The sequence below is a fragment of the Pseudomonas sp. NPDC089534 genome (assembly GCF_044749305.1).
Classification (GTDB): domain Bacteria; phylum Pseudomonadota; class Gammaproteobacteria; order Pseudomonadales; family Pseudomonadaceae; genus Aquipseudomonas; species Aquipseudomonas ekonensis.
The window spans coordinates 1-56,777 of sequence record NZ_JBIVHR010000028.1; the positions used below are offsets into that span (position 1 = coordinate 1).

49 protein-coding genes, 1 tRNA gene and 2 pseudogenes (1 of these 52 running past the window's edge) are annotated in these 56,777 nt (G+C 59.4%); 28 read left to right on the forward strand and 24 right to left on the reverse strand.

What is annotated here, in order from left to right; genetic code table 11:
- Positions 1-1,608: 3-hydroxyacyl-CoA dehydrogenase family protein (locus ACIP0B_RS11260; protein ID WP_400831914.1), on the forward strand; the 1,608-nt coding region annotated here is incomplete at its 5' end.
- 107 nt (positions 1,609-1,715) lie between these two features.
- On the forward strand, positions 1,716-2,438 hold the full coding sequence (locus ACIP0B_RS11265; protein ID WP_400831916.1) for an amidotransferase: 723 nt from the start codon (positions 1,716-1,718) through the stop codon (positions 2,436-2,438).
- A 64-nt stretch (positions 2,439-2,502) separates the two neighbouring features.
- Here ACIP0B_RS11265 and ACIP0B_RS11270 read toward each other — a convergent pair whose 3' ends face one another.
- The 3 genes from ACIP0B_RS11270 to ACIP0B_RS11280 all read right to left on the reverse strand — a co-directional run bounded on the left by ACIP0B_RS11270 (position 2,503) and on the right by ACIP0B_RS11280 (position 5,244).
- Positions 2,503-3,474: a magnesium and cobalt transport protein CorA gene (locus ACIP0B_RS11270; RefSeq protein WP_085577634.1), complete on the reverse strand. Its 972-nt coding sequence runs from the start codon at positions 3,472-3,474 to the stop codon at positions 2,503-2,505.
- Between the two features lie 132 nt (positions 3,475-3,606).
- Positions 3,607-4,329, reverse strand: coding sequence for a 1-acylglycerol-3-phosphate O-acyltransferase (locus ACIP0B_RS11275; RefSeq protein ID WP_400831918.1), 723 nt, complete (start codon positions 4,327-4,329; stop codon positions 3,607-3,609).
- 225 nt (positions 4,330-4,554) lie between these two features.
- Positions 4,555-5,244, reverse strand: coding sequence for a crotonase/enoyl-CoA hydratase family protein (locus tag ACIP0B_RS11280; protein WP_400831919.1), 690 nt, complete (start codon positions 5,242-5,244; stop codon positions 4,555-4,557).
- Positions 5,245-5,309: 65 nt separating this feature from the next.
- Here ACIP0B_RS11280 and ACIP0B_RS11285 point away from each other — a divergent pair, with 65 nt between their 5' ends.
- The 7 genes and pseudogenes from ACIP0B_RS11285 to ACIP0B_RS11315 all read left to right on the forward strand — a co-directional run bounded on the left by ACIP0B_RS11285 (position 5,310) and on the right by ACIP0B_RS11315 (position 10,635).
- Positions 5,310-5,534, forward strand: coding sequence for a hypothetical protein (locus ACIP0B_RS11285; protein ID WP_400831920.1), 225 nt, complete (start codon positions 5,310-5,312; stop codon positions 5,532-5,534).
- 8 nt (positions 5,535-5,542) lie between these two features.
- Positions 5,543-5,632, forward strand: a tRNA-Ser gene (locus tag ACIP0B_RS11290).
- Positions 5,633-5,807: 175 nt separating this feature from the next.
- Positions 5,808-6,269 carry a DNA-binding protein gene (locus ACIP0B_RS11295; RefSeq protein ID WP_400831922.1) on the forward strand — a complete coding sequence of 154 codons (462 nt, stop codon included), beginning with the start codon at positions 5,808-5,810 and terminating at the stop codon, positions 6,267-6,269.
- Positions 6,266-6,938, forward strand: a pseudogene (locus tag ACIP0B_RS11300) (hypothetical protein). The gene ACIP0B_RS11295 and the pseudogene ACIP0B_RS11300 overlap by 4 nt, the downstream one beginning before the upstream one ends.
- Positions 6,911-7,882 (forward strand): annotated as a pseudogene (locus ACIP0B_RS11305) (hypothetical protein). The pseudogenes ACIP0B_RS11300 and ACIP0B_RS11305 overlap by 28 nt, the downstream one beginning before the upstream one ends.
- 241 nt (positions 7,883-8,123) lie before the next feature.
- The gene (locus ACIP0B_RS11310) at positions 8,124-9,677 is read left to right on the forward strand and encodes an AAA family ATPase (protein ID WP_400831923.1); all 1,554 of its coding nucleotides are present in this window, start codon (positions 8,124-8,126) and stop codon (positions 9,675-9,677) included.
- A complete protein-coding gene (locus ACIP0B_RS11315) occupies positions 9,628-10,635 on the forward strand; it encodes a DUF4435 domain-containing protein (RefSeq protein ID WP_400831925.1) in 1,008 nt (335 codons plus the stop codon). Before ACIP0B_RS11310 ends, ACIP0B_RS11315 begins: the two co-directional genes overlap by 50 nt.
- A gap of 175 nt (positions 10,636-10,810) precedes the next feature.
- Here ACIP0B_RS11315 and ACIP0B_RS11320 read toward each other — a convergent pair whose 3' ends face one another.
- Entirely contained in the window at positions 10,811-10,942 is a 132-nt protein-coding gene (locus ACIP0B_RS11320; protein ID WP_400831926.1) for a phage antirepressor N-terminal domain-containing protein, read from the reverse strand.
- 1,399 nt (positions 10,943-12,341) lie between these two features.
- Here ACIP0B_RS11320 and ACIP0B_RS11325 point away from each other — a divergent pair.
- Positions 12,342-12,662 (forward strand): YbjQ family protein, encoded by a 321-nt coding sequence (locus ACIP0B_RS11325; RefSeq protein WP_400831927.1) that lies wholly within the window; start codon positions 12,342-12,344, stop codon positions 12,660-12,662.
- Between the two features lie 6 nt (positions 12,663-12,668).
- On the opposite strand, the gene ACIP0B_RS11330 is transcribed toward ACIP0B_RS11325, so the two are convergent.
- Entirely contained in the window at positions 12,669-13,025 is a 357-nt protein-coding gene (locus ACIP0B_RS11330; protein ID WP_400831929.1) for a YceK/YidQ family lipoprotein, read from the reverse strand.
- 239 nt (positions 13,026-13,264) lie between these two features.
- Here ACIP0B_RS11330 and ACIP0B_RS11335 point away from each other — a divergent pair, with 239 nt between their 5' ends.
- The 4 genes from ACIP0B_RS11335 (at position 13,265) to ACIP0B_RS11350 (ending at position 15,012) form a co-directional block, all read left to right on the forward strand.
- A complete protein-coding gene (locus tag ACIP0B_RS11335) occupies positions 13,265-13,453 on the forward strand; it encodes a hypothetical protein (RefSeq protein WP_400831930.1) in 189 nt (62 codons plus the stop codon).
- A gap of 323 nt (positions 13,454-13,776) precedes the next feature.
- Complete coding sequence (locus ACIP0B_RS11340; RefSeq protein ID WP_085577627.1) at positions 13,777-14,142, forward strand: glycine zipper domain-containing protein; 366 nt, start codon at positions 13,777-13,779, stop codon at positions 14,140-14,142.
- A gap of 147 nt (positions 14,143-14,289) precedes the next feature.
- Entirely contained in the window at positions 14,290-14,706 is a 417-nt protein-coding gene (locus ACIP0B_RS11345) for a hypothetical protein (protein WP_400831931.1), read from the forward strand.
- A 126-nt stretch (positions 14,707-14,832) separates the two neighbouring features.
- Positions 14,833-15,012: a hypothetical protein gene (locus tag ACIP0B_RS11350; RefSeq protein WP_400831933.1), complete on the forward strand. Its 180-nt coding sequence runs from the start codon at positions 14,833-14,835 to the stop codon at positions 15,010-15,012.
- Positions 15,013-15,554: 542 nt separating this feature from the next.
- Here ACIP0B_RS11350 and ACIP0B_RS11355 read toward each other — a convergent pair.
- Together ACIP0B_RS11355 and ACIP0B_RS11360 are read right to left on the reverse strand one after the other, a co-directional pair.
- Complete coding sequence (locus tag ACIP0B_RS11355; protein ID WP_400831934.1) at positions 15,555-15,947, reverse strand: hypothetical protein; 393 nt, start codon at positions 15,945-15,947, stop codon at positions 15,555-15,557.
- Positions 15,944-20,803, reverse strand: a complete 4,860-nt coding sequence (locus ACIP0B_RS11360) for an RHS repeat-associated core domain-containing protein (RefSeq protein WP_400831936.1) — start codon at positions 20,801-20,803, stop codon at positions 15,944-15,946. The genes ACIP0B_RS11355 and ACIP0B_RS11360 overlap by 4 nt, the downstream gene beginning before the upstream one ends.
- Before the next feature lie 248 nt (positions 20,804-21,051).
- Here ACIP0B_RS11360 and ACIP0B_RS11365 point away from each other — a divergent pair, with 248 nt between their 5' ends.
- Positions 21,052-21,747 (forward strand): HAD-IA family hydrolase, encoded by a 696-nt coding sequence (locus ACIP0B_RS11365; RefSeq protein WP_400831938.1) that lies wholly within the window; start codon positions 21,052-21,054, stop codon positions 21,745-21,747.
- Between the two features lie 85 nt (positions 21,748-21,832).
- On the opposite strand, the gene ACIP0B_RS11370 is transcribed toward ACIP0B_RS11365, so the two are convergent.
- A complete protein-coding gene (locus tag ACIP0B_RS11370) occupies positions 21,833-22,579 on the reverse strand; it encodes a 3-oxoacyl-ACP reductase family protein (RefSeq protein WP_400831940.1) in 747 nt (248 codons plus the stop codon).
- A 379-nt stretch (positions 22,580-22,958) separates the two neighbouring features.
- Here ACIP0B_RS11370 and ACIP0B_RS11375 point away from each other — a divergent pair, with 379 nt between their 5' ends.
- The 4 genes from ACIP0B_RS11375 (at position 22,959) to ACIP0B_RS11390 (ending at position 24,885) form a co-directional block, all read left to right on the forward strand.
- Complete coding sequence (locus tag ACIP0B_RS11375) at positions 22,959-23,156, forward strand: hypothetical protein (RefSeq protein ID WP_400831941.1); 198 nt, start codon at positions 22,959-22,961, stop codon at positions 23,154-23,156.
- Between the two features lie 90 nt (positions 23,157-23,246).
- The gene (locus tag ACIP0B_RS11380) at positions 23,247-23,618 is read left to right on the forward strand and encodes a TIR domain-containing protein (protein ID WP_400831943.1); all 372 of its coding nucleotides are present in this window, start codon (positions 23,247-23,249) and stop codon (positions 23,616-23,618) included.
- Positions 23,618-24,604 carry a caspase domain-containing protein gene (locus tag ACIP0B_RS11385; protein WP_400831945.1) on the forward strand — a complete coding sequence of 329 codons (987 nt, stop codon included), beginning with the start codon at positions 23,618-23,620 and terminating at the stop codon, positions 24,602-24,604. The genes ACIP0B_RS11380 and ACIP0B_RS11385 overlap by 1 nt, the downstream gene beginning before the upstream one ends.
- A complete protein-coding gene (locus ACIP0B_RS11390) occupies positions 24,601-24,885 on the forward strand; it encodes a hypothetical protein (RefSeq protein ID WP_400831946.1) in 285 nt (94 codons plus the stop codon). The genes ACIP0B_RS11385 and ACIP0B_RS11390 overlap by 4 nt, the downstream gene beginning before the upstream one ends.
- Positions 24,886-25,103: 218 nt before the next feature.
- Here the strand turns inward: ACIP0B_RS11390 and ACIP0B_RS11395 are convergent, their stop codons facing one another.
- The 8 genes from ACIP0B_RS11395 to ACIP0B_RS11430 form a co-directional block, all read right to left on the reverse strand.
- On the reverse strand, positions 25,104-26,558 hold the full coding sequence (locus ACIP0B_RS11395) for a trypsin-like serine peptidase (RefSeq protein WP_400831948.1): 1,455 nt from the start codon (positions 26,556-26,558) through the stop codon (positions 25,104-25,106).
- A gap of 654 nt (positions 26,559-27,212) precedes the next feature.
- Positions 27,213-27,992, reverse strand: coding sequence for a hypothetical protein (locus ACIP0B_RS11400; protein ID WP_400831949.1), 780 nt, complete (start codon positions 27,990-27,992; stop codon positions 27,213-27,215).
- A 194-nt stretch (positions 27,993-28,186) separates the two neighbouring features.
- On the reverse strand, positions 28,187-29,503 hold the full coding sequence (locus ACIP0B_RS11405; protein WP_400831951.1) for a GTP pyrophosphokinase family protein: 1,317 nt from the start codon (positions 29,501-29,503) through the stop codon (positions 28,187-28,189).
- Positions 29,504-29,880: 377 nt separating this feature from the next.
- A complete protein-coding gene (locus ACIP0B_RS11410) occupies positions 29,881-30,414 on the reverse strand; it encodes a hypothetical protein (RefSeq protein ID WP_400831952.1) in 534 nt (177 codons plus the stop codon).
- Positions 30,415-30,469: 55 nt separating this feature from the next.
- Complete coding sequence (locus tag ACIP0B_RS11415; RefSeq protein ID WP_400831954.1) at positions 30,470-30,880, reverse strand: TetR family transcriptional regulator; 411 nt, start codon at positions 30,878-30,880, stop codon at positions 30,470-30,472.
- A complete protein-coding gene (locus ACIP0B_RS11420; protein WP_400831955.1) occupies positions 30,877-32,775 on the reverse strand; it encodes a tyrosine-type recombinase/integrase in 1,899 nt (632 codons plus the stop codon). Before ACIP0B_RS11420 ends, ACIP0B_RS11415 begins: the two co-directional genes overlap by 4 nt.
- On the reverse strand, positions 32,772-34,451 hold the full coding sequence (locus ACIP0B_RS11425; protein WP_400831957.1) for a hypothetical protein: 1,680 nt from the start codon (positions 34,449-34,451) through the stop codon (positions 32,772-32,774). Before ACIP0B_RS11425 ends, ACIP0B_RS11420 begins: the two co-directional genes overlap by 4 nt.
- Positions 34,451-35,596 (reverse strand): tyrosine-type recombinase/integrase, encoded by a 1,146-nt coding sequence (locus ACIP0B_RS11430; RefSeq protein WP_400831958.1) that lies wholly within the window; start codon positions 35,594-35,596, stop codon positions 34,451-34,453. The genes ACIP0B_RS11425 and ACIP0B_RS11430 overlap by 1 nt, the downstream gene beginning before the upstream one ends.
- A gap of 190 nt (positions 35,597-35,786) precedes the next feature.
- Between ACIP0B_RS11430 and ACIP0B_RS11435 the strand changes: the two genes are divergently transcribed.
- On the forward strand, positions 35,787-36,710 hold the full coding sequence (locus ACIP0B_RS11435; RefSeq protein ID WP_400831960.1) for a LysR family transcriptional regulator: 924 nt from the start codon (positions 35,787-35,789) through the stop codon (positions 36,708-36,710).
- Between the two features lie 228 nt (positions 36,711-36,938).
- Here the strand turns inward: ACIP0B_RS11435 and ACIP0B_RS11440 are convergent, their stop codons facing one another.
- The 3 genes from ACIP0B_RS11440 to ACIP0B_RS11450 form a co-directional block, all read right to left on the reverse strand.
- A complete protein-coding gene (locus tag ACIP0B_RS11440; protein ID WP_400831961.1) occupies positions 36,939-37,667 on the reverse strand; it encodes an aspartate/glutamate racemase family protein in 729 nt (242 codons plus the stop codon).
- A gap of 54 nt (positions 37,668-37,721) precedes the next feature.
- Complete coding sequence (locus ACIP0B_RS11445; RefSeq protein ID WP_400831962.1) at positions 37,722-39,260, reverse strand: NCS1 family nucleobase:cation symporter-1; 1,539 nt, start codon at positions 39,258-39,260, stop codon at positions 37,722-37,724.
- Between the two features lie 624 nt (positions 39,261-39,884).
- A complete protein-coding gene (locus ACIP0B_RS11450) occupies positions 39,885-40,619 on the reverse strand; it encodes a phosphoadenylyl-sulfate reductase (protein ID WP_085656306.1) in 735 nt (244 codons plus the stop codon).
- A gap of 163 nt (positions 40,620-40,782) precedes the next feature.
- Here ACIP0B_RS11450 and thrH point away from each other — a divergent pair, with 163 nt between their 5' ends.
- The gene (gene thrH, locus ACIP0B_RS11455; protein WP_400831964.1) at positions 40,783-41,400 is read left to right on the forward strand and encodes a bifunctional phosphoserine phosphatase/homoserine phosphotransferase ThrH; all 618 of its coding nucleotides are present in this window, start codon (positions 40,783-40,785) and stop codon (positions 41,398-41,400) included.
- Positions 41,401-41,485: 85 nt separating this feature from the next.
- Here the strand turns inward: thrH and pabB are convergent, their stop codons facing one another.
- The 4 genes from pabB to ACIP0B_RS11475 all read right to left on the reverse strand — a co-directional run bounded on the left by pabB (position 41,486) and on the right by ACIP0B_RS11475 (position 46,081).
- Positions 41,486-42,829, reverse strand: a complete 1,344-nt coding sequence (gene pabB, locus ACIP0B_RS11460) for an aminodeoxychorismate synthase component I (RefSeq protein ID WP_400831966.1) — start codon at positions 42,827-42,829, stop codon at positions 41,486-41,488.
- Between the two features lie 188 nt (positions 42,830-43,017).
- Complete coding sequence (locus tag ACIP0B_RS11465; protein ID WP_400831968.1) at positions 43,018-44,004, reverse strand: alpha-L-glutamate ligase-like protein; 987 nt, start codon at positions 44,002-44,004, stop codon at positions 43,018-43,020.
- A complete protein-coding gene (locus ACIP0B_RS11470) occupies positions 44,004-45,539 on the reverse strand; it encodes an inactive transglutaminase family protein (RefSeq protein WP_400831970.1) in 1,536 nt (511 codons plus the stop codon). Before ACIP0B_RS11470 ends, ACIP0B_RS11465 begins: the two co-directional genes overlap by 1 nt.
- Before the next feature lie 5 nt (positions 45,540-45,544).
- Complete coding sequence (locus ACIP0B_RS11475; RefSeq protein WP_011333239.1) at positions 45,545-46,081, reverse strand: ATP-dependent zinc protease; 537 nt, start codon at positions 46,079-46,081, stop codon at positions 45,545-45,547.
- Between the two features lie 297 nt (positions 46,082-46,378).
- Here ACIP0B_RS11475 and ACIP0B_RS11480 point away from each other — a divergent pair, with 297 nt between their 5' ends.
- From ACIP0B_RS11480 to prpD, 6 genes are all read left to right on the forward strand, one after another.
- Positions 46,379-47,101 (forward strand): GntR family transcriptional regulator, encoded by a 723-nt coding sequence (locus ACIP0B_RS11480; protein WP_085631342.1) that lies wholly within the window; start codon positions 46,379-46,381, stop codon positions 47,099-47,101.
- Entirely contained in the window at positions 47,098-47,991 is an 894-nt protein-coding gene (gene prpB / locus ACIP0B_RS11485) for a methylisocitrate lyase (RefSeq protein ID WP_085577611.1), read from the forward strand. Before ACIP0B_RS11480 ends, prpB begins: the two co-directional genes overlap by 4 nt.
- 74 nt (positions 47,992-48,065) lie before the next feature.
- A complete protein-coding gene (prpC, locus tag ACIP0B_RS11490; protein WP_400831972.1) occupies positions 48,066-49,193 on the forward strand; it encodes a 2-methylcitrate synthase in 1,128 nt (375 codons plus the stop codon).
- Positions 49,194-49,412: 219 nt separating this feature from the next.
- The gene (gene acnD, locus ACIP0B_RS11495) at positions 49,413-52,022 is read left to right on the forward strand and encodes a Fe/S-dependent 2-methylisocitrate dehydratase AcnD (protein WP_400831974.1); all 2,610 of its coding nucleotides are present in this window, start codon (positions 49,413-49,415) and stop codon (positions 52,020-52,022) included.
- A gap of 54 nt (positions 52,023-52,076) precedes the next feature.
- Positions 52,077-53,267 (forward strand): 2-methylaconitate cis-trans isomerase PrpF, encoded by a 1,191-nt coding sequence (gene prpF, locus ACIP0B_RS11500; RefSeq protein ID WP_400831976.1) that lies wholly within the window; start codon positions 52,077-52,079, stop codon positions 53,265-53,267.
- A gap of 256 nt (positions 53,268-53,523) precedes the next feature.
- Positions 53,524-55,008 carry a 2-methylcitrate dehydratase gene (gene prpD, locus ACIP0B_RS11505; protein ID WP_400831977.1) on the forward strand — a complete coding sequence of 495 codons (1,485 nt, stop codon included), beginning with the start codon at positions 53,524-53,526 and terminating at the stop codon, positions 55,006-55,008.
- Positions 55,009-55,095: 87 nt separating this feature from the next.
- Here the strand turns inward: prpD and ACIP0B_RS11510 are convergent, their stop codons facing one another.
- On the reverse strand, positions 55,096-55,914 hold the full coding sequence (locus ACIP0B_RS11510) for a pyruvate, water dikinase regulatory protein (protein WP_400831978.1): 819 nt from the start codon (positions 55,912-55,914) through the stop codon (positions 55,096-55,098).
- Positions 55,915-56,088: 174 nt separating this feature from the next.
- On the opposite strand from ACIP0B_RS11510, the gene ppsA reads away from it, so the two are divergent.
- A protein-coding gene (gene ppsA, locus ACIP0B_RS11515) for a phosphoenolpyruvate synthase (protein WP_400831980.1) crosses the window boundary here: on the forward strand, positions 56,089-56,777 show its start. It continues 1,681 nt past the right edge of the window; 689 of the gene's 2,370 nt are visible here — the first part of the coding sequence; the start codon lies at positions 56,089-56,091; the stop codon falls past the right edge of the window.

Here is a 56,777-nt window from a genome sequence, read left to right on the forward strand (position 1 = left end):
TTGCAGGCCGGCCTGGTCGACGAACTGGCGGTAGACCGCGACGAACTGCTGGCCAAGGCCCGGGCCTGGATCCTGGCCAACCCGAACGCGGTGCAGCGTTGGGACGTGAAGGGCTACCAGATTCCCGGCGGTACACCGTCGAACCCGAAAGTCGCGCAGATGCTGGCCATCGCGCCGTCGATCCTGCGCACGAAAACCCAAGGCACCTTGCCTGCGCCGGAGAAGATCCTCTGCGCGGCGGTGGAAGGCGCGCAGGTGGACTTCGATACCGCGCACCTGATCGAGACCCGCTACTTCACCGAACTGACCACCGGCCAGGTCGCGAAGAACCTGATCGGCACGTTCTGGTTCCAGCTCAATGAAATCAATGCCGGCGGTTCGCGCCCGCAGGGGCATGCGCCCTATGTGACGCGACGGGTGGGCGTGCTCGGGGCCGGGATGATGGGGGCGGGGATCGCCTACGTCAGCGCGGCGGCGGGCATCGAGGTGGTGCTCAAGGACGTGAACCTCGCCGCGGCCGAGAAGGGCAAGGCCCATTCGGCGGCGTTGCTGGACAAGAAAGTCGCCCGCGGCCACCTGAGCGCCGAGCAGCGCGACGCGGTGCTGGCGCGGATCCGTCCCACCGAAAGCGATGCCGACCTGGCCGGCTGCGACCTGATCATCGAGGCGGTGTTCGAGGATCGGGAACTCAAGGCCAAGGTGTCGTCGGCCGCGCAACAGGTGGTCGGCGCCGACGCGGTGATCGCGTCCAACACTTCCACGTTGCCGATCACCGGCCTGGCGACGGCGGTGCCGGATCCGGGCAAGTTCATCGGACTGCATTTCTTCAGCCCTGTGGACAAGATGCCGCTGGTGGAAATCATCAAGGGTGCGCACACCCGCGACGAGACCCTGGCCCGCGGCTTCGACTTCGTCCTGCAAATCAAGAAGACCCCGATTGTCGTCAACGACAGCCGCGGTTTCTTCACCTCGCGGGTGTTCGGCACCTTCACCAACGAAGGCATCGCCATGCTCGGCGAAGGCATCAGCGCGCCGATGATCGAAACCGAAGCGCGCAAGGCCGGGATGCCGGTGGGGCCGCTGGCGATCTCCGACGAAGTTTCCCTCAGCCTGATGAGCCATATCCGTCTGCAAACGGCCAAAGACCTGCAAGCGGAAGGGAAACCGCTGATTGAGCACCCGGCGTTCGCCGTGATTGACTTGCTGCTCAACGAATTCAAGCGGCCGGGCAAGGCGGCGGGAGGCGGTTTCTATGACTATCCGGCCGGCGGCCAGAAACACCTCTGGCCTGAGCTGAAGACCCGTTTCGAAAAGCCCGATGGGCAGATCTCGCCGAAGGATGTGCGCGACCGGCTGCTGTTCGTGCAGGCCCTGGAAACGGTCCGCTGCGTGGAGGAGGGCGTGTTGATGTCCACGGCCGACGCCAACGTCGGCTCGATCTTCGGCATCGGTTTCGCGCCTTGGACCGGCGGGGCCTTGCAGTTCATCAACCAGTACGGCGTGCAGGACTTCGTGGCCCGGGCGCAGTACCTGGCCGAACAGTACGGCGAGCGTTTCGCGCCGCCGGCCCTGTTGCTGGAGAAGGCGGCGAAGGGGGAACTGTTCTGACGGCGCCCTGACAGGGGATCGGGCGCATTCCGGGGCTTGCCTTGCCGGGTGGTTTCGAGGCAGGCTCTGGGGTGTGCATTATTCCCATCACGTGTCAGGTATTTTTTATGTCGCTACGCATCTGCATTCTGGAAACCGACATCCTGCGTCCGGAGCTGGTCGATCAATATCAGGGTTACGGGCAGATGTTCCAGCGCCTGTTCTCGCAGCAGCCGATCGCCGCCGAGTTCACCGTCTACAACGTGATGCAGGGCGATTACCCGAGTGACGACCTGATCTTCGATGCGTACCTGGTCACCGGCAGCAAGGCCGATTCGTTCGGCACCGACCCGTGGATCCAGACCCTCAAGCAATACCTGCTGACCCGCTACGAGCGCGGTGACAAGCTGCTCGGCGTGTGCTTCGGCCATCAGCTGCTGGCGCTGCTGCTGGGCGGCAAGAGCGAGCGCGCCACCCAGGGCTGGGGCGTCGGCATCCACAACTACAAGATGGCCGCCAAGGCACCGTGGATGAGCCCGGTGCGGGAAGAGCTGACGCTGCTGATCAGCCACCAGGACCAAGTCACCGCCTTGCCGGAGAACGCCACGGTGATCGCCTCCAGCGACTTCTGCCCGTTCGCGGCGTACCACATCAACGATCAGGTGCTGTGCTTCCAGGGCCATCCGGAATTCATTCACGACTATTCGCGGGCGCTGCTGGACCTGCGCCAGGAAGCCCTGGGCGAACAGGTCTACAGCAAGGGCGTGGCCAGCCTCGAACACCAGCACCATGGCACCACGGTGGCGGAGTGGATGATGCGCTTTGTGGCGCACAAGCCGGAAACGGCCTGACCTGCCCCTGTGGCGAGGGAGCTTGCTCCCGCCGGGCCGCGAAGCGGCCCCAGCCATGGGTTCCCTACAGCCACCCCGACTTCTTGAAGCTCGCCCACAATCCCACGCAGCCCACCGTGATGAACCCCAGCACGCCGAAATAGCCGTAGTGCCAACTCAGCTCCGGCATGTTCTGGAAGTTCATCCCGTAGATCCCGGCCACCGCCGTGGGGAATGCCAGGATCGCCGCCCACGCCGCGAACTTGCGCTGCACCACGCTCTGGCGTGACGCTTCCAGCAACACACCGATCTCGATGGTCTGGCTGGCGATGTCCGCCAGGGTCGTCAGGTCTTCCATCTGCCGCGTCACGTGGATCTGCACATCCCGGAAGTAGGGACGCATGTTCTTGTCGATGAACGGGAAGCTCAGCTTCTGCAGTTCCTCGCCGATCTCCACCATGGGCGCCGCATAGCGCCGCAGGCGCAGGACGTCCCGACGCAGGCCATGAAGCTTCTGGATGTCATGTTCGTTCAGGGCGCTGCACAGCACGTTGCGCTCCAGCTCGTCGATTTCGGCATGGATCGCTTCGCCCACCGGCTGATAGTTTTCGATCACGAAGTCCAGGATTGCATACAGTACGAAATCTTCCCCGTGCTCAAGCAGCAGCGGACGCGCCTCACAACGTTGGCGGACATGGGCGTAGGACGCCGAGTGGCCGTTGCGGGCGGTGATGATGTAGCCCTTGCCGGCAAAGATATGGGTTTCGATGAATTGCAGGATGCCGTGCTGGCGCACCGGCGAGTAGGTGACGATGAACAGCGCGTCGCCGAAGGTTTCCAGCTTCGGTCGGCTGTGTTTTTCCAGGGCGTCTTCGATGGCCAGTTCGTGCAGGTTGAACTGGCGTTGCAGGTTGGCCAGCTCCTGGGCGTTCGGCTCTTCCAGCCCGATCCAGACGAAGTGCCCGGTTTTCGCGGCCCAGGCCGCGCCCTCGTCGAGGGTGATATTGGTGACTTTCTTACCGGCACTGTAAACCGCAGCAGCGACAACTCGACCCATGGTGGTGATTCACTTCTTCTTGGCAGATGACAGGAGTCTCAGGCTTCAGCTTAGCCGTGTGGCCGCATGAGAGTCCGTGCAATCTGCATCGTTCACCGGCAAAAGAAAACCCGCACGGGGCGGGTTTCATCTTCAGGCGGCCTGCAGTTGCCGATCCATCGCGTCGATGCATTCGCGCATCTGCTCCTGGCACTGGGCCATGAGCCGGGGCATGTCGTCCATCGTCAACCCTGCCGTAGGAATCGCCGGCAACGAGCGAATGAGCACGTTGCCGCTGCGCCAGCGGTTCAGACGCATGTGGTTGATGTAATTGCTGACGCACACCGGAACGATCGGCACGCCGGCGGCGATCGCCATCTGGAACGCGCCTTTCTTGAACGGCAGCAGTTCCTTGCCCAGGTTGCGGGTGCCTTCCGGGAACACCCAGATCGAGGTGTCCTCATGCTGCAGGGTATGGGTGGTGGTCAGCATCGACTTGCGCGCCTTGTGCGCGTTCCCACGGTCGATCAACACGTTGCCGGCCAGCCAGAACAACTGGCCGAACAGGGGCACCCATTTCAGGCTCTTCTTGCCGATGCACACGGTGCGGTAAGGCACCACGTTGCCGAACACGAACAGATCGTAGTTGGACTGATGGTTGGCGATGATCACGCAGCTCGCTGGCTTGTCCATCAGTCCGCCGACCTCGGCCCTGACCTTCAGGCGCAGGATGCACATGGCCGGCAATGCGTAGAGACGGGCGCACAGGCGGCTGTTGTCCGGATTGAACGGCCGGCACAGGCCGAGGATCACACCCAGCACGCCGGCAAGAATAAAGTGCAGCCCCATCAACAACATACGTAACGCAAACAGCATTTTCACGCCCACCGGGACAAAAAGGTGGCGCAGTGTACGGATGTGCACTGTTTTCGGCAATTGCCGCTCAAGAGTCCGGAGATAGGCGATGTTTAAGCGCATGTTTCCGACTCGTTGGTCAGATGCGATCTAGAGCGTTGTCGGAGGATTCAAATGCTCATGTAAGAAAAAGCCCGACGCGACGGCCGGGCTCTCTGTTTGTTGCGGGATGGCGGGGCAGGGGGCCTATCCCAGATGCTCCTGATCCTGAATGATCGCGTTGTCCAGGGTTTCCAGCAGAGCCTTGCGCACCTTGAGCTTGGTGTTCTTGTGCGCGGTCATGTTGATCTTCTTCAATTGACGTGCGGCGGCGAGGGCGGCGCCTTGCAGTTCTTCGGCCGACACCACCTTATCCAGGAAGCCGGCGTCCACGGCGGATTGCGGATCGAACATCTCACCGTTGATCACCGAGCGGTGGAAGGCCGAGCGGCGCAGGCGGTCACGGGCCAGCTCGATGCCGGCGTGGTGCATGGTCATGCCGATCTGCACCTCGTTCAGGCCGATGCTGAACGGGCCGTCGACGCCGATGCGGTAGTCGGCGGACAGCAGAATGAACGCGCCCTTGGCGACCGCATGGCCAGGACAGGCGACGATCACCGGGAACGGGTGCGACAGCAGGCGGCGGGCCAGGGTCGAACCGGCGGTCACCAGCGACACCGCCTCTTTAGGGCCGGCCGTCATCACCTTCAAGTCATACCCGCCCGACAGGATGCCCGGCTGACCGGTGATGATCACCACGGCACGGTCGGTCACCGCCCGGTCCAACGCTGCGTTGAACGCGGCGATCACGTCCGGGGAAATGGCATTGACCTTGCCGTTGCTGAGGGTCAGGGTCGCGATGCCGTCTTCGAGGTGGTAGGCAATCAGGTCGCTCATGACGCTATTCCTTGTAAGAAAGATGGGGCAGACGTTACCCAGCGACGTAGGTCAGGTAAAGCGCCGTGACTGACCCGCCGGTCACCGCCATCCAGTTGCTGAGCCGTATGGAAGGCATTCGCGCTGCTGAAGACGGCCTTGCGCCGACCGGAGAATGGCCGGTTTGCCATGGCCGGGAACCCGCAGAAACAGGTAAATGCCTTAACCGCATGAAAATTCTGAAAAAAACCTTTGCCATCGGAAAAGCTTTCGACTACATTAGCGCGCCTCGACAGACGCAACGCGAATGACGAGATACGGTGAAGTGTCCGAGTGGCTTAAGGAGCACGCCTGGAAAGTGTGTATACAGGAAACTGTATCGAGAGTTCGAATCTCTCCTTCACCGCCAAATTATAGAACCGCAAACCCCTGATTTTCCTAGAGAAGGTCAGGGGTTTGTGGTTTTTGGCGTTCTAAAAATGGCCATATGGGACTGATATGGGACTGGCGCACTGTTCTGGTGCGAAAAATGGATGCTGCGAGCGCGCCGTTGGTGATGATTCGATTCCCCTGAGAGCGGCGACATGTCGAGGCAGGCCAGCAGCACCGACAAGGCGCATAAGGGCTTCAAGCCCAAGACCTTGGCAGTGTCGCTGACGATTCCGTTTGTCGATCAAACGCAACTGATCGACCTCATGCGCCTGGCCGAAGCCACGGCCGGCGGTGGCCAGCTCCACCTGTACCGCGTCGTCAACGACACCGCCGAGGCCTTCGGCGTGCGCCAGGTGGAGTTCTCCGAGGGCGTCAGCGCCCGCGAGGCGGACAACCTGAAAGCCTGGCTGGTGCAATTCACGCTGAGCGAGCGCGAGTCGAATCCGGAGAAGGTCGAAGAGCGCCGCGCCGACAACAAGGTGAACGCCCAGGGCGCGCCGGGCTGCGCGGTCGGCGAAGGCGGCAGCGCTTCGGGCGACAAGCCCGAGCTGAGCGGCTTTGAAAAGGTGCTGGGCCGTGTGGATAGGTGGCTGGGCGGGAGTGAGAAGGCATGAAGCTGCACAAGGTGCTGGCCGTCAACGGATCGCGGGTGGCCCTGGTCAAGGAGGACGTCCGGCTGGACGCCACCAGCCCCGGCCGGGCGAACTTCACCGTGCAGTCCGCCGTTGCGCTGAAAGGCCTGGTGACGCTGGACATCGGGTACAACGACGGTCCGCTGCACCGCGACTAATGCGGTAGAGCAGGTGCTGTTCTGCCGCGAGCTGGCCGCAGTGCTGGCCAACCCGCTGCCGCTGAACCTGCGTCACGTCGATCTGCGTGCCGTGCTGGCCGCCATCAGCGAGCAGACCGGACTGCGCTTCCGCGTGCCGGACCGGCCCTATGCCAGCGTGAAGGCGCCGTACTTCTACAGCCTCGCCGCCGGCTACCAGGCGATGGACAGCCATGCCCGGGTGTTCAGCATCCCCGACTTCACCTGGCACCAGGCGGGCAACGGCGAGGTGTTCGCCGGCAGTTGGGCCGACAGCTTCTTCGGCGCACGGGTGCCGCTGCAGATCCCCACGGAGCTGTTCGACGGCTACCAGGGCAACCAAAGCGCGATGGTCGCGGCCTTTCCCGGGCTTCGGCCAGGCGCAACGATCAACAACGGCGAGCGCATCACAAGCGTGGCGCTCGACAACGACCAGATGGCCATCCGATGGAAGACGCTTTCCGCCGCTCAGTAGAGCGCCAACTCCCCGAACTCACCGGCGGTTACCACCTGCCGCGCTTCGCCCAGGTCACCGCCGTGGCCGATGCGCCGGCGGATGCCGGCATCTGCGACGACTACCGCCCGCGCTACGCCGTGGATATCGTCGTCCTGGGCCCGGACGACCAGCTGGATCCGGCCCTGCCGCCGCTCACCGTTGTCCCCTTGCCGTTGCCGACCGGCGGCGAGGAAATGGGCGTCTACGCCTTCCCGGAGGAGGGCACGCGGGTGGTGGTGTGCTTCGTCTACGGCCTGCCGAACAAGCCCTACATCCACTCGATACTGCCCCATGGGTAGAGCATGCCGAAGGTGCCGAAAGGCGACCAGGTCTGGCAGCACAGCGGCGCCGCCCAGCAGCGCGTCGATGCCGACGGCAACTGGCTGCGCCAGACGGACGGAAAGATCCGGGATCAAGCGATCGAGCGCGAGGTTGAAGCCCTGGACAACCGCGAGCAGTTCCAGAGCCACACACGGGCGGTTGATGATCATTCGACCGAGACGGTGGGAGGTGTGAAAAAGATCGAGGCGCTGGGCGCAGTCAAATTGCTGTCGGGCGGGTCGGCCAGCTTGGCGGCGGTGGACGATCTGCACCAAGCGACTGGGCGAGATCTGAATTTAGTTGTGGGGCAGAAGCACAACGCCACGGTAGGTGGCGACATGCAGGAACGGATTGAGGGCTTGCGCATGAGTGTAGCTGCTATTAGCCAACGCCTGGAGTCACCGAAGAACTGGATCGGATCTACGGATGTGAATCTCTTCCAGATAGTGTGTCACACGCTTGACCTTCTGCGAGCTATGAATTCTGAGCTTGCGTTGCATACGCATGGCCCAACCCCTGCGCCCTCTAATGCTTCGACATTCACGGATCAAGCTTCGCGAGCGATGAGGCTCGGAGCCACGTTGAAGACCGTGACATCCTAAAATTGATATTTTTTGATTTCGGACCGAGTCAAATGGGCTTGTTCTAAATGCTTCTCGTCTCTGCTCCAGATTTGCCAAGCGTTTTTCCGCTGCGAAGGGTAGGTGATAACGCTCCCATGGCGGCATGCCATCACCGCTGATATTCTCTAGCGGATAAGAGTCAGGTTTCATTTTTAGCCAATGAATCTGCACGTTTGAACATACAAAATTACCGCGAATCAACTTCAATAAGGATATGGAAATGGACATTGGCCGGTCAGAGCTTGGTGGGAAACCATCTTTAGTTGAAAGTTTTGAGATTCATGGTTTATATGGTTATCGAAGTATTGGGATGTCGTCTAGCTACGCTGCGACTATTCTCATTGCGAAAAATGGATCAGGAAAAACGACTCTTCTATCCGCAATGGACGCATTTCTTCGCCGACAATTCGTAAGGCTCAATGATCTAGTATTTGACAAGATAGTCTGCAAACTCAGTACATTTGCTGAGCCTCTAGAATTGACCAGGGCCGATTTAAATGATTTTGTAAACGCATCTGTACGTGCTGAGCTTATTGCAGGTGCTCGGAAACTAGGCGTTGAGGAAGTAGAGCTATTTAATTTCTTGGAGGGTGAGTATTCTTCCGGGAGTTTTGCGGCAGTTTATGATTCTTCCAGTAAGCTTTTTAGTTCGATAGTTCGAGCTAGTAATTATTCATCTCGAGATGCCGTAGAGTTTTGTCAAAAAATTCGAGAAAGTTATTATTGTTCCACGCCAAATTTAAGCAAATTATGGACGGTGTTGACTGAAACTTTTAAAAACGTAGACATAATTTATCTGCCGACGTACCGCAGAATTGAACTTCCGATATATGATGATGATGTGGAAGGACAAAGTCCTCGGCGACCAAAGCCAAATATTCGTATACCTGAAAGAGGACTTTTTTCGGGAAATATTCAGTTTGGTCTCGGAGATATATCAGAGCGGTTGCGTGAGTTGAATCAGTCCATGCTAATGGAATCAAATGCCAGCTATAGAGAGATTAGTGCGAATATCATTAATGATTTGTTGGATGGCAGTTTTGAACGGCACTCAACAAATACAGAGCATCTTCCTGAAAGGGATGAGTTGCAGTTATTTTTTTCGCGATTGAAAGACGTAAGGAATAGGATTGGTCCATATGGAGATGTATCTATTCCCGATATTGACAAGGTCTACAATAGGCAGGCCGATACTGAGTCGAATAAATTTCTTTTCTATTTTTTGGGTAAGCTAAACGCCACTATTCAGTCGACCAGAAAAATTGAGGGAATTGTCGAGGCGTTTATTGATAGTTGTAACAAGTATCTTTCTAGTCAGGATCCGAGCACTGAAACTTCTAGTGAGGCTTTCATTGATAGGCGGGTAGATGGAAAGGTTCTGTGCCTCAATCGTCGCAATCTAACTGTTCATGTTGAGAGTCTGCCCCTTAGAAGGAAAATCAAATTGAATGCTCTCTCATCAGGGGAGAAGCAGATGATTTCGTTGTTTGCAAAAATGTTTCTATATGAGAAAAATAAGTTAGTGCTGATTGATGAGCCCGAACTTTCTTTGTCTATAGGCTGGCAGAGAGAAATTCTTAAAGATATTTTGAAGGCACCTAACTGTGTTCAGATAGTGGCTATTACTCACTCACCGTTCATTTTTGATAATGAGTTGGAACCGTTTGCTAAGTCTCTGAAGTCGTCAATCAATGAGGCCGCGCTAGCTCAGCAGCAGGCGCTCGATGGAAATGAAAACTTCATGGAAGAAGAAAATAATGACAGTCTTTTCTGAGTTGCCTGTAATAGATAAAGAACTGGAGTCGATGAAACAGGCACGTCAGGTATCGTCTGTTTTGAAGATTTCTATTCTTTCGATTCGATCACAATTGGCTACTGTACCAATTTTTGTTTTCGAAGGGCCGGATGACAAAGCTACGTATTCGCAATGGATAAGGAGAATCGCTCCAAATTTGGTATATGAACCATTGCCAGCCAATGGTAAAGATCAAGCCCTAAAGCTTTGGGATTCGCTGATCAGAGATAAAGATGATTTAATAAACGATATCTATGTTTTTGTAGACAGAGATTTTGATGATTTAAAGGGGCGCGAAACGCATCCTAATATATTTATGACGGAGCGTTACGCAGTCGAAAACTACGTGGTGTGTGAGAAGGTTTTAGATGAGATTCTGAAGGATGAGCTTCATTGTCATGCTCAGCCGGAAGTGCGCGCGAGTGTTATCGCGCATTTTGCTAAAGCATATATAGACTTCCAAAGTGTGGTCAAAGATATAAATTTTATTATTTTTTGCGCCAGGAAACTCAGAATTGATGTTGATTCAATGCCCAAGAAAATGTCAAAAATCGCGTCGCTGAGCTTAGATGGAATGGCACCCGCAGATCCACCGTGTGCATCACTTCTCGAGCTAAAACGAAGCATTACAACCGAAGAAGCTGAAAAGCTGAGGGCGGAATTTGATCAACTAGAGTCACCGCATAGAATGCGAGGAAAATTTCTTCTTTTGTTTTTCTCTAAATGGCTAGAGCTTCTTTCAGTTGAGCGATTACGGCAAGAGAGGAAGTTGATGGGTTCGCTGCCAAAAGTTACGAAAGTTGGAGCAAGCTCTTTCTCCATAGGTAGCTTAGCCTCACGTTCTTCGCTTCCGGAAGGTTTGGATTCTTTTCTGGCTCGAATACCTGGTAATCTGAAGTGTGGGCCTGGTCAAGTTGCAGCTAGCATCCACGCATAGTAGTAAAATTGTATTAAAAATAAAAGTCTGTCGTTTTTTATCGATAGGCTTTTTTGTTCTTCTTGGAGTGTTGGAGTGTTGGAGTGTTGGAGTGTTGGAGTGTTGGAGAAACAGAGAAAAGAATGCCGGTTTACTTAGTTAAATCAATCCATAATTCGTCATCGCATTCTTCTTGTTAGCGAATGATCTTGCCCTGTAGGTCCGGTTTCACCTTATTAGTACTGATGGAACAGAACCAGGCTGGCAGTTGGCGCAGGGGAAGACAAGTCATCGCGTACTGTTTGCCATCTCCCCCAGTTGTCACCATTATCGGTGATAATCGAATCGCTTGCTTAATTGTAATGTTGCACCTGTTAAGTGGAGCCTATATTTTCAACGATCGCCTTCATGGATACATGAGGTTCATCGTCCTAGCCTACGAAACACTACAGTATCTTCATAAAATTAACCGGCCTTCAGTTGGTTCTGCATTTTCTATTCCTTAAGCTTCCTCGGCGCGGCGACATCTACCACTGACTTGCAACGGCACGAGGTTCATGTCCGCCCGTGGCCGTTCGTACCTGATGTTCCGAAGGCATTGGTGAAAAACGTCCAGCCTCGAAAAAATCCATCGAAAAAGCACTTATCCCCCTCCCGCCGGCGGGCTATGCATCCGTTTTTTTTGCAAAGGTCAGAGCGGTGCAAGCACCGGCCCCGTCCAAGCCTGCTGCGGGGGCTGTGGGCGTTGTTGTGATTGCACACTGAAAAAGGTGCAGGGGCCCTGCACAGCGTTATGGAGCGGCGGCGAGCTCGTCTGGAGAGTGAAACGCCCGGCGGGCAGGGGGTACGGTCCGGAAAACCTGCTGCACAGGGTATTTTCTTTTTCGGACCTGTTCACACCAACGGCTATCCGGCACAGCCGAGTCCGCTTGCAAAGCGGCTGTAGGGCCCAGTGTGCTTGGCTCTCCGGTGTTTTGCGGCATTGCATCACGTTACCAAGAGTCCCCTGGCAATCAGTACCATTTGCATGATGCGAAAAGCGTCGGAAAGGGCTGTCGCTTGGGCCATTTTTCAGAGGTGGGCTGGGAAAAAGGTAATTTTGGTAAGCGAGGAGCAAAAATGGGCTACAGCCCTCGTGGCTCCTGGCTTCCAGGCATTACCTCAGGGGGTAATTTTAGGTAAGGGATGAGGTAATTTTTTCTCAGCAGCCCTATTTTACTGGGGCTCGCTGATGTGACGTATTACCCATGTGAAAGGTAATTTCCTAACCTTTTGCTTACCAAATTATTACCTCAGCGAAGTTCTCTGAACGCCTCGTTTTTCAAGGCCTCCAGAGGTGGCCTCACGCCGTATTACCAAAATTACCTTTTTCCCGTGGGTCAACATGAAACGTCGGGATGGCCTTCGCGACCCTGTTTTTCAGCCTGGCGCGCAAAACCCATGGGACTGGCATGGGACTGAGCTTGCGAGGCTCGCTCCTCAGCAGCCCTTGTAAACCGGGGGGTGTGCTCCGAAAAACGCAAACGGGTAGTTTCGAATCTCTCCTTCACCGCCAAATTCGATGTAAACAAAACCCCTGGTTTCGAAAGAAGCCAGGGGTTTTGCAGTTTCTGGAGCCTGAAAATGGAGCCTGAAAAATTCCGTTTCAGTTCCGCCTCTCATCGATCGGTGTTGCAGGTAAGCTCGTTCAGGCTCGATTCACTTTTTTCGCACAAGGATTGCCTTCCATGATCACCACCACGACCCACTCCATCGAAGGGCGGCAGATCGTTGCCTATCTCGATGTCGTCAGCGCCGAATCCGTTCAGGGGGTCAATGTGATCCGCGACCTGTTCGCCGGGATGCGCGACTTTTTCGGTGGACGTTCGCAGACGCTGGAGCGCGCCCTGAAGGAGGCACGGATTCAGGCGACCGACGAGATCAAGGAGCGCGCCAGGGCCCTGCAGGCCGATGCGGTCGTCGGGCTCGATTTCGAGATCAGCATGCCGGCGGGCAAGGGCGGGATGGTCGTGGTGTTCGCCACCGGCACGGCGGTCAGGCTGCGCTGATCCCGGCTACCGGTCCGAGCTTTGGGATTGGTAGATTTCGATGTTGCCGTGCTTGACCTGCTGGTAAGCGGTGTAAGGCAATATCAGGGTGTCGGAGATGCCGGAGGCCGCCATGTCGAGCAGGACCAGCGCAACTCCGGGTTGGCCCTTGAAGCCCTTTTGCGGCAGCGCCGGCGCATGCAGTGTGCAGAAGTCGTAGCCGATCCCGCTGTAGATCCGGGAAATCGAATCGCAGTAGGTCTGACGCGCCTTTAGATCGTTGCCCGCCACCGCATCGTCCTGATAGACGCTGCTGACCGTGCCGCAGCCTCCCAGGGCGAATGCCATCAACCACAACGCTGAATGCTTTGCCGACAGTGCCATTTCTACGATCCTGTGTAGGGTGATCCTGCTCAAGGCAGCAGGTTAGCCTATCCGTAGGCGAATCCGTCGGCCTGGTGAGGGGAGGGGTTGTTTAAATTGTGTAGGCCATTCGTCGGTTCGGGCCGAGCTGAACCGCAAGTCCAGGAATGACCGGCTAGTCTCAGAAACCTTGGAGGTCGATATTTTTTCAGGCAAAAGGGCTTGCCGGTATCGACCCCGCTTTTGAAAGGGGCGATGAGATGACAGATCCGTATATCGAAGATGACGGTGCCGAGTTTCCGTTCAACAATTGCGTGCGCTGCGGCCAGACGGAGTATCAGGCCGGTTTTGGCGAAGATCCGGTGCAGACCGACAAGATCAAGTCGATTGCGCCCAAGGGGCCGAAAACCAAGTTTTTGCCCAGGGTGACGACACGTTCCAGGAAGTGATCCTTTGCAGAGAAACCCCGTCGATGAGCGGGGTTTTTTGTCTGATGTTGATTGTTGAAATGCCCTACATGGCATGGCGATTCGCCTGACAGTTTTCACAAACTTTTCACAGCTGCCGACGTAGGGTGAAGCCATCCGTTAGAAAGCAAGTCTCCAGCCCGTCTCCCCAGCGGGCTTTTTTTTGTCCGGCGTAAAACCTTTTCCGAAATGGTTGTCCAATCGGCGCGAAGAGCGCCTTGTCGTCGGATTTTGTCTGGACTTTCGCGCTGCGTCGGCATTCAATCTCCGCCCTTTCGTTATCCCTAATTGTTGAGGTTTTCGTCATGCGTTTAACACTGCCTGCTCTGGTTCTGGGGCTTCTGGTCGCTCAAGGTGCAATGGCCGGCGACGGCACCGCTGCACTGGGCGGTGGCCTGGGTGGCGCGCTGGGCAACGTGGTCGGCCAGAAGATGGGCGGCAGCACTGGTGCCGCGATCGGCGCCGGCGTAGCGGGCGCGGCCGGCAGCGCCATGGCGGCGGGCAAGGGCAGCCGTACCAAGGCAGCCATCGGCGGCGGCATCGGCGCTGCCGGCGGTTCGGTGATCGGCAACAGCCTGGGCGGCAAGAACGGCGCGACCATCGGCGCTGGCCTGGGCGGCGCAGCCGGTGGCGCAGTGGGCAGCAACCTGTCCAAGCACAAGCGTCACTGATCCGGATTGCCGTGATCAAAAGGCCCGGCTCGATGCCGGGCCTTTTTGTGCCTGAACGTTTTGCCCGAACATGCCTCCAACTTCATACGGCCCTTCATTCGATCACTATCGGGCGTACCGTCCCGTTTCGGGAACTGTGAGGTGTGTATGCGTTTGACATTATCCGCACTGGTTTTTGGATTGTTGGTGGCTCAGGGCGCCATGGCGGCGGGCGATGGTTCGGCAGCGGTGGGGGGCGGCCTCGGTGGTGTGCTGGGCAACGTGGTCGGCGGCCAGCTCGGCGGCAGCACCGGAGCGGCGGTGGGCGCCGGCGTCGGTGGCGCGGCGGGCAGCGCGGTCGGCGCACGCAAGGGTAGCCGTACCGAAGCGGCGATTGGCGGCGGCCTGGGCTCGGCCGGCGGTTCGGTCATCGGCAACAGCCTCGGCGGCTCGACCGGATCCGCCATCGGCGCCGGCCTCGGCGGGGCGGCCGGTGGCGCAGTGGGCAGCAGCCTGGGCGACGACGGTGGCAAGTCCCACTCTGGCGGTGGCCATAAGCACAAACACAAAAACCGGCACTGGTGACCCTGTGCCGTGTCAGCGAAAACCCGGCGAGATGCCGGGTTTTTTGCTTCTGCGGGGAAGCGGGAGGAATATGAGGCTGCAGAGACCTTCGAATTTCATGCGTGGCTGAATAGGGTGAGGTGTGCCGTGGATGCCGAACGAGATGGCAGGGCAGGGTTAGAGGATGATGATTTGTCACTCATCAACGATCCGGGGAATGAGGATCCGGGGTCGTTGATGGATGATGTGTTGGTGCCGCTTTGGGAGGAGGGGCATGTGATGGATGTTGTGGATGAAGAGGTGTATGAGGACGAGTGGGGGGACTAGTTCGGGATTTTCTAGGCATCTATCTCGAGGCTTGAGGGATGTATAAAGATTTTTATCGAATGAACTTGTTAGGTGTTTAAAGTTGGTTTGAGATGATTGTTTGTTTTTGTGTTGTATTAGTATGTCTGTAGTAGTCTATTGTCAGGGTCGTGTCCAAGAGAGATGAGCCAGTTCTTGTAGTACTCTTGTTGTTCTGACAGGTCGCGGCAGATATTTTTGTCATCGAAATCGAATATGTTCACGGTGTCCTCAAGGTTTGCTACAGTTCCAGATGTTAACTCATATGCGATAATTCCTCCGCTCATTTGAGAGCTCATTCGTGACGGGAAGACGTTGCGCTTCGCTCCTTTGCACAGAAATTCAATCTCAGGATGGTCGCGTCGAGCCTCTGCTAAGCATAGGAAAAGGTCGTCTCCAATATACTTTTTTCTAGATCCGTTGTTTCTAATAAGAGTAAGAGATTCTCTTCGGCGGATTTGGAATGTGGCGTTCTCAGTGATGCCTGCAATCTTTAAAGTGACGTTGATATTTTTCATGGTGTTTTATGGTTGCTCGCTAGTTAGCCAGTTGTAGTAAAAATCGCGTTGCGCTGTGGGGTCGTTTGTGAGGTCTTTATCTTCGTAATCAAATATGAAAACAAGATCATCCAAGCTTGGCTCTTTACCTGGCGACAGTTCATATGCGTTTAAGCCAAGAGACATCTGTGAGGACATGCTTGATGGGTGAACATTGATTTTTGAACCTTTGCAAAGAAACTGAATATGTTTGTTGTCGCTGCGTAGTATCCCAAAGCACTTGTAGAAATCGCTGCCTTTATAGGTTTTTTCTTTTTGTTTTAGTTTTAGTGTTATTGAGATGTCTTCATCATTGCAAATTAGTTCGGCGCTTTGCTTTTTGTTGTTTGCTATTATGGTGATTTCTGTTGTGCTGATCATTTATTGATTTTCCTAAATGGGTTTGGTGTCGAGTAGCCGAACTCCTTGCCGTCATCAATTATCAGGGTTGCTCCCAAAATGTCTTCTGGACTGATTTTTTCCGGTATTGCAATTTCTTGTTCCTTGCTGAATTTGTATGCGGCGCCAAGTTCTTTCTTTAGATCGTAGCCCGGAATTCTTTTGAGGGTATAAAGGTAGCCAATTTTAGTGTTGTAGCTTGTGGCGAATGCCTTTCCTATCTCTCTTGAAGGGGAAGTGCTAATGAAGTTGCTAGGAGGAAAATCGCTATCTAAAGAATGCAATAGCAGGTCGTTGCTGTCTCCTTTGCTTTTAAATCCGTTCAAGAATACGTCCTCAGGTGGCCTTCTATCTCCACGATACAAATACTCTTGCTGTTTTGGGGGTTGTGGGAGTGCAGGAGCTCTTTCGTCGCTGAGGCTCTGCTGTTCGGGGGGACGCTGGTGCGCTGGTAGTGGGTTGCAACCGGCTCCACCCGGACAATCACTCAACCCCAACGGATCCACCCACCCCGTCGGATTCGGCACATATCGGTACTGATTCAACCCACCCGCCAGCTTCACCGGATCCGGCGTCAGGTAGCGCCCGGTCTCCGGGTCGTAGTACCGGTGGCGGTTGTAGTGCAGCCCGCTTTCTGCGTCGAAGTACTGTCCTTGGAAGCGCAGTGGTTGGTCGAGTCGTTCGCCGGCGCCGTGGCTCAGGCGGGTGACTTTGCCGTAAGCGTCGTATTTCGCCGACCAGACGATTTCGCCGCTGTAGTCGGTGAGTTCCTGCGGGGTGCCGAGGTGGTCGAGTTGGTAGTAGAACGGGCAGGCCCTTTTCGGGCCGGGGCCGTCGAGCAGTGCCAGCGGGCGGAAGCTGCCGGGTTCGTAGACGTAGCTGCGGTGGTGCGCCGGGCCGCTTTCGGCGACGAGGGTGTCGCCCTGCCAGAAGAACTCGGTGGTCTGGCCGTCGACGGTCTTGGCGATGCGCCGGCCGAAGGCGTCGTAGCGGTAGCTGGCGGTTTGGCCGTCGGGGCGGGTGAGGCCGATCAGGCGGTGTTGGCTGTCGTAGCGGTACAGGGTGACGAGCGGCAGTCCCTGGCCGTGCCGCTCGCGGATCAGGTTGCCGAACGCATCGTAGTCGTAGAGTCGATCGCCATCGCTGAGCAGGCGGTTGCCCTTGATGCTCGCGGGACCGGGCCGGTTCTGCATCAGCAGGTTGCCGGCCGGATCGTGGGCGTAGCGCTCCGGCGCCTCGTCCCGGGAGTGGCGCACACGGATCAGCCGGTCGAGGGCGTCGTACTGGTAGCTGCGTTGGCCGTGGCGCGTGTCGGCGATGTGGTCGAGATTGCCGTTGGCGCTGTAGGCATAGTCGCGCCGGTACAGCGGATGGTGCTGTTGACCGATGGCATGGGCCTTCAGCCGGCCCTGTTCGTCGTAGACGTATTCGCTCAGGAGCAAGCCTTGCTGGCGTTGCTGTTCGCGGCCTGAACGATAGACATGTCGGGTCAGGGGCGCACCGTTGAGGTCGATCCCCGTCAGCGCACCGCCCTTGGCATGGTGGTAATCGAGCTTGCTGTTGTCCGGCAGGCGCATGCGCGTGAGCCGGCCACAGGCGTCGTAGACGTAGCGCAGCGTGCCCCAGCCCTGGTGCTCGACGGTCAGGCGATCCTGGGTGTCGTACTCGAACGCCAGCGGATGGTCCTGGCCGTCGTCCACTCCGACCAGCCGGCCGAGCAGGTCGTAGCGGTAGCTGACTTCCGCCCCGTCGGGCAGGGTCTTGCGCAGCAGGCGCCCGGTCGCGTCCCGCTGGTAAAGGGTGACGAGCGTGGAGCTGTCGTCGCCGAACTCGGTCTTCTCCAGCAGATGGCCGTTGCGGTCGTAGGCGTAACCGGTGCGTCGGCCGTCGAAGCCGATCTCCTGGCTGATCAGCCCGGTGGGCGTGTAGTCCAGCGAATACTTTTCGCCGGACTCGTTCTCGATCTCCGTCAGCAGCAGTTGCGCATGGTCGTAGCGGTACTGCACCCGCGTGCCGTCGGGGTTGATCCGTCGGCTGACCCGGTGCAGGTCGTCGTCATACTCGTAGCGGGTGATGCGGCCCAGTTCGTCGCGTTCGGCGGTGACCTGGCCGTAGGCGCTGTAGCTGTAGTCGCGGCTCGCGCCGTCGGGGTGGGTGACCTGCACCAGCCTGCCCACTGGATCCCATTGCCGACGGGTGACGGCGCCATGCTCGTTCCGGGTGCTGACCTGTCGCCCCAAGGCATCGTAGGCGTACTGCCGGACGCCACCGCCGGGCAGGGTCTCCTCCAGCAGTTGGCCGAGGTCGTTCCAAGTGAAGGTGTGGCGGCCGTTGTCCGGATAGCGAACCGACTGCAGCCGGCCCTGCAGGTCGTAGTGGCAGTGGGTGACCTGGCCGTCGGGATCGACCGCCTCGGTGACGTCGCCCTGGGCGTTGCGCCGGTAGGTCCATACCGCATCGCCCCGACGTTTTCTGTGCAGGAAACCGTCGCGGTACTCGTAGGAGGTCGGCGCATCCTGGGGCGGAATCAGCGCCACCAACCGGCCAGCGTCGTCGTAGCGGTATTCGGTGACGGCGCCCAGCGGATCCCGCTCGGCGGTCAGCCGGCCCGCGTCGTCGTAGGCCATCAACCGCTCGCCGCCGTCCGCCGCGACCTGGCGCACCAGCCGCGCCTGCCCGTCGTGGGCGTAGGTTTCCTCGCGGCCATCGGCGTAGCGCACCGTCACCTGGCCGGCGTCGTCCCAGGCGTAGCGGGTGTCCATCTGCGCGAACGAGGCCCAGTGGCGCACGCAGCGCGCGGCTTTGCCGGCCCGCTCCCAGGCCCAATAGAAGCTGGCACCGCCGGCCAACTGGCGCTGGAGGATGACGTGGGCGTCGTCGTAGTCGTAGCGTTCGCTCTCGCCGGCGGCGTTGGTGGCTTCGGTCAGGCGGTGACGGGCGTCGTAGCGGTAGCTGGCGAGGGTCTGCCCGGTGTGCCAGGCGTCGTCGCGGAACACCTGGTACTCGAGGGCCGCCAGGTGTCGGCGCTCGTAGCGCAGCAGCAGGGAGCGACCGGCGCCGTTGTCGAGGCGCCGGATCCGCCCTGAAATGTCGCGCTGCACGTTCAGCCGGTTGCCGTAGGCATCGCTGATGGCGGTCAGGCCCCCGTCCCGGAAGTGGTGGAACCGCACCGTTTCGCCCGCCGGTGCGATGATCAGTTCCTCCGGGTCGTCGCCGAGGTAGATCGCCGCCCGCGACAGGCTGTTGTGGATCGCCGGGCGCTCGCGGTCCGGCAGGGGGAAGCGGGTGCGGCGGTTCTCGTGGTCGATCCAGGCGATCCCGTCGCCGTCGGGCTCCAGCCGGTGGGCCAGGGAATGGCTCCAGCCGAACCCGAGGCCAAGGTCGACCTCGACGGCGCTGGTGCGGTAGAGCCGGGTGAACGTGAACGGCAGCAGGCCGTCGAGGCTGCCGTCGGTGAGGGTGAGCAGTTCCTCGCCGGTGACCATCGACACCGGGCAGCCGTTGGTGCAGGTGCGGGCGGCGCAGTCGGCGCTGTCGCCGTTGGGGTTCTTCGCCTGGTCCGGGGCGTCGTGGTGGGGGGCGTGTCGTTCCAGCAGCGTCATGTCACGGGGCTTGTCGCGGGCCACCGTCGCCGGATTGGGCACCTTCAGGATCACTGAGTCGGCGGTGCGGATTTCCAGCGGTATGGCAGGCGTCGGCTTCAACGGCGCCTGCCGTGCATTGACCATCAAGGGTTTCAGCACGTTCGCGTGCCGGGTCAGGTCAGGGGCGGACGCGTGCTCGGACAGGCGCAGGGCCGCAGCCGCCAGCCATTGCCGAGCCCGGGGCGACTTGACCTTGTCCAGCACCTTGCCGCTCAACCGCAGCGGGATTCCTGCGCCGCCGGATACGCTCGTCAGCAGGAAACCGACCAGCAGCTCGGCCCGAACCTCGGCCACCACTTCGGCCAGGTGCTGCGGCGGCAGCATCTTCAGCCAACTGGTGAAGGCGGCGAGGTGGATGAACAGCAAGGGCTCGTCGCCAAGAAGCAGCAAGCCGTTGGCAATGGCTTCGGAGGAGGCCTTCAGCAGGGCTTCCAGCTCGACGTCGGTCAGGTATTGCAGGAGCCTTTCGCTGTTGGCCTGCAGGTCGGCGAGCAGGCCGAAGACTTGCTTGACATCGTCCCAGACGCCCTGCAAGGCGCGCTCGAAGCCAAGCCAGTCCGCCCGTTGCAGTTGACCGTACCGTTCACGGAACCCGGCGTCGGAAAACTCCGCCCACAGGGGCTGAAACCCGGCCCATTCTTCGCGCAGCCAGCTTTCCAGGCCATTGACGATGTCCTGATAGGAGGCGTGCAGCGCCTTGACGTGGGCAGGGGAAACATCGGGAAAGAAGGTGATGCGATAACGCTGGCCCCGTTCGCAGTCGTCGACTTCCAGAATGCCGCTCGGGCCGATGGTGCGGTGTATCGGCTCGCCGAGCGTCAGGGTTCCGCCTTCGTCGGCGATGACCGGCTCAAGCATGACCGGCGTGTCGCCGATCGGTACGAAGCGTGCGGCCTCAAACAGATGAACCAGGGTCAGCGGGCCTGTCGCCGGGCACATGGCCATCGATGTGCTGATGGGTTTGACAGGGCTGACCGGTGCGCTGAGGCGCACGTCGTTGCCGACCTTGAACACTTGCTCGACATCCAGCGCGGCGCTGTCCCAGAACTGCTGGGCCCAGGCGTCGTAATCGTTGAGGCACAGGCGGAACTCGGCGATCAGCGTTTCGAAGTCGGGCCGGTCGGGATTCAGGGCGGCGACCACCAGCAGGCCGATGCTGTTGTTCAGGGCCAGGAGGCGGTCGGATGGAAGCATGGGCAGTCACTCGCGCAGATCAGTGGATAGGCGCGCAACTTTGCTTTGGATCCATGGGGGAGTAAGCCGGGAAAGGAGGCATTGCTTGTAGGGCAATTCCTTAAATGATCGGAAGCGTGTGCAAGCCGTCGAGGCGATTGCCCGTTGCCCAATCTGCGCCGCCCTCGTTATGCTGCTGAACCCTTTAATCCGATCCGAGCAGCGGCCCGTTCGAGCCGCCTGGGATGTCTTTGGTAACGGATCCTGTGATGAATGCACCGATGAAGGCGTTCGGCCCGGTCAAGGCCGTGATTTTCGATATGGACGGTTTGCTGCTGGACACCGAGGGCATCTACACCGAGGTCACGTCCATCATCGCCGGGCGTTACGGGCGCACCTTCGACTGGAGCGTCAAGCAGAACATCATCGGCCGCGGCGCCGAGGATCTGGCGCGGTATGTGGTGCAAGCGCTGGATCTGCCGATCACCGCCGAAGAGTTCCTGGTCATCCGCGAGCCGCTGATGCGCGAGCGTTTCCCGACCGCCCAGGCCATGCCGGGCGCCGAGGAACTGATCCGCCACCTCAAGGCGCACGATGTGCCGATCGCGGTGGGCACCAGTTCCTCGCGCCAGTCGTTCGGCCAGAAAACCACCTTGCACCGCGACTGGTTCGCGCTGTTCGACTTCATCGTCACCGCCGACGATCCGGAGGTCGGTGCGGCCAAACCTGCGCCGGACATTTTCCTCACCGCGGCCCGACGCCTGGGCGTGGCGCCCGAGGACTGCCTGGTGTTCGAGGACTCGCCGTTCGGCGTGACGGCGGCGAAGGCGGCCGGCATGACCGCCATCGCGATTCCCGATGCGGCCATGGCCGATGAGAAATACGCCCATGCCGACGGGATTCTCCGCTCGTTGAAAGCGTTCACCCCGGGCGCCTGCGGTTTGCCGGCGCTGGACTGGGCCTGACCGGCCCGTAAAGTCCGAGCACAAAAAACGCCGCCTCTCCTGGCCAGGAGGGGCGGCGTTTTTCGTTTTGCGCAGCCGGGGCGGATCAGGCGCCGAAACCGCCGTCGATGGTCAGGCTGGCCCCGGTGATGTAACCGGCTTCGGGACCTGCGAGGTAGGCGACGAAACTGGCGATCTCGTCGGCGGTGCCGTAACGGCCGACGGCCATCAGCGGGATCAGGCTGTCGGCGAAGTCGCCGTGGGCCGGGTTCATGTCGGTGTCCACCGGGCCCGGCTGCACGTTGTTGACGGTGATGCCGCGGGGGCCCAGATCCCGTGCCAGGCCTTTGGTCAGGCCCACCAGCGCGGATTTGCTCATGGCGTACACGCCGCCGCCGGCGAAGGGCATGCGGTCGGCGTTGGTGCTGCCGATGTTGATGACGCGGGCGCCTTCGCCCATGTGCCGGGCCGCTTCCTGGGTGGCGATGAACACGCTGCGCACGTTGATGGCCAGGGTCTGGTCGAAGTCTTCCAGTTTGAAGTCTTCCAGCGGGGCGACCGCGAGGACGCCGGCGTTGTTGACCAGGATGTCGAGGCGGCCAAAGGTTTCGACGGTGGCGCTCACGGCGTGGCGGATGGCGCCGGCGTCGGCGCTGTCGGCCTTGATCGCCAGGGCCTTGCCGCCGGTGGCGGTGATGCTGTTCTGCAGCTCTTCGGCCTTGGCGGCGGAGCTGACGTAGGTGAAGGCCACGGCGGCGCCTTCGGCGGCCAGGCGTTTGACGATGGCGGCGCCGATGCCGCGGGATCCGCCTTGAATCAGAGCGACTTTGCCGCTGAGGGTTTGAGTGGTCATGTTCGATCTCCGGAAAATTCAAGGCGGGATGCCTTGTTGTTGGAGCCGAGTATCGGCTTCGCGCCCAGAGCAGGGTAGACCATGGTTGCTATAGTCTGTGTAAACCACAACTTATGGAGCCTTATTAACAGTTAAATTCAGTATTTATAAGACTATTCATATATTTACAGATAGTAACTTTTTTTGTTTTTTATGAGTCCATTACGAGCTGCATGACCTCCGTTTTGCGAACACGCCTGTCGGATGTACGGCTTTCCGTTGAGCGCACCAGCGACTACGTTAGGCAGGAGTTTTCTGACGTTTTTTTGCATTGCTTGCGTCTGTCTTCTATAACTCCAGAACGCTTGGGGGCCCCCAATTTCCTCTATGGAGCAGTGCTATGTCCACCGGCTACTACTTGGCCTGTCTCGAAACCCACCGTTATGTTTGGATTGGCACGCTTGGCGACACAACATCCAAAGCCGGTGTCGACGTAGACCTTGTATCTAGCTTTTGCTTGGCACATCGGGGCAAGTCGCTCATCGTGATCAGCGAGTCTCACCAGGTCGTGGGAGAAGGCAACGAATGGGCGATGTGACCTATGCAATGGGCAGATAAAGCGGGCATCATTTTTGAGCAGTCCTGATAGTTTTTAATAACATTCAATCCACTCATATGGACTTTACCAATGACTGACAAGAAAGTCGTTTTCGTGGCGTTTGCAATTGAGGATGCTCGCATCCGAGATATGATCAAGGGACAGTCGCTGCACACGAATAGCCCCTTCGAGTATGTCGATATGTCGGTTAAAGAGGCCTATGACGAAGAGTGGAAGAAAAAGGTCCGCACACGCATTCTACGATCAGATGGCGTTCTCATTATTGTTAGCAAAAACTCGCCGTCGTCGACAGGTCAGAAGTGGGAAATCCAATGCGCTAAGGAGGAGGGCAAGCCCGTTAAAGGGATTTGGGCGTACAAGGACGACCGCACTGCCATCGCGGGTGTAACCACAATGCTCTGGACGTGGGACAACATCGCCAACTGGATCGATAGCCTCTGATGCGCCGGGCACTGGTGGTAGGCATCGACGCTTACGAAGCGGTATCGCCGCTTTACGGATGCGTAAACGACTCTTTTGCCGTTAAATCCATGCTGGATAGACACGCCGACGGCTCGGTGAACTTCGGAGTACGCCATATCACTGGTACGGGGCCAGCAGATTTGGTTTCACGCGAAGAGCTCAGACGCGCGATCGAGGAGCTTTTCGCAGGTGACGGTGAAGTTGCGCTGCTCTACTTTGCCGGCCATGGTCACATCGAAGCAACCGGGGGCTATCTGTGCTCTTCAGACGTCAAAACGGGCAACGATGGCATTCCTCTAACCGAAATCATGACCATGGCGAACAAGTCCCGGTTTGCCAACCGCGTCATTGTGCTTGATAGCTGCCACAGCGGCGTAGCCGGGGGCAGCGCCCTTCAACAGAAGGTGGCTGAAATCAGCGACGGCGTAACTATTCTCACAGCGTCGACCGATGAGCAGTATGCGTCTGAAGAGAACGGTGCGGGGATTTTTACCACTCTGTTCGTTGATGCCCTCGGAGGGGCTGCTGCCAATCTCGTAGGTGAAGTCACCCCCGGTAGCGTCTACGCGCACGTTGACCAGTCCCTTGGATCATGGGGGCAGCGGCCTGTGTTCAAGACTAATGTTGACCGCTTCGTCTCGCTGCGTAAAGTCCGGCCGCTGCTGGAGCTTGCCGATCTGAGACGGATATCCGAGTTTTTCCCAGCAGCTGGGTTTCAGTTTCAACTCGATCCGACTTATGAGCCTGAGCGTCATGAGTCCTGGGCACAAGATCCTCAAGGAGTTCCTGCTCCTGATCCTGACCGGAATGCAATCTTCTTAGTGCTCCAGAAATACAACCGGGTCGGACTGTTGGTACCTGAAGGAGCTCCACACATGTGGCACGCAGCAATGGAATCAAAGACCATTCGCTTAACTGCGCTAGGGGAGCATTACAGGCGATTAGCCGCGAAAGGCCTGATATGAAAGATGCGGAACGTGAGAGTGTTAAGGTTGCCCTTGAAGGCATCTTTGAGCAACTGGCGGTCATCGAGCATGACCGGTGGTCCCATTGGCAGCGGTATATGCATAGCAAGGGCGTACGTCAGACAGATGGAAGCTTGCTTATCCCACCCGACCTAGTAGAATGGTGGGAGCGTCAAATGACGACTGACTACGCCGATTTAACCGAGAAAGAGAAAGACGGTGATCGTGAGCAAGTACAAAAATACCTACCCCTCATATTGAAGACTTTGACGGATATATGAGGTAAGAGCTTACACACCCGCATTGGTGTCTATCCAGTCTGAGGCAGTCATCAACCCATTGCTGACGGTCATCAAGGGCCGAAAGCGGCCAGAAGCAGCGACTCGCTCCTTGCCATTTATATTCTGAAGGGAACATCAGTAGGCCGTTGCTCCGTAATCACATATCAGCTTTTGAGAAATGAAAGCCAGCTCAGACTCAGAGGTATTCGGGTGTTCAATCATTGAGCATTCTTTTGTACTCTCTTGTTTGGTATCCGAATACCCATCCAGACGAACTTTATATCAGTAAATTCTTCTGTTTCTGGGTTGAAAATCACATCAGCTTTAAAAAGGCATCGTTGGAAAGCCTCCATATGCGCCATTCCATCTTTCAGCTCTTTATTATAAAAGTGGCTATCGAAGTCCATTCTGTGAGCATGGTAGTCTTCTTCTGATACCTGGATCCCCCAAACTACGCTCAGCAGCTCAAAATAATAGCCGAGCTTGATATTTTCATCATTTAATTGCTCGCTTGAGTATATCTCCGGATCTTCAACCCCATCAAAGTCGGTAGCGGAAAAATTCTGGATGGTTTTAAGACAATCCAGCGGAACCCCAACTGCCCCCAAAAATCTTTGGAGGGGAGAGTCAGATGCGCTCTCAAGACATTCAATCGCAGCTTCAGATGCTGCATGCTCTAGATCGTAGCCCCATTTATCAATGAATTCTTCTAATTGATCATCTTTTAGAAATTTATTGGATGTTTTAATTGTCGATGGGTCCGAGGATAATTTCATGAGCTCCATCTCATCTTCAGACAGCGTGAGGACGATATCACCCCAGGGCTTGCGCTCGATACTGCCTTTGATTCTAGAAAGCCCCATAGCCTTTGCAGTTAAAAGACTCACATCTTGATACTTCATTAGCGCTGGAACTGTCCCTCCAATTCGATAATTTAGAGCATCCCAAATAAGCGTAACGTAAGACGGTCCACCATCAAATGAAGATGACACCACACCAATGACGTTCCCATCCGAGTCGACAACCGGGCCTCCGCTCATACCCCCCATTGTGTCCATTTCTACCTCGATACATGGCGCAGGCATTCGCTCGCCACGTCCTTGAGGAAACGCGGCAGTTACCAGCCCAGACGAGACCATCGGACTCACGGAGGCTACACCATCTTCAACAAGGCCATGCCTAAATCCAAATGCCCACAAACGCTCGCCAACGAGTGGCAATCCAACCCTTAAAGTCCCAAGGTTAATCGGGTAGTCAGCCAATGCGTCTGAGTTTAGCGTGCAGCTCACCAAAGTTAGGTCTGATGGGTTTGCTTCGCCTTCCTCGTACTTACTCTCGCGCATTGAATTCCGGCTTTCTTTAGCAAGCCAACCCCTTGCTCCTGTCGGTAAGAACGTCAGGAATATCGGATGCTTTCCCAAAACCCGTAGTTCATCAAGTACATGGGTTGCAGTCAACAGCAACCCCGGCGCAACCATCACACCGCTTCCTAGGAATGAGGGGCCGTAATCATCTAAGTAGGCAACTGCAACCAATGAATCACCGGCTTCATGCAAGGAACGCATGGAGCCAATTCCATCATCAGAACTAAAAATCATAGAAGCCCATGACAACTTCAAGTCTGCCAATAACGGATTGTCTTCAGTCACCATAAATGAATGCTGTTCGCTCATGTCTAATTCCTATCCATCTCAATAAATATTTGAATTAAATAATTGATGGGGCACGAAGGGAAATGATTAACCCACTGCCGAAGTGTACGGAAGGAAATCTATACTGCAATTGACGAGCGTTTAATACCTCGTAGCAGCACATCGCTTTCTGCCCGGTTTTGCTCCAACTTCAACTTCAGCATCCATGATGCTGCTTTCGATCTGGTCCGTCGTGCTAAGAGCATCCTTTTCTGCCCTGCAGATCTGGCGGCATAATAGTGGCACGTTTTCAGGTGACTTTAGCAAGCCTACTGAGGAGCTGTCTGTATTGGCAAGAGATGCTCCCATGCACATGTTCACTCGGCGGCCATTGCAGGTCAACTTTTATCGGATCACCACCAAGCCATGCGAGCTTCGCTTTTCGCGTAAGACGGATCAATCCAGGCAGGCTATCACGATAGGTGGAGGATGAAAGCTCCCGGTATCAGTCACCGTTTGATACAGAGCGCGCTTGCTATCCATATCGCTTATCCCCATTCTTGACAGGATAGGCCCTACTGCCGCACGAATGGTAAGAGCATGATATCGAAGTTAAAATGATATAGAACCATGTGCGTGCAGAGGCAGAAGAGTTCTAGGGTCTCAGTTTTCAGAGCCTAGCTCATCTGAATAGCATTAGTATCTAACCGTCGGCCCCATTGAGCTGATCACTCTGTTCATAAAGTGATGTGCTCCAATAGCGTACTCATGGACGCGATAGTCAACGGCGTTCATCTTCTTACCCTTGTGCTGGGCGAACCCTTTATATTTGCAAAGTTGCTGGTCGACAATGTAAAGATGCTTGATCTTGTTGTTAACTACTCTGATTTCGTCAATTGTCTTGAAAGAAGATAGGCGTCTCAAATTTATTCCAGCCCGTCTTGCACAACCAAGAATTTTATCCCACTCATGCGGGAGTCCCGTCTGCGACTTGTCTTTGAGTAGGATGGCCCGCTTAACGTGTTGTTCAATAGTCGCCCACAGGTGGATGATAAGACCTTCATTGGCAATGGTCTTGGCGTTTTTGATTTCGCAATACATATCGAAAGGCTTAAACCCGAGCCGGGCATGAGGCTGATAGTCCTCATGTCCGGACTCGATCATTTGGCTGAACATGCCACCATAGTGCTGATCGTATTCGGCAAGTTTTGGGGCTAGCACCTCAACGTTATAGTTGTATTGGGCTATTGCATACCTATTACACATAATTACGTCATCAATTCGATTAATAACTGTTTGTCGCAGCCCGCTTAATTGGTGAGTGAGTTCTATCCGAGTGTTACACTCTTCATTTTCGCTGGAGGGATACTCAAGAAAGTCGCCAACTAGTGCTTTGATTTTTAAGTCTGAGCTGTCTTTGTGTAGCTCAATGTATTCGTTTAGAGTGGGTATGAATTCGACTTTTTCTAATTTCACTGTTATGTACTTGCGCAGAGAGGTTGAAGAAGCTGAGATGGAATTCCCACTGACGTGGTGAAAGTTTACTCAGGCGAAGCAGTGGGCACGTTGGCGGCAAGTGCTTACAATTCTTATAAATAGCTATTAGCCCGGGTCTAAAGTTATCTGTCGCGCTCTTGCTGCTAGCCGCAGGTAGACAGCTTGAAGCAGTTTCATCCCACCTCTTGGTCTTGATCCTTATCGAGGGAATGCGTCGATCCTACTATTAATTTCAATTGCTTCGTCAATTCACGTAGCTCTTCTGAAGCCACCTTAACCCTTTCATACTTGGGCATATCAATCCCATGGACGAGTCGATTACGAAAATCTTGAATCCGCTTAGCTGCCTGGCCAAGCGAGGGCCCGGTCTTTGGGTAATATTGATGAAGCATCGAAACCATGCGCATGGGCGCCCATGGGCCTGATTCACCGGGCTGTGTATCTTTCCATAGCTTAGTGAGCATTTGCTCATAATCTACCCACAGCTGAATGAATTCACCGATTGCCTCCCGCTGCTGACGAGTCTCGCCCGTCACTAAAGATACCGAAGGTGTAGGCTCAACTCGTCGAATATGCTCATACATAGCGTACCGGCTTGGATCCTCTATCAGAATTTGGTCTATCACCTGCTCAGACAACGGGCGCTTTTCAAAGTCGTTATGCAGGGGTTGAACGTACTGTGCGAGGTTTTCGGGCTTGTTTAAGTCCAGCGACTTCAACAGGTCAAATAGTATGTCGACCCTACCAATGGCAGCTTCTGTAACTGTTGCCTCGCCCAGAGCGGCTCTAGCAAGCTCTATCAATGACGCCGCTAGGTCATAGTGATTAGAGAACTTACGACCTTGAGTAGACGCTCTTTGCTCTCCAGCTTTTTGCAACCGTTCCAGCGCAATTTCGCCAGACAGCACTAAGCCATTAAGCTCATCTAAAATTGAATACTCTTCAACTGACAACTCACCTTGAAGCGGCTTGTATACTAAGTCATGCTCCACCTCTGACCATGCATGCATGAGTACAGAGGCGACCTGGATTTCTACTTTCGCTTCAGCATAACGCTGATTGGAGTCATGCAGCGACGCCTCTTTTAAAATTACACGGTAGTGCGTAGCCCAGTATCCAGAAAAGCGTTTTTTATATGAAGGTGCTGCAGCTGTTGGAAACTCTTTTGGTGTCTCCGTCAGATCAAATATCCCTTCAATTATCCGTCCTACCTCTTGCCGCTCTCCGGGAAAGTACAAGGCAACCCGAACTCCAGCTAGATCCACGATATCGTCAAAAATTGCAGAAACGCTCTCATAGCGACGCTTCAGCGCGCGTTGCCTGACTTTTGCCTCCAGGCGGGTCGGGTTTTTCGCTCGCGAGGTGACAATGGCTCGGACGCCCGCTGACCGCAAATTAGCCTCTAGGCTCTGTGCGACCATACGACAGGCTTGTTCGTAGAAGTCGTATTCTTTTCGGTAGCGGGCAATAAACTCTGAGACAATATCCAAGATATTCTTCCATTGAATTGGACTGCAGCAAGGTGTCGACATTAAACCTGTCGAGCGCTTGGCTGGATCCCCCGCAAAGTAGCGGATACCAACCACGGTGTCTACGAATGGTCTGCTTACCGGCTATGCCTCACTCGATGATACGAGTCGCCTCGATATTCCTACACACCTTTGGGTACGCTTTTGGCCGTTTTCTGCCGGTCATGGTCACGAAGCGTGCTGGTCAAGTCAGCGCAATTACTAGTTAGCGTCTAGGCCAAGGCTTATCAGGCTCTAGATGTCGTTTTCCTGTGTCGGAATCCGGCCTCGGTCGCGGGGAGTCATGCGGGCGAGGGTGAGGTGGATCCTGAGGAGGTTGTCTCGGTGGTTGCCTTTCTTTACTCATTGGATAGCGCTCCGGGAATATAGAATTGATGATTCGGAAGCTCGGTTAACACTTGCTGTTCGCATATTTTTTTTACCGCGCTCACCTCTATTCTTTCAGGCGACTTGTCTACAAAATTTCGAAGCCTTTCTTTTATGGCCTTAAAGCGGGTTTGATGAGACTTCTCGTACCCGCGTGCCTGACTGATATCCAGGCGTAAATCCCGAAGATCATAAACAATCAGTCTATAAGCGGTGAGGAGTTCTTCATAGCTCTTGATCTTCTTTGCGTAGTTCAAAAAAGGTTTCGCGATTGCTACTACAGCCGCGACGGCGAGAAAAAACTGCCAGTACGGCTGACCAGCAGTTGTTTTCCAAAATGCAAACCCAGCTATCGCGGAAGTAGAGGAGGTACTAGCAACTGTAATCTCAGCCAAAAAATTTCGGCGTTCAAACGTGTAGAGGCGACGTCCGTAATACAGTTGATTCAATCGAGCAGTGCGCAGGAAGTCATAAACGTCCCAAACCGGGTGATCCTGAGTCGACATCGAAAATCTCCGAACTATGCGAAAAGCTCACTGTTGTTATAGTCAGTAGGTTTGCTTATAGCTCATCTCGCGAGTGGAGATCGACCACTTTGGGATCGTTCTGCTTGGCTTTTAAAACCCGATTTTCGTTCATCAGCACTTCGTTGTGAGATGCAAGGCTGGCGACCTTAGCGTTTAGTTCCTCGACCGCGTGACGCAACGCACGGTTTTTCTCTCGCTCCACACGCAGATCATGGTGTTTCACATCACGCTGAGCGCGGCTAGAACGCCCCTGAGCGTCACGGATAGCCTCGGCGATATTCGGATAGTAATTATGGATCAATGCCGTCGAAACGCCCGCCTCGCGGGCTACTGCGGCGATGGTTACCTTCTTCTCACCTTTTTTACTCCGGCCGCGCTGAATGCGGTGGAGTGCGAGCTGTAGATCCTTCTCGCGAGTGTCGAAGGGTTTGCGTTTAAGAGTCATGCTGCGCTCGTCTCCGGGTCGTAGCCAAGCTGCATGAATACCTCACGGCAGCGCTCCAGATCGCGTAGGACGCGTACACGACCACTTTCGCCAATTCCGCTGCACTCCAGCAGTTCCTTGAGATTGCGATAGAGCTGCCGGTAGATGTAAAGATGTTCGCGTCCAATCACGGCGTTGTTGCAGTCGCCGCAGCGAGTCCGTTCGAGTGTGTTGCCGACGCAGCTATCATTGTCGGCGGTACACCAGGCGTGCCCATTGCTCCGGATTGCGGTACTTTCGACAATCGAGATTAACATCGTTTGATGATCCTTGAAGATGGCAAGGTTCGCTGGGTCGCGCTGCCATTTCTTGATCGAACGACCGAAACCGCCAGCTAGCGGATCGTCGCCCAGCCAGCCGTTTACTGTGCCAAGTTTGATGTCTTCGAGCTCAGCCTGGATATCTTCGTACAATTCCAAGTCAAGATGACTGCCCCAGCTATCATCCATTGCATAGCCGATTGTCATGTCCATACTCCAGTGCGCAAAGTGCTCGCGTAGGTAGCGAAGATCACCAAACTGGCTGTGGGCCACATAGTTAGCGAACTTGCGGCGAAACTGGTGGCTGGCAAGGGGCCAGTCGAGTCCTGCATCCTTGGCGAACGCTCTGAGATAATCACCCCACGTACTTGCAGGCAATGTGCGAAGCTGGTTGCCCATCTTCGTGGTCGTTCCGAGAAAAAGCGCGTGACGATGCTTCTGCGCTTTGGCTATTTCCGGGTCGCGCGGGTTGATCCTGCGCCGGTCGACGATCTCGGTGGCGATCATGGCTTGGTAGGGTTCGACCCAGCGCTCCATTAGGCGGAGCACCCGTACGGCAGCCTCAGGGATCATCCAGTCGTGCTGCCCAGCATTGCTCTTCTCTGACTTGGAACGCATCCAGTGGAAGACGGTGCCTTCATCGTCTTCAGTGCGGTGATGCGCGCCCAACTGTACATTGGCCAATTCATGGTTACGGCAACCGGAGGTGCTGGCCAGCACGATGTAGCAAGCGGTACGAAGATCAACAAGAGCATGGTTGAGTGCTGCCAAGCCACCTTCCCAACCAAGAGCGCCGAGGTGCCGGTTTTTGGCTTCAATTACAGCCCAAGACTTCTGTAATTTCCGCTCTGCTGCAATGGCAGCGACAGAATCGCGTAGATCAAGTAGGTATTTGCCGCGTTGGACTTGTTCGAAAGCTTTACCGAACAGAGTGCAGAACACCGCATCCGGTATCAGAGGAGTTTTGCCGCTTTGCTTATAGGATGAACCGCTGCCGGTCAACCCTGCCATAGCTTGAGCCGACGTATCAGACCAGGGATGCTGCGGGATCGGGTCGTGGGTGTGCTGACTCAACTCATATAGCACTTCGACGGCGAGCAGACGGTTTAAAAGGCCGAGTTGCGACAGCGGCTTGCCTTTGTTTCGGTGAATCTGCCGGTGTTCGCGGCACTCAATAACATAATTTGTGCAGACAATAGGGGTGACCGCGCCCATGCGGGCCAGGTTAAGCGTGTCCAAGTGCCGTAGAAAGGACATTACGTAGTTGAAGAACTTGAGTAATGTCCCCCCTTTCGGCCGTTGTTGGCCCGCCCGGCCACGCCGCAGATAACGGTAGACGGCCGCCTTCATCGCTGCCCTGAACGCAGCGGGTACACGCCGAAAGTCCAAACGCCGTTGACTGTCGCGCATGTTGCTCGGTATGCCATCGAGCTGCCAGCAGTCATCACCATAGCGACTGAGGATAACCCAGTGCCCATCAACCTTGATGGCACTTACAATTAGGGCGTCACGCAGGTTATCGGGTAGTTCGCACACATCTCCTGGCTGCGATTCGATGCCAGCCCAAAGGTGGGTGGCAACAGTGCTATTGCTCATGTGAAAACCTCCAAGCCCGGAAGCACGTCAGATGACCAGAATAAGTGTGGCTCGATGCGCGCACGCTCGCGTGCGGCCTCGACTGCGGCGAGTTTGAATGCACCGCGTCGTAGTCCCTCGCCAACGATGTAGTCATCAATCAATCGAGGGATATGTGCGTACTCTCGCGCCCATCGCCGCTTGTCCATGCGATTGCGCTCGACGAACACGCGGAAGTAGAAGCTGAACAGCTTGTATAGGTCGTCACCCGTCACCGCGTAATGTCGGCAGCGCAAGCAGTTGATGAAGTTGATGCAGGTAGCGCCTTCCATCTTTGGGGCGTACTGGCCGTTTTCCGGGTCGCTACAACGCCCCATTGGCGTTGTCTTGTAGGTTTCGCCAGTAGTACGGGTCAGGAACTCCTGGACCATTACCTCACCCATGAACCGCCAGTTGCGCTTTGCACCTTCACTCGCCACCAGATAGTTGCGTCCGGTCACTTGGGGGGTATTGCCGAGGGCAATGGCAGTAGTCGCCAGATCACCGTCCAGAAGCTCGTATATGCGGTTTGCAAAGGTTTTGCGCAAGCGTGAGACGTTGATACGAAGAGGCTGCCCATCGCTGTCCTTGAGGTCGTAGCTGGCTACTAGCTTCTGAATCGAATTCTGTAACATCATTTCAGATAGTACAGCGACCTGGCCCTTCGTTTTATAGGCCCGTGATTGATACAACCAGACGCGGGATTGAAGGTCGTCAGTAGCATCTGCGAGTAGTGGCTCGGTACGGGTGATCACTTGCCTGATCAGGCGCTCGACGTTGGTCTTGATAGCCGGTGTGGACTCCAACAGTCGCTCATGTGTGCTGTCGCCACGTATGGCAACTTTGCTTGTGTTGTGCCCGCGCCGTTTCCACAGGATTAAAAAAGTAGTGTTGTCTTTGGGGTGGGCCCGTAAGCAGTCTCGCTTCATTTCCAGTAGCGGAACGGTGTTACGTCCAGTGTGCAACGCCACTATCAGCAGGGCATAAGCCAACAGTTCGGCGGTCAGCGGTACGTCGGTGCGCCAGATCGGTACGACCGCCTGCTTGACCGCTGCCGAGAAAGCTTGGCGCTGCGCCTTTGGCAGTGGAGTCTCGCCCTTGTAGTGGCGATTGGTGTTCGGGAACGGGTTACGTGGGAAGGTGGCTGCGTCACCTGCAGCGATAATGACAATCAGCCCTCGCTGGCTGAACGCTTGGAGCACGGACTTCGTGCAAGAGTAGCGGCTCTTCTGGGCGGTAGTAGCCACACTCTGTCCAGCGAGGTGGCCGAGATAGCCGTCGATGAGCTCGCGGTCAATGTCGGTCAGGTTCAAGTCGCATCCGAGCGCCGTCGCACGCAGCACCAGATAGTCGAGAAAGTAACGCAAGCCATTGCGGCAGTAGGCTGCCACCGTACTGCTCTCAACCACTGCATCCTGCCCGGTCAGGAAGCGCTCAATTTGCCGCTGACAGGCATATGTTATCGGATCTATGCGCGCTCCGTACCAAGGTGCAAAGTCGAACGTTCGCCAGCGAGTGGCATTTTGCCCGAAAGAGACAATAGTACTAGGCGGTGGAATGGCTTCGGGGAGCACAACGATACGCCCCTGCTGCTGAAAGCTGTGCTCGATCTGCGGAACGCCGAGATCGCTCTTGACATACACTTTGCGCTTGCCCATCAAGCTGCCCCCAAGTTGTCATTCAGTTCCTCGTCATAGGCCAGCACCGCGCCATCGGCCAATTCATTAATCAGATGCAGGTACACCATTGTTGTTTGGATCGAGCTATGGCCGAGTTGTCGCTGCACGAACACCAACGGTTCTATATCGCCGCGATTTCGCTGAAGGGCAACTAGGGTGTGGGTGGCATAAGTGTGGCGCAGCATGTGAGGATGAGCCTTGATGCCGACCTTCTTTCCGACATTGCGGATGATGCGCTCGATACCCTTCCCATCATTAGCGAATGGCTCGCCAAACTGGTTAAGAAATAGCTGCTTGTGCTTTGCTGGGCTCAGAGTTTCCCGTTCACCGCGAACCTGAACTACGTAGCGGTTTAGGTCTGAGAGAAAGCGGCGGCTGATGTAAATGTCGCGTACCTTGCTACGCTTCGTCAGCATGCCATGACCATCGTGCGGATCGAGGTGAATCCGAATGTTGCGCTCGCGCCTACCGGTTTTGTCGGGGTCAAAGACGTAGGCAAGGGGGAACGTGGCGATTTCCTCACGGCGCAAGCCGGTCTGAAGGCCGAATCTAATCATCATACGGTGATGGGGATTCTCTACAGACGCCAAAAGCGCCCTGATCTCATCCATGCTCAAAAACTTCGGCAATGTCCGATGCGCGCGCGGCATCAAGTCGTTTGCCATGGCTTTGCCGCCACTGGCGTTGACATGGGCTAAGAATCCGGTTTCACGCTTGACATTCCGTTCTTCGTAGCTGAACGGCAGCCTCGACACCCATCCTTGGCTCTGTGCGTATTCGTAGAACTTGCAGACGTAGAGCAACCGTTGCCTTGTCGTTGAGGGAGCCAACTTGCACTCCACCAGACAATAGTCCCGGTAGGCAGCCACAATACTCTTGGCCTCGCCACGGTCAACGTCGCGCCAATCAAGTTCATGAACCTGAAGAAAGCTGAAAAAATCGTACAGGGCGCGGCCAGTGCTTGGCCAAGACTTCGCTGAACCAATGGCTCCGCGGAGAAGGTAGTGCCGAAAGAAATTATTGGCTGGAACACAACTTTCCATTGTGTCCCAAAGCAGGATTGGAAAATTGGGATAAGGACGCCCAGCGATTACCAAATCCTCGGTAGCCCACACGAGTTCCATCAGCCAGACACCCCCTCAGTTCTGACAAGCTGGCAAATCCCTTCATCTCATCATCAGAGTCAAAGGCTAAGGTAAAAGCTTAAGAAGGCCGTTAACTATTCACAGTTGAAGCTATCTAACCCCTTGTTTGTAAAACTAGCCAATTCCTAACCTTTATCAAGCCCCAGTACAAAAGTTTATAGTGAGGCCCATGGAAACCTTCAGCAGTATCGAATGCTTTGTCCGCAGCGCCGAGGTCGGCAGCTTCGCCGAGGCCGCCCGACGCCTGAGCCTGACACCGGCGGCGGTGGGCAAGAGTGTGGCCAAGCTTGAGGCGCGCCTGGGGGTGCGGCTGTTCCAGCGCAGCACCCGCAGCCTGACGCTGACCGAGGCGGGGCAGCTGTTCCTGGGTGAAGTCGGCGCCAGCCTCACCACCATCCAGAACGCCGTCGCCAACCTGGCCAGCGCCGGCGGGCAGCCGGCCGGCACGCTGAAGGTCAGCATGGGCACGGTGTTCGGCCGCCTGTACATCGTGCCGTTGCTGGGGGAGTTCCTGCGGCGGTTTCCGGCGATCAGTCCGGACTGGCATTTCGATAACCGTCAGGTCGATCTGATCGGGCAGGGGTTCGATGCGGCGATCGGCGGCGGCTTCGAGTTGCCCCAAGGCGTGGTCGCCCGCCGGTTGACCCCGGCGCATCGGGTGTTGGTGGCCTCAGGGACTTATCTGGACGCGCGCGCCTTGATCCAGGGGCCGGAGGATCTGGCGGAGCACGACGGGATCCTGATCCGCTCGCCGCAGACCGGCCGGGTGCGTTCCTGGCAACTGACCCACCGCAACCGCCAGCACAGTCCGTTGACCCTCAAGGCACGCATGACCATGAGCGATTCCGAGGCGGCCTGCGCCACGGCGATGCAAGGGTTGGGGATTGCGCTGGTGAGCATGCCGTTCGCCGTGCCGTACCTTACGGCGGGAACGTTGCGGCGGGTGCTGCCGGACTGGTACGTCGACGACGGCAACATTTCCATCTATTACGCCGAGCACAGGCTGCTGCCGGGCAAGACCCGGGCGTTTGTCGATTTCATCATCGAGCAGTTCGCCGGGCAGGGGCTTGCGCAGCGGTTCAGTGCGGTTTGAGCCTGGTTCGGAACCCAGGTGCGGCCGATCGCCAGCAGGCTGGCTCCCACACGTATCTCTGGTGCCCGCAGAATCCATGTGCACCACAAAAACCTGTGGGAGCTGGCTTGCCAGCGATGAGGCCGGCACATCCAGCATCACCAGTGCCTGACCCACCGCTATCGCCAGCAGGGTGGGAGGCGATCCGAATGTGGGAGCCGGCCTGCCGGCGATGAACGATGACGCGGCCTACCGGCCGAACCGCCCGCCCCAGCCGATGATAGTCTTCGGCCGTGGCGTCGCGTAGGTGCGCACCTTGGACGTCGACAGCCCCAGCCGCACCAGCGATTCGGCGACCGTCACCGCCGCCGTCACGCCGTCCACCACCGGCACGCCGGTGCGCTGGCGGATCTGCTCGTCGAGCCCGGCCATGCCGCCGCAGCCCAGGCAGATGACTTCGGCCTTGTCCTGGGTCACCGCCAGCTCGGCCTGGCGGATAATGGCCTCCACTGCGCGCTGCGGCTCGTGCTCCAGCTCCAGCACCGCCAGGCCGCTGGCCCGCACCGAAGCGCAGCGCTCCCACAGGCCCGACAGCTTCAGCCGGTCCTCGATCAGCGGCACGGTGCGGTCCAGGGTGGTGACCACCGAATAGGCGTGGCCCAGGTACATCGCGGTGCTGGCGGCGGCGTCGGTGATGTCCACCACCGGCACGTTGAGCAGCTCCTGCAGGCCCTCGCGGCCGTGTTCGCCGTAGCCGGCCTGGATCACGGCGTCGAACGGCTGGTCGTAGGCCATCACCCGGTCCATCACGGCGATGGCGGCCAGGTAGCTTTCGAAGTTGCCTTCGACCGAGTCGGCCCCGAAGTACGGCGTCAGGCCGACGATTTCGGTGCCGGGGGAGGCGACCGTCTGGGCGGAGCGGGCGATGGCCTGGGTGATGGATTCGGTGGTGTTGACGTTGACCACGAGAATGCGCATGGAAAGTCCTTATTGCGGTGGGTGCTGCGGCCCGCGGACGGGCCGCCGGAAAAGTCAGTGGCTGACGTTGTCGACGGCGATGGCCTCGCCGCTGACATCGGCGTAGTGCGGCTGGCGCTTGGCGATGATCAGGTAGAGCATTCCGGCGATGCCGGCACCGATCAGCCAGGAGAACGGCGAAACGCTGTGGAAGCCCGGCACCAGCGCCAGGACGATGGCGATCAGCGCCGCGGGAATGAACGCCGCCACGGCGCGGACATTGACCCCGCGGCTGTAGTAATAGGCGCCCGCAGGGTGTTCGCTGTAGAGCTGCGGCACGTGGATCCGGCCTTTGCGGATCAGCCAATAGTCGACCATGATCACCCCGTACAGCGGGCCGAGCAGGGCGCCCAGGCCCGACAGGAAGTACACGATCACCAACGGGCTGTTGTAGAGGTTCCACGGCAGGATCAGCACGGCGAGGGTGGCGCTGATCAGTCCGGCGCGGCGGAAGGTCAGGTACTTCGGCGCCAGGTTGCTGAGCACGAAGGCCGGGGCGACGAAGTTGGCCATGATGTTCACCGCCACGGTGACGATCAGGAACGCCAGGCAACCGAGCACCAGGAAAAAGGTGTTCGGGATCGAGGCGATGATTTCGGTCGGGCTTTCGATGATTTTCCCGTTGATCTGGAACTGCGCGCCGCACAGCAGCACGGTGATGCCGGCGAACACCAGGATGTTGACCGGCAACCCCCAGAAATTGCCGACCTTGATGGTCTTGCGGCACGGCGAAGAGCGGGCGAAGTCGCAGAAGTTGAGGATCAGCGTGCCGTAGATCGCCAGCCACAGCGCGCCGCCGGCGAAGATGTTGCGCCACATCTCGGCGCCGGTCAGCGGCTCGCGGATCGACCAGGCGATGGTCGCGTCGGCCTGGGCGTACATCCACGCGGCGAGGCAGGCGACGGTCAGCAGGATGACCGGGCCGGCGAACGCTTCGTAGCGCCGCACCATTTCCATGCCGTAGGCCAGGATCGTCAATTGCACCAGCCAGATCGCGACGAAGCACACCCAGCCCAGGCTCGACAGGCCGAGGATCGAATCGTGGTCGTACTCGGCGAAGCCCGGATGGATCGCCGTGAGCAGCACGCGGAACACCACCGAGGCGAGGTAGGTCTGGATGCCGAACCAGGCGATGGCGATCACCGCCCGGATCAGGGCCGGAATCTGCGCCCCGTGGATGCCGAAGCTGATCCGGCTGATGACCGGGAACGGCACGCCGGTCTTTTGCCCCATGTAGCCGGACAGGTTCATGAAGAAGTACACCAGCGTTGCGCCGATGCCCAGCGACAGCAGGATCTGCCAGCCGCCCAGGCCCAACGCGTACAGGCCGATGGCGAAGGAGTAGTTGGCGATGTTGTGCACATCGTTGGTCCACAGGGCGAAGATGCTGTAGCGGCCCCAGCGCCGGCCTTCGGCCTTGGTCGGCGCCAGGTCGCGGTTGTGCAGGCGAGGGCTCAGTTGCAGCGGTTCAGCGGCATCGTCACCGGTCACGGTTCGGTCGGGGGAAGCGGCGGGCAGATTCAGCGCGATGTTGTTGGAGAGACTTGTACGCATTCCGGCAGGCTCCTGATGTCCGGGCCGCGATGACTGTGCATGAGCGTTCGGGCTCGACAAATCTTCGTCGCGGCCAGTGAGGCATCACTGGTGATGGGGCGTCTGCAGCCTGTACGGGATAGGGCGCTTCAGGCGTGCGGATCGAAAGTGTGTGTATGTCTTGGATATTTTTGTATACAAAACATGCATGCACTTAAGCCAGATACGTGCCAGTCGGAGATCTATGGAAAGCGTCGCTCATTTCGAAAAGTTATCGATTGGCGATAAGTGACTGAAATGGAGACGATATAAATTGACCGGTTGAACAGGTATTTATTTTTCGCCGGGGATTTTGAGGAGGAGTGAAAGTAGGGCGGGGGAGCGCCGGGTGTAACTTTTCAGGGCGCAGAAACGAAAAGTGCACACATAAATGGCACGGATGGTGACATTCATGTGTACACATTTTGAGATTGGTGAGATCTGTGTAGGAGCTTGCCTGCAAGCGATGAGGCCAGCACTGCCGACATCGATGTTGTGTGACCTAGCGCTATCGCCAGCAGGCTGGCTCCCACAGGGATCCCAGGTGTTTGCGGAACCTGAGTCCGCCGCAAGATCCTGTGGGAGCCAGCCTGCCGGCGAAGGGCGTTACGCCTTGCTGATGATGTTCCCCGCGTGCAGCCCGCATTCCTTCTGGGTCGCTTCTTCCCACCACCAGCGGCCTTCGCGTTCGTGCTGGTTCGGCAGCACGGGACGGGTGCAGGGTTCGCAGCCGATGCTGATGAAGCCGCGCTCGTGCAGGCTGTTGTAAGGCAACTCCAGCATGCGGATGTAGCCCCAGATCTCCTCGCTGGTCATCTGCGCCAGCGGGTTGAACTTGTACAGGGTGCGCTCCGGTGTGGAGAAGGCCGAATCGATCTCCATGACCGCCACCGCGCTGCGGGTGCCGGGGCTCTGGTCGCGGCGCTGGCCGGTGGCCCAGGCCTTGACGCCGGAGAGCTTGCGCCGCAGCGGTTCGATCTTGCGGATGCCGCAGCATTCGCCATGGCCGTCCTTGTAGAAGCTGAACAGGCCCTTTTCCTTCACGAACGGTTCCAGTTTCGTGTGGTCCGGCGAGACGATGTCGATGTCGATCTTGTAGAAGTCGCGCACCTGATCGATGAAGCGGTAGGTCTCCGGGTGCAGGCGGCCGGTGTCGAGGCTGAACACTTTGACGTTCTTGTTCAGCTTCCAGGCCATGTCCACCAGCACCACGTCCTCGGCGCCGCTGAAGGATATCCACAGGTCGTCGCCGAACTCGGCGAAGGCGAGCTTCAGGATGTCCTGCGGGGATTTGCTGGCATAGGTCGTGGCGAGTTCCACGATGTCGAACGTTGCACTCATCAGGGCGGCTTCCTACAGGTCGGTGGCGCTGGGCGCTCTATGTGGCGCCGATGGTAACAAAAAGCGCGGCCCGCCGGGGCGTGCTCTGCGTTGCGCGGCCGGGGGCGAGCGGCTAGAGTTCGGGCTCGCTCGACTCGATAAACAATACAAACGGAGTGTCGTTGTGGAAATTGCCTGTCTTGATCTTGAAGGGGTGCTGGTGCCGGAAATCTGGATCGCCTTCGCCGAAAAAACCGGAATCGAAGCGCTGAAGGCCACCACCCGGGACATTCCCGATTACGACGTGCTGATGAAGCAGCGCCTGCGGATTCTCGACGAGCACGGCCTCAAGCTTTCGGATATCCAGGAAGTGATCGCCACCCTCAAGCCGCTGGACGGCGCGGCTCAATTCGTCGACTGGCTGCGCGAGCGCTTCCAGGTGGTGATCCTGTCGGACACCTTCTATGAGTTCTCCCAGCCGCTGATGCGCCAGCTGGGCTTCCCGACCTTGCTCTGCCACCGTCTGGTCACCGACGAAAGCGGGCGGGTGACCGGCTACCAGCTGCGTCAGAAAGATCCCAAGCGCCAGTCGGTCCTGGCCTTCAAGAGCCTGTATTACCGGGTGATCGCCGCCGGCGATTCCTACAACGACACCAGCATGCTGGGCGAGGCGGATGCCGGGATCCTGTTCCATGCGCCGGACAACGTGATCCGCGAGTTCCCGCAGTTCCCGGCGGTGCACAGCTTTGCCGAGCTCAAGCAGGAGTTCATCAAGGCGTCGAACCGGGACTTGAGCCTGTAAGGCTTATTGTGGCGAGGGAGCTTGCTCCCGCTCGACTGCGCAGCAGTCGCCGGTCTTGCGGGAGCCAACTCCCTCGCCACACCGCTCAGAGGTCCTGCAAGGTTTCGAGCAGGACCTTCACCTTGGTGATCGACTCCTGGTATTCCGCCTGCCAGTCCGAGTCGGCGACGATCCCGCCCCCGCCCCAGCAGCACACCTGCCCGTCCTTGACCAACAGGCTGCGGATGGCGATGGAACTGTCCATTTCGCCCCGCACGTCCAGGTACAGCAACGAGCCGCAGTAGAGGCCGCGTCGGGTCGGCTCCAGTTCGTCGATGATCTGCATCGAGCGGATCTTCGGCGCGCCGGTGATCGAGCCGCCGGGGAAGCTGCCGGCGATCAGGTCCAGCGCATCGCGGCCGTCCGCCAGCTCGCCGGTCACGCTGCTGACCAGGTGGTGCACGTTCGGATAGCTTTCCAGGCTGAACAGCTCCGGCACCCTCACCGAGCCGGTGCGGCAGGTGCGGCCCAGGTCGTTGCGCAGCAGGTCGACGATCATCAGGTTTTCCGCGCGGTCCTTGGGGCTGGCCAGCAGTTCGGCGGCATTCGCGGCATCTTCGTCCGCCGTCGCGCCGCGGGGGCGGGTGCCCTTGATCGGCCGGGTCTCCACCTGACGCTGGCTGACCTTGACGAAGCGTTCCGGCGACAGGCTCAGCACCGCGCCGCCGTCGGGCAGGCTCTGGAAGCCGGAAAACGGTGTCGGGCAAGCCGCGCGCAACGCGCTGTACGCCAGCCACGGATCGCCTTCGCACGGGGCGCGGAAGCGCTGGGCAAAGTTGACCTGATAGCAATCGCCGGCCTGGATGTACTGCTGAATGCGCTCGAAGGCCTGACGGTACTCGTCGGCCGAGAGGTCGGCCGCCATCGGCGCCTTCAGGCTGAACGGCGTCAGCGGGGCGGTCGCCGGCCGGCTGAACAGCGCGATCAACCGCTGCCTTTCGCTGTCGCCCACCGAGGGATGGAACACCAGTTGGCTGGTGGCCGCCAGGTGATCGCTGATCAGTGCCCAGTCGTACAGGCCGAAGCGTGCGTCGGGCAATTGCAGGTCGTCCAGGGCCCGGCTCGGCAGGTTCTCCAGGTGCCGGCCGAAGTCGTAGCTCAGGTAGCCGATCAGGCCGCCGGCGAACGGCAGTTCGCTGCCGTCGGGCAATGCGGCGTCGCCCAGGCGTGTCAGTTGGCTGCGCAGGCGTTGCAGGAAACGTTCGCCGCTTTCGTCCGGCAACACCGCCAGATGCTCCAGCGGCCAGGCGCTGAGCAGGTCGAAGCGGCCGCGGTCGGCGCTTGGCCGGCCGCTGTCGAGCAGTACGGCGCCGGGGGCGTGGCGGATCGCCGCGAAGTAGTCGGCTGGGTTGGCGCGGTAGGGCAGCGGGTGTACGGAACAGGTCGGCATGGGCGGGGCGGATCGGCCATCGAGGCGGGGTGGGGATTGTAGTCCCCTCAAGGGTTCGCTCCTAGAGGGGATGTCGGGATGAGGCAAATGGCGAACGGTTGCCATGGCCCTGTGACGAGGGAGCTTGCTCCCGCCGGTTGGCGACCGCTTTGCGGTCGAGCGGGAGCAAGCTCCCTCGCCACAGGGGATCAGCCCTCGACCGCCGGGATGTGCCCGAACATTTCCTGGGTGAACGCCACGCGCTCGGCCACCGTCTCGGTGATGCCCCGGGCCTTCAACTGCTCCAGGTGCGCCTCGACCGCATGGGTGCGCGACGTCAGCCCGCAGTCGTTGGCGATCTGGATGTTCAGCCCCGGCCGGGCGTTGAGCTCCAGGATCAGCGGGCCCTTGTCCTGGTCCAGCACCATGTCCACGCCGATGTAGCCCAGGCCGCACAGCTCGTAGCAGCCGGCGGCGAGCTTCATGAAGCCGTCCCAGTAGGGCAGCTGCACGCCGTCCACCGCGTTGGTGGTGTCCGGGTGCTTGCTGATGAAGTTGTTCAGCCAGGTGCCGCGCAGGGTCAGGCCGGTGGCCAGGTCGACGCCGACGCCGATGGCGCCCTGGTGCAGGTTGGCCTTGCCGTTGGACTGGCGGGTCGGCAGGCGCAGCATGGCCATCACCGGGTAGCCCATCAGCACGATGATGCGGATGTCCGGCACGCCTTCGTAGCTGATGCTGCGGAAGATCTGGTCCGGGGTCACCCGGTATTCGATCAGCGCCCGGTCGCGGTGCCCGCCCAGGGAATACAGGCCGGTGAGGATGCTGGAGATGTGGTGCTCGATCTCCTCGTGGCTGATGATCTTGCCCGACACCGTGCGGTAGCGGCCCTCGAAGCGGTCGGCGACCACGATGATGCCGTCGCCGCCGGCGCCTTGGGCCGGCTTGATCACGAAATCGTTGCGCCCGCCGATGATCTCGCCGAGCTTGTCGATTTCCTTCTCGGTGGAGATCACGCCATACAGTTCCGGCACATGGATGCCGGCCTTGAGCGCACGTTCCTTGGTGATGATCTTGTCATCGACGATCGGGTACAGGCTGCGCTTGTTGTACTTGAGCACGTAGTCCGCGTTGCGCCGGTTGATGCCCATGATGCCGCGGGCTTCCAGGGCCTTCCAGGTCTTCCAGAAACCGAACATCAGGCGTCAGCCTTCTTCAGGAAGGCCTTGAAGCGCACCAGCTCGGTCAGGCGGTAGCCGCGGTAGCGACCCATGGCCAGCATGAAGCCCACCAGGATCAGCAGCACCGCCGGGAAGGTGAACACGAAGTACACCAGCTCCGGCACGGTCATGATCAGGTGCGCCAGGGACGCGGCGAACAGCGTGCCGATGGCCACCTTCATGGCGTGGCTGGCGCCGCGCTCTTCCCAGGTGATCGACAGGCGTTCGATGGTCATGGTCAGGATCACCATCGGGAACAGCGCCACCGACAGCCCGCGCTCAAGCCCCAGCTTGTGGCTGAACAGGCTGATGGCGGCGATCAGCACCACCACGAAGGTCAGCACCACCGACAGGCGCGGCAGCATCTGCAGCTTCAGGTGCTCCAGGTACGAACGCAGCGACAGGCCCAGCGCCGTGATCACGGTGAACAGCAGGATGCCGAAGCCCAGCTGCGTCTCGCGGAAGGCCAGGGCGATCAGCACCGGGGTGAACGTGCCCAGGGTCTGCAGGCCGATCAGGTTGCGCAGGATCAGGATCACCAGCACGCCGATCGGGATCATCACCATGATCATGAAGGTCTGCTGGGTCTGCAGCGGCAGGCCGTACAGCGAGTATTCGAGGAAGTTGGCGTCGGTGTTCTCGTCGGTCAGCTTGGCCAGGCGGATGGCGTTCATCTCGCTGTTGTTCAGGCTGAAGGTCACGTTGGCCTTCTTGCCGCCGTCGACGGTGATCAGGTTCTCGTCGCCGATCCACCACAGCAGGCGGTCGGTCGGCAGGCCCTGTTCGCCGGTTTCCGGGTTGAAGTACAGCCAGTCGGTGCCGTTGAAGCTGCGCAGCCACAGTTCAGGCATCTGCGGCTGGTCGGCCACCAGGCGGATGGTGTGCACCTTTTCCACCGGCACGTGGGCGATGGACAGCAGCAGCTCGACGATCTTGGCCTTGTGCGCGGTGGACGGATCGCCCGCCAGCAGCAGTTTCACGTTGTCGTCGTTGACGTTGTTGACCCGCTTGATCGCCTCGCCGATGAAGGTCTCGACGTCGGCCGAATGCTGGCGGATCGGCGCGAGCAGGGCTTCGGCGGCGATCTTCTCCGGGCCTTCGATGGCCATGCTGTCGCGGAAGGTCGGGCCCTTGATCTTGGACTTTTCGGCGGTGTAGCGCTTGGTCAGCACCAGGCGGTAGTACAGGGTCTGGTTGCCCTTGGCCCGGCGCGCCGACCAGGTGACCTTGCGGTTGCCGTCGATGCGGTTGACCGCCACCCCGTAGTTGTTGGAGATGAAGCTCTCATTGAGGCTGACGTAGTCGCGGCTCAGGGGCGGCACGAACATCTGGATCTTGACCGGATCCTTGGTGCTGGCGACGAACTCGACCTTGGCGTCGATGTTCCACAGGTCGTCGGTGGCGTCTTCGGTCACCGGGATGCCGAGCACGAAAATCTGATAGGCCGTGACCGAGACGCCCAGCAGCACGAGGACGGCGATCAGGATTTTCAGGTGGAAGGTAAGAGAACGCATTGAAATTACTCGGCGGTATGAGCGGCGATGGCGCAGGCGGGTTTGCCGGCAGCGTATTTAAGACTGGGGTCGACCAGCGCATCGAAACGCTTGAGCGCTTCGGAGCCGATCAAAAGCGGGTATTGGAACGCACTGCGGTCGGTCAGGTTCACTTCGATGCTGCGCATCGCCGAGCCCATGCAGATGTCCAGCTCGATCACCGGGCGGGCGGTGTACTTCTTGCCTTCTTCCGGGTCGTAGTCGCCGGCGCGGCGCTTGATCTTGCTGACCCGGGCCAGCGGCCGTTCGATCGGGTGCGAATGCGCCGCGTCAATGGCCAGGTAGAAACGCACCCAGGATTCGCCGTTGCGCTTGAAGCGCTTGATGTCGCGGGCGCTCAGCGAGGCGGTCTTGGCGCCGGTGTCGAGCTTGGCCGCGACTTCCAGGTTGATGCCGTCCAGGGCCGCGTACTCGTTGAGGCCGTACACGGTCTTTTCCCCCGCGGCGGCGAGGCCGGGCAGGCAGAACAGCGCGAAAAATGTGGGGAAGGGCTTGAGTCTCATAAATCCTGGCGAGCAGCGTTCCGTTCACGGTTCAGGGCCATGGCATCAGGATGTCCTGTCTGCCCATGCGCCTTCGGGTGCCTATCAGCTTTTTATGACAAGCCGTGCAAATGACCTGCAAATGCGGGCGGCATTCTAGCACGGCGGCTTTATGGCGCCAGCGCCGGGAGCCGTCTATAACCCTTGGGGTTGAAATCGCGGGTTATTAGACGATTGTCGACAATATCTATTTATCCTTTGACTGATGCGGGCTGATTGGCTAGTTTTTGCCGCATTGGAAAACAAGGTGTCGACAATATGCTGGATCAACTCGATCCTCCGGTCGCCAGCGGCGACGATTCGGAAACGCTCTCGGAAAACGTCTTCCGGCGCATCCAGGCGGCCATCGTCAAGGGTGAGATCGCCCCCGGCAGCAAGATCTCCGAGCCGGAGCTGGCGCGCACCTACGGCATCAGCCGCGGCCCGCTGCGCGAGGCCATCCATCGCCTGGAAGGCCAGCGCCTGCTGGTGCGGGTGCCGCACGTCGGGGCGCGGGTGGTGTCGCTGAGCCACGCCGAACTGCTGGAACTCTACGAGATCCGCGAGTCCCTCGAAGGCATGGCGTGCCGCCTGGCGGCCGAGCGCATGAGCAGCGAAGAAATCGACGAACTGCGCCAGGTGCTGGAGACCCACGAGCGCGACGCGGCGTTCCAGGCCGGGCTCGGCTACTACCAGCAGGAAGGCGATTTCGACTTTCACTACCGGATCATCCAGGGCAGCGGCAACCGCACCCTGACCCAGATGCTCTGCGGCGAGCTCTACCAACTGGTGCGCATGTACCGCATCCAGTTCTCCACCACGCCCAACCGTCCGCGCCAGGCCTTTGCCGAGCACCACCGGATTCTCGACGCCATCGCCGACCGTGACGGCGAACTGGCCGAACTTTTGATGCGCCGCCACATCGGCGCCTCCAAACGAAACATCGCCCGTCACTACCAGGACGGCGCCAACCCGACAGCCACTGAACGAGGTGAGTCATGAGTTCCAACCAGAACACTCCAGGCCAGCGTTTTCGCGACGCGGTCGCCAGCGAGCATCCGCTGCAAGTGGTCGGCGCGATCAACGCCAACCATGCGCTGCTGGCCAAGCGCGCCGGCTTCAAGGCGATCTACCTGTCCGGCGGCGGGGTGGCCGCCGGCTCCCTCGGCGTGCCGGACCTGGGCATCACCGGCCTGGATGACGTGCTGACCGACGTGCGCCGCATCACCGACGTCTGCGACCTGCCGCTGCTGGTGGACGTGGACACCGGTTTCGGCGCCTCGGCGTTCAACGTCGCGCGCACCGTCAAGTCGATGATCAAGTTCGGCGCCGCCGCCATCCACATCGAGGACCAAGTCGGCGCCAAGCGCTGCGGCCACCGTCCGAACAAAGAGATCGTCACCCAGCAGGAAATGGTCGACCGCATCAAGGCCGCCGTCGACGCCCGCACCGACGACAGCTTCGTGATCATGGCCCGCACCGACGCCCTGGCCGTCGAAGGCCTGGAGTCCGCCCTGGACCGCGCCGCCGCGTGCATCGAGGCCGGCGCCGACATGATCTTCCCGGAAGCCATCACCGAGCTTGAGATGTACAAGCTGTTCGCCAGCCGCGTGAAGGCGCCGATCCTGGCCAACATCACCGAATTCGGCTCGACGCCGCTCTACACCACCGAGCAGTTGGCCGGCGCCGACGTGTCGCTGGTGCTGTATCCGCTGTCGGCGTTCCGCGCCATGAACAAGGCGGCCGAAAACGTCTACACCGCGATCCGCCGCGACGGCACCCAGCAGAACGTCATCGACACCATGCAGACCCGCATGGAGCTCTACGACCGCATCGATTACCACACCTTCGAGCAGAAGCTCGACGCGCTGTTCGCGCAGAAGAAAGGCTGAACCAGATCCTGTAGGGGGCGGGCAGGCCCGCCCCATAAGTTTCCCAGACAAATTCAAGAAGATTGGAGACAGCAATGGCCGAAGCAAAAGTACTCAGTGGCGCCGGGCTCCGGGGTCAGGTCGCCGGGCAGACCGCACTGTCCACCGTGGGCCAGGCCGGTGCCGGCCTGACTTACCGCGGCTATGACGTGCGCGAACTGGCGGCGGATGCGCAATTCGAAGAAGTGGCGTACCTGCTGCTCTACGGAGAGCTGCCGACCCAGGCCCAGCTCGCCGACTACCAAGGCAAGCTGAGCAAGCTGCGCGACCTGCCGCAGGCGCTCAAGGAAGTGCTGGAGCGCATTCCCGCCGACGCCCACCCGATGGACGTGATGCGCACCGGTTGCTCGTTCCTGGGCAACATCGAGCCGGAGAAGGACTTCTCCGAGCAGCGCGACAAAACCGACCGCCTGCTGGCCGCGTTCCCGGCGATCATGTGCTACTGGTACCGCTTCAGCCACGACGGCAAGCGCATCGATTGCGTGAGCGACGAGCCGTCCATCGGCGGCCACTTCCTGCACCTGCTGCACGGCAAGAAGCCGAGCGAGCTGCACGTCAAGGTGATGAACGTCTCGCTGATCCTCTACGCCGAGCACGAGTTCAACGCCTCGACCTTCACCGCCCGCGTGTGCGCCTCGACCCTGTCGGACCTGTATTCCTGCGTGACGGCGGCCATCGGCTCGCTGCGCGGCCCGCTGCACGGCGGCGCCAACGAAGCGGCGATGGAAATGATCGAGCGCTTCTCGTCGCCGGAAGAGGCGATCAAAGGCACCCTCGGCATGCTCGAGCGCAAGGACAAGATCATGGGCTTCGGCCACGCGATCTATAAGGACAGCGACCCGCGCAACGAGGTGATCAAGGGCTGGTCGAAGAAGCTCGCCGACGAAGTGGGCGACACGGTGCTGTTCCCGGTCTCCGAGGCCATCGACAAGACCATGTGGGAGCAGAAGAAGCTGTTCCCCAACGCCGACTTCTACCATGCCTCGGCGTACCACTTCATGGGCATCCCGACCAAGCTGTTCACCCCGATCTTCGTCTGCTCGCGCCTGACCGGCTGGGCGGCGCACGTGTTCGAGCAGCGCGCCAACAACCGCATCATCCGTCCGAGCGCCGAGTACACCGGCGTCGAACAGCGCAAGTTCGTGCCAATCGAACGTCGCTGAATGGTGGAGGCCAGGCACCGATACCGAAGTTCACCAAAGTCCTTGTGGGAGCTGGCTTGCCAGCGATGACGGAGTCATATCCAGCATCGATGGCAGCTGACCCGCCGCAATCGCTGGCAAGTCGAGTCGTCGCACCGCAGCTCCCACAAGGTTCGTGTGAATTTCGAGGTTGATGCCAGGCCTCGCCCTTTGAAACTACCGTGCCCCGAGTCCTGACCGATGAACACACAATTTCGTAAACAACTGCCCGGCACCGCCCTGGACTACTTCGATGTCCGCGCAGCGGTCGACGGGATCCAGCCCGGCAGCTACGACACCCTGCCGTACACCTCTCGCGTGCTGGCGGAAAACCTCGTGCGTCGCTGCGACCCGGCCACGCTCACTGATTCCCTGAAACAACTGATCGAGCGCAAGCGCGACCTCGACTTCCCGTGGTTCCCGGCCCGTGTGGTGTGCCACGACATCCTCGGCCAGACCGCGTTGGTGGATCTGGCCGGCCTGCGCGACGCGATCGCCCAGCAGGGTGGCGACCCGGCGCAGGTCAACCCGGTGGTGCCGACCCAACTGATCGTCGACCACTCGCTGGCGGTGGAGGCGGGCGGGTTCGACGCCCAGGCGTTCGAGAAGAACCGCGCCATCGAAGACCGCCGCAACGAAGACCGTTTCCACTTCATCAACTGGACCAAGAAAGCGTTCAAGAACGTCGACGTGATCCCGCCGGGCAACGGCATCATGCACCAGATCAACCTGGAGAAAATGTCCCCGGTGATTCAGGTGCGCCCAGATGAAAACGGCAAGCGCGTGGCGTTCCCCGACACCTGCGTCGGCACCGACAGCCACACCCCGCACGTCGATGCGCTGGGCGTGATCGCCATCGGCGTCGGCGGCCTTGAGGCCGAAAGCGTGATGCTCGGCCGCGCCTCGTGGATGCGTCTGCCGGAAAGCGTCGGCGTCGAACTGACCGGCAAGCTGCAGCCGGGCATCACCGCCACCGACATGGTGCTGGCGCTGACCGAATACCTGCGCAAGCAGAAGGTCGTCGGCGCGTGGCTGGAGTTCTTCGGCGAGGGCGCCTCGGCCCTGACCCTGGGCGACCGCGCGACCATTTCCAACATGGCCCCGGAATACGGCGCCACGGCGGCGATGTTCTACATCGACCGGCAGACCATCGACTACCTCAAGCTCACCGGCCGCGACGACGAGCAGGTGCAACTGGTCGAAAACTACGCCCGCACCACCGGCCTGTGGGCCGACAGCCTCAAAGGCGCGCAATACGAGCGCAGCCTGAGCTTCGACCTGTCCTCGGTGGTGCGCAACATGGCCGGCCCGAGCAACCCCCACGCCCGCGTGGCGGTGGCGGACCTGGCCGCCAAGGGCATTTCCGGGCAGTGGGACGACGTGCCGGGGCAAATGCCCGACGGCGCCGTGATCATCGCCGCCATCACCAGTTGCACCAACACCAGCAACCCGCGCAACGTGATCGCCGCCGGCCTGCTGGCGCGCAACGCCAACCGGCTGGGGCTGACCCGCAAGCCGTGGGTCAAGTCGTCGCTGGCGCCGGGCTCCAAGACCGTGGCGCTGTACCTGGAGGAAGCGGGGCTGGGCAAGGAGCTGGAGCAGCTCGGCTTCGGCGTCGTGGCGTTCGCCTGCACCACCTGCAACGGCATGTCCGGCGCGCTGGATCCGGTGATCCAGCAGGAAATCATCGACCGTGACCTGTACGCCACCGCCGTGCTCTCGGGCAACCGCAACTTCGACGGGCGGATCCACCCCTACGCCAAGCAGGCGTTCCTCGCGTCGCCGCCGCTGGTGGTCGCGTATGCCATCGCCGGCACCATCCGTTTCGACATCGAGAAAGACGTGCTGGGCGTGGCCGACGGCAAGGAAATCCGCCTGAAGGACATCTGGCCGAGCGACGAAGAGATCGAAGCGGTGGTCAAGGCGGCGGTGAAGCCTGAGCAGTTCCGCCAGGTCTACATCCCGATGTTCGCGATCCACGAAGACACCGGTCCCAAGGTCGCGCCGCTGTACGACTGGCGCGAGATGAGCACCTACATCCGCCGTCCGCCGTACTGGGAAGGCGCGCTGGCCGGCGCCCGTCCGCTCAAGGGCATGCGCCCGCTGGCGGTGCTGCCGGACAACATCACCACCGACCACCTGTCGCCGTCCAACGCGATCATGCTCGACAGCGCCGCCGGCGAGTACCTGGCGAAAATGGGCCTGCCGGAGGAGGACTTCAACTCCTACGCGACCCACCGCGGCGACCATCTCACCGCCCAGCGCGCGACCTTCGCCAACCCGAAACTGTTCAACGAAATGGTGCAGGAGAACGGCAAGGTCAAGCAGGGCTCGCTGGCCCGGGTGGAGCCGGAAGGCAAGGTGATGCGCATGTGGGAAGCCATCGAGACCTACATGGACCGCAAGCAGCCGCTGATCATCATCGCCGGCGCCGACTACGGCCAGGGTTCGTCCCGTGACTGGGCGGCCAAGGGCGTGCGGCTGGCCGGGGTCGAGGCGATCGTCGCCGAAGGCTTCGAGCGCATCCACCGCACCAACCTGGTGGGCATGGGCGTGCTGCCGCTGGAGTTCAAGCCGGGCACCGACCGCAAGACCCTGGGCATCGACGGCAGCGAGACCTACGACGTGATCGGCGACCGCACGCCGCGCACCGACCTGACGCTGGTGATCCACCGCAAGAACGGCGAACGCGTCGAGGTGCCGGTGACCTGCCGCCTCGACACCGCCGAAGAGGTGTCGATCTACGAGGCCGGCGGCGTGCTGCAGCGCTTTGCCCAGGACTTCCTCGAAGAATCGGCGGTCGCCGTCTAATCCACGTTGTGCCGGCGCGGGCCTTGCGGTCCGCGCCGGCGATTAAGGAGCACCATGGCTCACGCACTACAGATCAAGATTCCCGCCACCTACATGCGCGGCGGCACCAGCAAGGGCGTGTTCTTCAGCCTGCAGGACCTGCCCGAAGCGGCCCAGGTGCCGGGCCCGGCCCGCGATGCCTTGCTGCTGCGGGTGATCGGCAGCCCCGACCCTTACGAGAAACAGATCGACGGCATGGGCGGCGCGACGTCGAGCACCAGCAAGACCGTGATCCTGTCCAAGAGCATCAAGGCCGACCACGACGTCGATTACCTGTTCGGCCAGGTCGCCATCGACAAGCCGTTCGTGGACTGGAGCGGCAACTGCGGCAACCTGTCGGCGGCGGTCGGTTCGTTCGCCGTCAGCAACGGCCTGGTCGACCCCGACCGCATTCCCCGCAACGGCGTGGCGGTGGTGCGGGTGTGGCAGGCCAACATCGGCAAGACCATCATCGCCCACGTGCCGATCACCAACGGCGAAGTCCAGGAGACCGGTGACTTCGAGCTCGACGGCGTGACCTTTCCGGCGGCCGAAGTGCAATTGGAATTCATGGATCCGGCGGCGGAAGAAGAGGGCGGCGGCGGTTCGATGTTCCCCACCGGCAACCTGGTCGACGACCTGGAAGTGCCCGGCGTCGGCACCTTCAAGGCGACGATGATCAACGCCGGCATCCCGACGATCTTCGTCAACGCCGAGGACATCGGCTACAAGGGCACCGAGCTGCAAGGCGCGATCAACGGCGACCCGAAGGCGCTGGCGATGTTCGAAACCATCCGCGCCCACGGCGCGCTGCGCATGGGCCTGATTTCCCGTCTCGAAGAAGCGGCCCAGCGCCAGCACACGCCGAAGGTGGCGTTCGTCGCGCGGCCTGCGGATTACCTGGCCTCCAGCGGCAAGGCGGTGGCGGCCGAGGACGTCGATCTGCTGGTGCGCGCCCTGTCCATGGGCAAGCTGCACCACGCGATGATGGGCACGGCGGCGGTGGCCATCGGCACGGCGGCGGCGATCTCCGGGACGCTGGTGAACCTGGCGGCCGGCGGCACCGAGCGCAATTCCGTGCGTTTCGGCCATCCGTCCGGGACGCTGCGGGTCGGCGCCGAGGCGAGCCTGGAGAACGGCGAGTGGGTCGTGAAGAAAGCCATCATGAGCCGCAGTGCGCGGGTCTTGATGGAAGGTTTCGTCCGCGTGCCCGGCGACGCCTTCTGACCTGAACGGAACAAGGTGCGGGAGCCTGTCGGGCGGTGTCTTCACTGGCGTCATCGCCAGCAGGCTGGCTCCCACCTTGTATTGCGGCGACCGCACAGGCTGCATCCACCCGAGATCCCTGTGGGAGCCAGCCTGCTGGCGATAGCGTCAGCCCAGGCACCGCAGCAAAATCGATACAGCCGCATTTCCACAATAAGAACGCGTTAGCCCTGAACCGAGGTCCCCTCAACGAACCACTTCACGGAGTGAATCGACCATGAGCGCCAACGTTGACCAGAATGACCGTCCCGACTACGACCGTGTCCTGCAGGACATCGCCGACTACGTCCTCACCTTCAAGACCGAATCCGCCGAAGCCCTCGATACCGCCCGCAACTGCCTGATGGACACGCTGGGCTGCGGCCTGCTGGCCTTGCGCTTTCCCGAATGCACCAAGCATCTGGGCCCGCTCGTCGAGGGCACCGTCGTGCCGTTCGGCGCGCGGGTGCCGGGCACGCCGTATCGGCTCGATCCGGTGAAGGCCGCGTGGGACATCGGCTGCGCTGTGCGCTGGCTGGACTACAACGACACCTGGCTGGCCGCCGAGTGGGGGCATCCGTCCGACAACCTCGGCGCGATTTTGGCGGTGGCCGATCACCTGTCGCAGCAGCGCGTGGCCCGGGGCGATGCGCCGCTGGACATGCGTGCGGTGCTCGAAGCGATGATCATGGCCCATGAGATCCAAGGCGTGATCGCCCTGGAAAACTCGTTCAACCGCGTAGGGCTCGATCACGTCATCCTGGTGAAAGTCGCCTCCACCGCCGTCAGCGCCAAACTGATGGGCGCCAACCGCGAGCAGTTGCTGTCGGCGTTGTCCCATGCCTTCGCCGACGGCCAGGCGTTGCGCACCTATCGCCATGCGCCGAACGCCGGGTCGCGCAAGTCCTGGGCGGCGGGGGACGCGTCGAGCCGGGGCGTCAGGCTGGCCGACATCGCGATGCGCGGCGAGATGGGCATCCCCGGCGTGCTGAGCGCCCGGCAGTGGGGCTTCTACGACGTGTCGTTCAGCCACACCAACAACGACCTGGCGCTCAAGCCCGAAGACCGGCGCGCCTTCAGCCTCTCGCGGCCCTTCGGCAGCTACGTGATGGAAAACGTGCTGTTCAAGGTCAGTTTCCCCGCCGAGTTCCATGCGCAGACCGCCTGCGAAGCCGCCGTGACCCTGCACCCGCAGGTGCGCAACCGCCTGCACGAGATCGACCGGATTGTCATCGCCACCCACGAATCGGCGATCCGCATCATTTCCAAGGTCGGCCCGCTGGCCAACGCCGCCGACCGCGACCACTGCCTGCAATACATGACCGCCGTGCCGCTGGCGTTCGGCAATCTGGTGGCCGAGCACTACGAGGACAGCTTCCACAAGGCGCACCCGATCATCGATGTGCTGCGGGGCAAGATGGTCATCGTCGAGGAGCCGCGCTTCACCCGCGAGTACCTGGAGGCGGACAAGCGCTCCATCGCCAATGCGGTGCAGGTGTTCTTCAAGGACGGCTCCAGCACCGACAATGTGCGGGTGGAATACCCGATCGGCCACCGCCGGCGCCGGGCCGAGGGGATTCCCCTGCTGGAGGACAAGTTCAGGGCCAACCTGGCAACGCGGTTCAGCGGGCAGCGGTGCGCAGAGATCGTTGCGTTGTGCAGGGATCAGGCGCGGCTGGAGGCGACGGCGGTGAACCGGTTTGTCGATCTGTGGGTGGGGTAGGGCAGCTGCAAGCGGCAAGCCTTGAACTGCAAGCGGGTACAGCACCGATCTCGCTTGCGGCTCAAGGCTTGCGGCTTGCCGCTGACCTTATTTGAACCGTCGCTCGACGCCTTTCTCCACCAGGATCTTGGCCGAGATCTCTTCCACCGAGAAATGCGTGGAGTTGATGTGCGGGATGTTCTCGCGGCGGAACAGGTTCTCCACCTCGCGCACTTCGAACTCGCACTGGGCGTAGCTCGAATAGCGGCTGTTGGGCTTGCGCTCGTTGCGGATCGCGGTGAGGCGGTCCGGGTCGATGGTCAGGCCGAACAGTTTGTGCTGGTGGGCGCGCAGGGCGGCCGGCAGCTGCAGGCGCTCCATGTCGTCTTCGGTCAGCGGGTAGTTGGCGGCGCGGATGCCGAACTGCATGGCCATGTACAGGCACGTCGGCGTCTTGCCGCATCGCGACACGCCCACTAGGATCAGGTCCGCCTTGTCGTAATAATGCGTGCGGGCGCCGTCGTCGTTGTCCAGGGCGAAGTTCACCGCCTCGATGCGCTCCATGTAGTTGGAGTTGTGGCCGATGGAGTGGGACTTGCCGACGGTGTAGGAAGAATGCTCGGTCAGTTCCTGTTCGAGCGGGGCCAGGAAGGTCGAGAAGATGTCGATCATGAAACCATTGGACGTGGCCAGGATCTCACGGATGTCCTGGTTGACGATGGTGTCGAAGATGATCGGCCGCAAGCCGTCCGTTTCGGCCGCCTTGTCGATTTGCTGTACCATGGCCCGCGCCTTTTCGACGCTGTCGATGTAGGGCCGGGTGAATTTGCTGAAGGTAATGTTTTCGAACTGCGCCAGGAGGCTTTGACCCAGGGTTTCGGCGGTGATGCCGGTGCCATCGGAGATGAAGAAAGCAGATCGTTTCATTTGCACCTTGGGCCTTAAGCTAGTGAGCAATCTTGGATATAGTAGGCGCGATTTGCTGGCCGCCGATGGCCCGCATTCTCACTTATTTTCCAGGTCCAGGCCATACAGCCGGCCGACGCTCCCCCGAGCCGCCGGTTTCTGAGCTTTTCCAACACCGTTAGTGGAGAGATCACCTTGGTAGAGTACGTAGTTTCCCTCGATAAGCTCGGCAAACACGATGTTGAGCATGTGGGGGGCAAGAACGCATCCCTGGGCGAGATGATCAGCAACCTGGCAGGCGCCGGTGTTTCCGTCCCCGGCGGCTTCGCCACGACCGCTCAGGCTTATCGTGATTTCCTGGAACTGAGCGGTCTGAACGACCAGATCCACAAGGCCCTCGACGCGCTCGACGTCGACGACGTCAACGCGCTGGCCAAGACCGGCGCCCAGATCCGCCAATGGATCATGGAAGCCGAATTCCCCGAAAAGCTGAACACCGAAATCCGCGCCGCCTTCGCCGCGCTGTCGGCCGGCAACCCCGACGTGGCCGTGGCCGTGCGCTCTTCCGCCACCGCCGAAGACCTGCCGGACGCTTCCTTCGCCGGCCAGCAGGAAACCTTCCTGAACATCCGTGGCGTGGACAACGTGATCCGCGCCGCCAAAGAGGTGTTCGCATCGCTGTTCAACGACCGTGCGATCTCCTACCGCGTGCACCAGGGCTTCGACCACAAACTGGTCGCCCTGTCGGCCGGCGTGCAGCGCATGGTGCGTTCGGAGACCGGCACCGCCGGCGTGATGTTCACCCTCGACACCGAATCCGGTTTCCGTGACGTGGTGTTCATCACCGGCGCCTACGGCCTGGGCGAAACCGTCGTGCAGGGCGC

What these genes read in the sequence shown, in the direction of transcription:
- ACIP0B_RS11265 (WP_400831916.1), top strand. Translation starts at nt 1,716, where the DNA reads ATGTCGCTACGCATCTGCATTCTGGAAACCGACATCCTGCGTCCGGAG.
- ACIP0B_RS11270 (WP_085577634.1), bottom strand. Translation starts at nt 3,474, where the DNA reads ATGGGTCGAGTTGTCGCTGCTGCGGTTTACAGTGCCGGTAAGAAAGTC.
- ACIP0B_RS11275 (WP_400831918.1), bottom strand. Translation starts at nt 4,329, where the DNA reads ATGCTGTTTGCGTTACGTATGTTGTTGATGGGGCTGCACTTTATTCTT.
- ACIP0B_RS11280 (WP_400831919.1), bottom strand. Translation starts at nt 5,244, where the DNA reads ATGAGCGACCTGATTGCCTACCACCTCGAAGACGGCATCGCGACCCTG.
- ACIP0B_RS11295 (WP_400831922.1), top strand. Translation starts at nt 5,808, where the DNA reads ATGTCGAGGCAGGCCAGCAGCACCGACAAGGCGCATAAGGGCTTCAAG.
- ACIP0B_RS11310 (WP_400831923.1), top strand. Translation starts at nt 8,124, where the DNA reads ATGGACATTGGCCGGTCAGAGCTTGGTGGGAAACCATCTTTAGTTGAA.
- ACIP0B_RS11315 (WP_400831925.1), top strand. Translation starts at nt 9,628, where the DNA reads ATGGAAATGAAAACTTCATGGAAGAAGAAAATAATGACAGTCTTTTCT.
- ACIP0B_RS11320 (WP_400831926.1), bottom strand. Translation starts at nt 10,942, where the DNA reads ATGGTGACAACTGGGGGAGATGGCAAACAGTACGCGATGACTTGTCTT.
- ACIP0B_RS11325 (WP_400831927.1), top strand. Translation starts at nt 12,342, where the DNA reads ATGATCACCACCACGACCCACTCCATCGAAGGGCGGCAGATCGTTGCC.
- ACIP0B_RS11330 (WP_400831929.1), bottom strand. Translation starts at nt 13,025, where the DNA reads ATGGCACTGTCGGCAAAGCATTCAGCGTTGTGGTTGATGGCATTCGCC.
- ACIP0B_RS11335 (WP_400831930.1), top strand. Translation starts at nt 13,265, where the DNA reads ATGACAGATCCGTATATCGAAGATGACGGTGCCGAGTTTCCGTTCAAC.
- ACIP0B_RS11340 (WP_085577627.1), top strand. Translation starts at nt 13,777, where the DNA reads ATGCGTTTAACACTGCCTGCTCTGGTTCTGGGGCTTCTGGTCGCTCAA.
- ACIP0B_RS11345 (WP_400831931.1), top strand. Translation starts at nt 14,290, where the DNA reads ATGCGTTTGACATTATCCGCACTGGTTTTTGGATTGTTGGTGGCTCAG.
- ACIP0B_RS11355 (WP_400831934.1), bottom strand. Translation starts at nt 15,947, where the DNA reads ATGATCAGCACAACAGAAATCACCATAATAGCAAACAACAAAAAGCAA.
- ACIP0B_RS11360 (WP_400831936.1), bottom strand. Translation starts at nt 20,803, where the DNA reads ATGCTTCCATCCGACCGCCTCCTGGCCCTGAACAACAGCATCGGCCTG.
- ACIP0B_RS11365 (WP_400831938.1), top strand. Translation starts at nt 21,052, where the DNA reads ATGAATGCACCGATGAAGGCGTTCGGCCCGGTCAAGGCCGTGATTTTC.
- ACIP0B_RS11370 (WP_400831940.1), bottom strand. Translation starts at nt 22,579, where the DNA reads ATGACCACTCAAACCCTCAGCGGCAAAGTCGCTCTGATTCAAGGCGGA.
- ACIP0B_RS11375 (WP_400831941.1), top strand. Translation starts at nt 22,959, where the DNA reads ATGTCCACCGGCTACTACTTGGCCTGTCTCGAAACCCACCGTTATGTT.
- ACIP0B_RS11380 (WP_400831943.1), top strand. Translation starts at nt 23,247, where the DNA reads ATGACTGACAAGAAAGTCGTTTTCGTGGCGTTTGCAATTGAGGATGCT.
- ACIP0B_RS11385 (WP_400831945.1), top strand. Translation starts at nt 23,618, where the DNA reads ATGCGCCGGGCACTGGTGGTAGGCATCGACGCTTACGAAGCGGTATCG.
- ACIP0B_RS11390 (WP_400831946.1), top strand. Translation starts at nt 24,601, where the DNA reads ATGAAAGATGCGGAACGTGAGAGTGTTAAGGTTGCCCTTGAAGGCATC.
- ACIP0B_RS11395 (WP_400831948.1), bottom strand. Translation starts at nt 26,558, where the DNA reads ATGAGCGAACAGCATTCATTTATGGTGACTGAAGACAATCCGTTATTG.
- ACIP0B_RS11410 (WP_400831952.1), bottom strand. Translation starts at nt 30,414, where the DNA reads ATGTCGACTCAGGATCACCCGGTTTGGGACGTTTATGACTTCCTGCGC.
- ACIP0B_RS11415 (WP_400831954.1), bottom strand. Translation starts at nt 30,880, where the DNA reads ATGACTCTTAAACGCAAACCCTTCGACACTCGCGAGAAGGATCTACAG.
- ACIP0B_RS11420 (WP_400831955.1), bottom strand. Translation starts at nt 32,775, where the DNA reads ATGAGCAATAGCACTGTTGCCACCCACCTTTGGGCTGGCATCGAATCG.
- ACIP0B_RS11425 (WP_400831957.1), bottom strand. Translation starts at nt 34,451, where the DNA reads ATGGGCAAGCGCAAAGTGTATGTCAAGAGCGATCTCGGCGTTCCGCAG.
- ACIP0B_RS11430 (WP_400831958.1), bottom strand. Translation starts at nt 35,596, where the DNA reads ATGGAACTCGTGTGGGCTACCGAGGATTTGGTAATCGCTGGGCGTCCT.
- ACIP0B_RS11435 (WP_400831960.1), top strand. Translation starts at nt 35,787, where the DNA reads ATGGAAACCTTCAGCAGTATCGAATGCTTTGTCCGCAGCGCCGAGGTC.
- ACIP0B_RS11440 (WP_400831961.1), bottom strand. Translation starts at nt 37,667, where the DNA reads ATGCGCATTCTCGTGGTCAACGTCAACACCACCGAATCCATCACCCAG.
- ACIP0B_RS11445 (WP_400831962.1), bottom strand. Translation starts at nt 39,260, where the DNA reads ATGCGTACAAGTCTCTCCAACAACATCGCGCTGAATCTGCCCGCCGCT.
- ACIP0B_RS11450 (WP_085656306.1), bottom strand. Translation starts at nt 40,619, where the DNA reads ATGAGTGCAACGTTCGACATCGTGGAACTCGCCACGACCTATGCCAGC.
- pabB (WP_400831966.1), bottom strand. Translation starts at nt 42,829, where the DNA reads ATGCCGACCTGTTCCGTACACCCGCTGCCCTACCGCGCCAACCCAGCC.
- ACIP0B_RS11465 (WP_400831968.1), bottom strand. Translation starts at nt 44,004, where the DNA reads ATGTTCGGTTTCTGGAAGACCTGGAAGGCCCTGGAAGCCCGCGGCATC.
- ACIP0B_RS11470 (WP_400831970.1), bottom strand. Translation starts at nt 45,539, where the DNA reads ATGCGTTCTCTTACCTTCCACCTGAAAATCCTGATCGCCGTCCTCGTG.
- ACIP0B_RS11475 (WP_011333239.1), bottom strand. Translation starts at nt 46,081, where the DNA reads ATGAGACTCAAGCCCTTCCCCACATTTTTCGCGCTGTTCTGCCTGCCC.
- ACIP0B_RS11480 (WP_085631342.1), top strand. Translation starts at nt 46,379, where the DNA reads ATGCTGGATCAACTCGATCCTCCGGTCGCCAGCGGCGACGATTCGGAA.
- prpB (WP_085577611.1), top strand. Translation starts at nt 47,098, where the DNA reads ATGAGTTCCAACCAGAACACTCCAGGCCAGCGTTTTCGCGACGCGGTC.
- prpC (WP_400831972.1), top strand. Translation starts at nt 48,066, where the DNA reads ATGGCCGAAGCAAAAGTACTCAGTGGCGCCGGGCTCCGGGGTCAGGTC.
- acnD (WP_400831974.1), top strand. Translation starts at nt 49,413, where the DNA reads ATGAACACACAATTTCGTAAACAACTGCCCGGCACCGCCCTGGACTAC.
- prpF (WP_400831976.1), top strand. Translation starts at nt 52,077, where the DNA reads ATGGCTCACGCACTACAGATCAAGATTCCCGCCACCTACATGCGCGGC.
- prpD (WP_400831977.1), top strand. Translation starts at nt 53,524, where the DNA reads ATGAGCGCCAACGTTGACCAGAATGACCGTCCCGACTACGACCGTGTC.
- ACIP0B_RS11510 (WP_400831978.1), bottom strand. Translation starts at nt 55,914, where the DNA reads ATGAAACGATCTGCTTTCTTCATCTCCGATGGCACCGGCATCACCGCC.